Annotated in this window: 48 protein-coding genes and 1 tRNA gene (2 of these 49 running past the window's edge); 25 read left to right on the forward strand and 24 right to left on the reverse strand. The window is 70.0% G+C overall.

Annotated elements, in window-relative coordinates:
• The 4 genes in view from HMF7854_RS04740 to HMF7854_RS04755 are tightly spaced (at most 21 nt apart) and all read right to left on the reverse strand, a layout consistent with a single transcriptional unit that may run on beyond the window.
• Positions 1–1,572, reverse strand: the 5' portion of a protein-coding gene (locus tag HMF7854_RS04740; RefSeq protein ID WP_126718048.1) for a sialate O-acetylesterase. Its footprint begins 345 nt before the window's first position; the window shows 1,572 of its 1,917 coding nt (coding positions 1–1,572); the start codon lies at positions 1,570–1,572; its stop codon lies off the left edge, out of view.
• Positions 1,551–2,423 (reverse strand): SMP-30/gluconolactonase/LRE family protein, encoded by an 873-nt coding sequence (locus HMF7854_RS04745; protein ID WP_126720067.1) that lies wholly within the window; start codon positions 2,421–2,423, stop codon positions 1,551–1,553. The genes HMF7854_RS04740 and HMF7854_RS04745 overlap by 22 nt, the downstream gene beginning before the upstream one ends.
• The gene (gene xylB / locus HMF7854_RS04750) at positions 2,420–3,205 is read right to left on the reverse strand and encodes a D-xylose 1-dehydrogenase (RefSeq protein WP_126720066.1); all 786 of its coding nucleotides are present in this window, start codon (positions 3,203–3,205) and stop codon (positions 2,420–2,422) included. Before xylB ends, HMF7854_RS04745 begins: the two co-directional genes overlap by 4 nt.
• A 21-nt stretch (positions 3,206–3,226) precedes the next feature.
• Positions 3,227–4,357, reverse strand: coding sequence for a fumarylacetoacetate hydrolase family protein (locus tag HMF7854_RS04755; protein WP_239016841.1), 1,131 nt, complete (start codon positions 4,355–4,357; stop codon positions 3,227–3,229).
• 117 nt (positions 4,358–4,474) lie between these two features.
• Here HMF7854_RS04755 and HMF7854_RS04760 point away from each other — a divergent pair, with 117 nt between their 5' ends.
• A complete protein-coding gene (locus tag HMF7854_RS04760) occupies positions 4,475–6,670 on the forward strand; it encodes a beta-glucosidase family protein (protein ID WP_126718049.1) in 2,196 nt (731 codons plus the stop codon).
• Here the strand turns inward: HMF7854_RS04760 and HMF7854_RS04765 are convergent.
• Positions 6,667–7,695 (reverse strand): Gfo/Idh/MocA family protein, encoded by a 1,029-nt coding sequence (locus tag HMF7854_RS04765; RefSeq protein WP_126718050.1) that lies wholly within the window; start codon positions 7,693–7,695, stop codon positions 6,667–6,669. The two genes, HMF7854_RS04760 and HMF7854_RS04765, sit on opposite strands and share 4 nt — an antisense overlap.
• Positions 7,696–7,887: 192 nt before the next feature.
• Between HMF7854_RS04765 and HMF7854_RS04770 the strand changes: the two genes are divergently transcribed.
• A complete protein-coding gene (locus HMF7854_RS04770; protein ID WP_239016842.1) occupies positions 7,888–8,883 on the forward strand; it encodes a glycoside hydrolase family 5 protein in 996 nt (331 codons plus the stop codon).
• 7 nt (positions 8,884–8,890) lie between these two features.
• Here the strand turns inward: HMF7854_RS04770 and HMF7854_RS04775 are convergent, their stop codons facing one another.
• Complete coding sequence (locus tag HMF7854_RS04775) at positions 8,891–9,991, reverse strand: SGNH/GDSL hydrolase family protein (protein WP_126718051.1); 1,101 nt, start codon at positions 9,989–9,991, stop codon at positions 8,891–8,893.
• Positions 9,992–10,131: 140 nt separating this feature from the next.
• Here HMF7854_RS04775 and HMF7854_RS04780 point away from each other — a divergent pair, with 140 nt between their 5' ends.
• Positions 10,132–11,121, forward strand: a complete 990-nt coding sequence (locus HMF7854_RS04780) for a magnesium transporter CorA family protein (protein ID WP_126718052.1) — start codon at positions 10,132–10,134, stop codon at positions 11,119–11,121.
• 9 nt (positions 11,122–11,130) lie between these two features.
• Here HMF7854_RS04780 and HMF7854_RS04785 read toward each other — a convergent pair whose 3' ends face one another.
• Positions 11,131–13,743: an HWE histidine kinase domain-containing protein gene (locus HMF7854_RS04785; protein WP_239016843.1), complete on the reverse strand. Its 2,613-nt coding sequence runs from the start codon at positions 13,741–13,743 to the stop codon at positions 11,131–11,133.
• Positions 13,733–14,332 carry a biliverdin-producing heme oxygenase gene (locus HMF7854_RS04790; protein WP_126718053.1) on the reverse strand — a complete coding sequence of 200 codons (600 nt, stop codon included), beginning with the start codon at positions 14,330–14,332 and terminating at the stop codon, positions 13,733–13,735. Before HMF7854_RS04790 ends, HMF7854_RS04785 begins: the two co-directional genes overlap by 11 nt.
• A gap of 220 nt (positions 14,333–14,552) precedes the next feature.
• Between HMF7854_RS04790 and ku the strand changes: the two genes are divergently transcribed.
• The 5 genes from ku to HMF7854_RS04810 all read left to right on the forward strand — a co-directional run bounded on the left by ku (position 14,553) and on the right by HMF7854_RS04810 (position 24,379).
• Positions 14,553–15,464 carry a non-homologous end joining protein Ku gene (ku, locus tag HMF7854_RS04795; RefSeq protein ID WP_126718054.1) on the forward strand — a complete coding sequence of 304 codons (912 nt, stop codon included), beginning with the start codon at positions 14,553–14,555 and terminating at the stop codon, positions 15,462–15,464.
• Positions 15,465–15,657: 193 nt separating this feature from the next.
• On the forward strand, positions 15,658–18,168 hold the full coding sequence (ligD, locus tag HMF7854_RS04800) for a DNA ligase D (RefSeq protein ID WP_126718055.1): 2,511 nt from the start codon (positions 15,658–15,660) through the stop codon (positions 18,166–18,168).
• Positions 18,169–18,326: 158 nt separating this feature from the next.
• Positions 18,327–22,040, forward strand: coding sequence for an Ig-like domain-containing protein (locus HMF7854_RS04805; RefSeq protein ID WP_185829157.1), 3,714 nt, complete (start codon positions 18,327–18,329; stop codon positions 22,038–22,040).
• Between the two features lie 99 nt (positions 22,041–22,139).
• Complete coding sequence (locus HMF7854_RS16215) at positions 22,140–22,535, forward strand: penicillin acylase family protein (protein WP_338056328.1); 396 nt, start codon at positions 22,140–22,142, stop codon at positions 22,533–22,535.
• Positions 22,536–22,573: 38 nt separating this feature from the next.
• Positions 22,574–24,379: a penicillin acylase family protein gene (locus tag HMF7854_RS04810; protein WP_338056346.1), complete on the forward strand. Its 1,806-nt coding sequence runs from the start codon at positions 22,574–22,576 to the stop codon at positions 24,377–24,379.
• Between the two features lie 118 nt (positions 24,380–24,497).
• Here the strand turns inward: HMF7854_RS04810 and pip are convergent, their stop codons facing one another.
• From pip to HMF7854_RS04830, 4 genes are read right to left on the reverse strand one after another with little or no spacing between them, the layout of a single operon-like run.
• Positions 24,498–25,454, reverse strand: coding sequence for a prolyl aminopeptidase (gene pip / locus HMF7854_RS04815; protein ID WP_126718057.1), 957 nt, complete (start codon positions 25,452–25,454; stop codon positions 24,498–24,500).
• The gene (locus tag HMF7854_RS04820) at positions 25,454–26,824 is read right to left on the reverse strand and encodes a glutamate--cysteine ligase (RefSeq protein WP_126718058.1); all 1,371 of its coding nucleotides are present in this window, start codon (positions 26,822–26,824) and stop codon (positions 25,454–25,456) included. Before HMF7854_RS04820 ends, pip begins: the two co-directional genes overlap by 1 nt.
• Before the next feature lie 10 nt (positions 26,825–26,834).
• Positions 26,835–27,569, reverse strand: a complete 735-nt coding sequence (locus tag HMF7854_RS04825; RefSeq protein ID WP_126718059.1) for a 16S rRNA (uracil(1498)-N(3))-methyltransferase — start codon at positions 27,567–27,569, stop codon at positions 26,835–26,837.
• A gap of 2 nt (positions 27,570–27,571) precedes the next feature.
• Positions 27,572–28,408 carry a PEP-CTERM sorting domain-containing protein gene (locus tag HMF7854_RS04830; protein ID WP_126718060.1) on the reverse strand — a complete coding sequence of 279 codons (837 nt, stop codon included), beginning with the start codon at positions 28,406–28,408 and terminating at the stop codon, positions 27,572–27,574.
• Between the two features lie 76 nt (positions 28,409–28,484).
• On the opposite strand from HMF7854_RS04830, the gene ubiA reads away from it, so the two are divergent.
• Together ubiA and HMF7854_RS04840 are read left to right on the forward strand one after the other, a co-directional pair.
• A complete protein-coding gene (ubiA, locus tag HMF7854_RS04835; RefSeq protein WP_126720070.1) occupies positions 28,485–29,402 on the forward strand; it encodes a 4-hydroxybenzoate octaprenyltransferase in 918 nt (305 codons plus the stop codon).
• An 18-nt stretch (positions 29,403–29,420) separates the two neighbouring features.
• Positions 29,421–30,767 (forward strand): TldD/PmbA family protein, encoded by a 1,347-nt coding sequence (locus tag HMF7854_RS04840; protein WP_126718061.1) that lies wholly within the window; start codon positions 29,421–29,423, stop codon positions 30,765–30,767.
• Between the two features lies 1 nt (position 30,768).
• Here HMF7854_RS04840 and HMF7854_RS04845 read toward each other — a convergent pair whose 3' ends face one another.
• The 3 genes from HMF7854_RS04845 to HMF7854_RS04855 all read right to left on the reverse strand — a co-directional run bounded on the left by HMF7854_RS04845 (position 30,769) and on the right by HMF7854_RS04855 (position 33,092).
• Positions 30,769–31,635 (reverse strand): hypothetical protein, encoded by an 867-nt coding sequence (locus tag HMF7854_RS04845; RefSeq protein WP_126718062.1) that lies wholly within the window; start codon positions 31,633–31,635, stop codon positions 30,769–30,771.
• A 91-nt stretch (positions 31,636–31,726) separates the two neighbouring features.
• Entirely contained in the window at positions 31,727–32,155 is a 429-nt protein-coding gene (locus tag HMF7854_RS04850) for a CoA-binding protein (RefSeq protein ID WP_126718063.1), read from the reverse strand.
• A gap of 1 nt (position 32,156) precedes the next feature.
• Positions 32,157–33,092 carry an Mrp/NBP35 family ATP-binding protein gene (locus HMF7854_RS04855; RefSeq protein ID WP_126718064.1) on the reverse strand — a complete coding sequence of 312 codons (936 nt, stop codon included), beginning with the start codon at positions 33,090–33,092 and terminating at the stop codon, positions 32,157–32,159.
• A gap of 78 nt (positions 33,093–33,170) precedes the next feature.
• Between HMF7854_RS04855 and hflK the strand changes: the two genes are divergently transcribed.
• The 9 genes from hflK to sseA all read left to right on the forward strand — a co-directional run bounded on the left by hflK (position 33,171) and on the right by sseA (position 43,923).
• Positions 33,171–34,295, forward strand: a complete 1,125-nt coding sequence (gene hflK, locus HMF7854_RS04860; RefSeq protein WP_239016844.1) for an FtsH protease activity modulator HflK — start codon at positions 33,171–33,173, stop codon at positions 34,293–34,295.
• Complete coding sequence (hflC, locus tag HMF7854_RS04865; RefSeq protein ID WP_126718065.1) at positions 34,292–35,161, forward strand: protease modulator HflC; 870 nt, start codon at positions 34,292–34,294, stop codon at positions 35,159–35,161. The genes hflK and hflC overlap by 4 nt, the downstream gene beginning before the upstream one ends.
• 90 nt (positions 35,162–35,251) lie before the next feature.
• Complete coding sequence (locus HMF7854_RS04870) at positions 35,252–36,823, forward strand: Do family serine endopeptidase (RefSeq protein WP_239016845.1); 1,572 nt, start codon at positions 35,252–35,254, stop codon at positions 36,821–36,823.
• Positions 36,824–36,861: 38 nt separating this feature from the next.
• Positions 36,862–38,478, forward strand: a complete 1,617-nt coding sequence (locus tag HMF7854_RS04875; protein WP_126718066.1) for a helicase HerA-like domain-containing protein — start codon at positions 36,862–36,864, stop codon at positions 38,476–38,478.
• Positions 38,475–38,831: a hypothetical protein gene (locus tag HMF7854_RS04880; RefSeq protein ID WP_126718067.1), complete on the forward strand. Its 357-nt coding sequence runs from the start codon at positions 38,475–38,477 to the stop codon at positions 38,829–38,831. Before HMF7854_RS04875 ends, HMF7854_RS04880 begins: the two co-directional genes overlap by 4 nt.
• A gap of 102 nt (positions 38,832–38,933) precedes the next feature.
• Positions 38,934–40,469 carry an ATP-binding protein gene (locus HMF7854_RS04885; RefSeq protein WP_126718068.1) on the forward strand — a complete coding sequence of 512 codons (1,536 nt, stop codon included), beginning with the start codon at positions 38,934–38,936 and terminating at the stop codon, positions 40,467–40,469.
• A gap of 112 nt (positions 40,470–40,581) precedes the next feature.
• Complete coding sequence (locus tag HMF7854_RS04890) at positions 40,582–42,621, forward strand: OPT family oligopeptide transporter (RefSeq protein WP_126718069.1); 2,040 nt, start codon at positions 40,582–40,584, stop codon at positions 42,619–42,621.
• Entirely contained in the window at positions 42,618–43,067 is a 450-nt protein-coding gene (queF, locus tag HMF7854_RS04895; RefSeq protein ID WP_126718070.1) for a preQ(1) synthase, read from the forward strand. The genes HMF7854_RS04890 and queF overlap by 4 nt, the downstream gene beginning before the upstream one ends.
• A 19-nt stretch (positions 43,068–43,086) precedes the next feature.
• On the forward strand, positions 43,087–43,923 hold the full coding sequence (gene sseA / locus HMF7854_RS04900) for a 3-mercaptopyruvate sulfurtransferase (protein ID WP_126718071.1): 837 nt from the start codon (positions 43,087–43,089) through the stop codon (positions 43,921–43,923).
• Positions 43,924–43,932: 9 nt separating this feature from the next.
• On the opposite strand, the gene HMF7854_RS04905 is transcribed toward sseA, so the two are convergent.
• Together HMF7854_RS04905 and HMF7854_RS04910 are read right to left on the reverse strand one after the other, a co-directional pair.
• Positions 43,933–44,352 carry a DUF4112 domain-containing protein gene (locus HMF7854_RS04905; protein WP_126718072.1) on the reverse strand — a complete coding sequence of 140 codons (420 nt, stop codon included), beginning with the start codon at positions 44,350–44,352 and terminating at the stop codon, positions 43,933–43,935.
• Positions 44,352–45,812 carry an ABC transporter substrate-binding protein gene (locus HMF7854_RS04910; protein WP_126718073.1) on the reverse strand — a complete coding sequence of 487 codons (1,461 nt, stop codon included), beginning with the start codon at positions 45,810–45,812 and terminating at the stop codon, positions 44,352–44,354. The genes HMF7854_RS04905 and HMF7854_RS04910 overlap by 1 nt, the downstream gene beginning before the upstream one ends.
• 112 nt (positions 45,813–45,924) lie before the next feature.
• Between HMF7854_RS04910 and HMF7854_RS04915 the strand changes: the two genes are divergently transcribed.
• Complete coding sequence (locus HMF7854_RS04915) at positions 45,925–47,925, forward strand: transglycosylase domain-containing protein (RefSeq protein ID WP_126718074.1); 2,001 nt, start codon at positions 45,925–45,927, stop codon at positions 47,923–47,925.
• 145 nt (positions 47,926–48,070) lie between these two features.
• Positions 48,071–48,232 carry a Flp family type IVb pilin gene (locus HMF7854_RS04920; RefSeq protein ID WP_126718075.1) on the forward strand — a complete coding sequence of 54 codons (162 nt, stop codon included), beginning with the start codon at positions 48,071–48,073 and terminating at the stop codon, positions 48,230–48,232.
• 99 nt (positions 48,233–48,331) lie between these two features.
• Here HMF7854_RS04920 and HMF7854_RS04925 read toward each other — a convergent pair whose 3' ends face one another.
• Entirely contained in the window at positions 48,332–49,639 is a 1,308-nt protein-coding gene (locus HMF7854_RS04925; protein ID WP_126718076.1) for an alpha-amylase family glycosyl hydrolase, read from the reverse strand.
• A 137-nt stretch (positions 49,640–49,776) separates the two neighbouring features.
• Here HMF7854_RS04925 and HMF7854_RS04930 point away from each other — a divergent pair.
• Positions 49,777–49,852: transfer RNA gene (locus HMF7854_RS04930), tRNA-Ala, on the forward strand.
• 34 nt (positions 49,853–49,886) lie between these two features.
• Here the strand turns inward: HMF7854_RS04930 and tgt are convergent.
• Positions 49,887–51,020, reverse strand: a complete 1,134-nt coding sequence (gene tgt, locus HMF7854_RS04935) for a tRNA guanosine(34) transglycosylase Tgt (protein ID WP_126718077.1) — start codon at positions 51,018–51,020, stop codon at positions 49,887–49,889.
• 50 nt (positions 51,021–51,070) lie between these two features.
• Here tgt and HMF7854_RS04940 point away from each other — a divergent pair, with 50 nt between their 5' ends.
• From HMF7854_RS04940 to HMF7854_RS04950, 3 genes are read left to right on the forward strand one after another with little or no spacing between them, the layout of a single operon-like run.
• Positions 51,071–51,823, forward strand: coding sequence for a TSUP family transporter (locus tag HMF7854_RS04940; protein ID WP_126718078.1), 753 nt, complete (start codon positions 51,071–51,073; stop codon positions 51,821–51,823).
• 19 nt (positions 51,824–51,842) lie between these two features.
• Complete coding sequence (locus tag HMF7854_RS04945; protein ID WP_126718079.1) at positions 51,843–52,757, forward strand: ATP-grasp domain-containing protein; 915 nt, start codon at positions 51,843–51,845, stop codon at positions 52,755–52,757.
• 3 nt (positions 52,758–52,760) lie between these two features.
• Positions 52,761–53,792: an LLM class flavin-dependent oxidoreductase gene (locus tag HMF7854_RS04950; protein WP_126718080.1), complete on the forward strand. Its 1,032-nt coding sequence runs from the start codon at positions 52,761–52,763 to the stop codon at positions 53,790–53,792.
• Here the strand turns inward: HMF7854_RS04950 and HMF7854_RS15685 are convergent.
• The 5 genes from HMF7854_RS15685 to HMF7854_RS04975 all read right to left on the reverse strand — a co-directional run.
• Positions 53,789–54,379, reverse strand: a complete 591-nt coding sequence (locus HMF7854_RS15685) for a PilZ domain-containing protein (protein WP_185829158.1) — start codon at positions 54,377–54,379, stop codon at positions 53,789–53,791. The genes HMF7854_RS04950 and HMF7854_RS15685 overlap by 4 nt on opposite strands.
• A 113-nt stretch (positions 54,380–54,492) precedes the next feature.
• A complete protein-coding gene (queA, locus tag HMF7854_RS04960) occupies positions 54,493–55,518 on the reverse strand; it encodes a tRNA preQ1(34) S-adenosylmethionine ribosyltransferase-isomerase QueA (protein WP_126718082.1) in 1,026 nt (341 codons plus the stop codon).
• A 43-nt stretch (positions 55,519–55,561) separates the two neighbouring features.
• Positions 55,562–56,236: a peptidylprolyl isomerase gene (locus HMF7854_RS04965; protein WP_126720073.1), complete on the reverse strand. Its 675-nt coding sequence runs from the start codon at positions 56,234–56,236 to the stop codon at positions 55,562–55,564.
• Positions 56,237–56,257: 21 nt separating this feature from the next.
• Positions 56,258–56,761, reverse strand: a complete 504-nt coding sequence (gene coaD, locus HMF7854_RS04970; protein WP_126718083.1) for a pantetheine-phosphate adenylyltransferase — start codon at positions 56,759–56,761, stop codon at positions 56,258–56,260.
• 3 nt (positions 56,762–56,764) lie between these two features.
• Positions 56,765–57,038: the 3' end of a polyprenyl synthetase family protein gene (locus tag HMF7854_RS04975; RefSeq protein WP_126718084.1), read on the reverse strand. 638 nt of this gene lie beyond the right edge of the window; the window shows 274 of its 912 coding nt (coding positions 639–912); its start codon lies beyond the right edge, outside the window; the stop codon is at positions 56,765–56,767.

The raw sequence follows: 57,038 nt of genomic DNA on the forward strand, positions 1-57,038 counted from the left end.
CCGATGGCCGACCTCCTGCTTCTGCGGCGGGTGAAGCTCGAGCCGGTCGCCGATGTCGATCGCAGGGACCAGCGCCGCGTGCGGGTCGCCGGTGCCGAACCGCCGCTGCGCATCGCGGACCATCGCCCAGCCGCTCGCCACCGGCGCGACCGGTGGTGGGCCCCAGCCGGGCAGGCCGACGACGAGGAAGGGCAGGGCCGGGTCGCCGAACTGCCGCCGCCAGCCGCTCGCCAGCGCGGTCAGCCGGTCGCCATAGCCTTCGGCCATGCCGGCGTCGGTCTCGCCCTGGTACCAGGCGATTCCGCGGAGCGGCTCGGCACCCATCGGCGCGATCATCCCGTCGTAGATGAGCGACAGGCCTGCGGCCGTGTCCCACGGCGGGCGCGGCGGCGTGCCGACGTCCGACGGCGCGACCGAGTAGCGCAGGCTGGGCGCGAGCGGGACGGTGCTGCCGTCGGCGAAGTGCAGCCCCAGCTTCGTTTCCGGCCCGGCGAACCCGCCGTAGCCGGACGAGTCGAGCAGGTTGACGACGACCGTGTTGCGGCCGGCGTGGAGGGTTCCGGCGGGTAGCCGGTAGCTGCGCTCATAGTCCCAGCCGAAGCTGTTGCCGACGGGCACGCCGTTGACCCAGCTCTGGTCGATCTCGTCGATGACCCCGAGGGAGAGGGTGGCCGCCTGGCTCGCCTGCGCCGCCGTGACCTCGACGTCGCTGCGCGCCCAGACGATCCCGTCGAAATTGGCGAAGAAGGGGTCGCCCCACTTCTCCCAGTAGCCGACCTTCATCGGCTTCCAGGCGAGCGTGTCCGGCTGTGCCCAGGGCTGGCTCGGCTGCCTGGCGTTCCACCAGCGCTCCCAGGTCGTGCCGAACTGCCGGTTGGCCGCCGCGGGATCGCGCCGGTAGAGGTCGAGCAGCTGGGCATCTTCCCGGCTGGCGCGCCGGGCACCCTCGGGATCGAGCCAGGACCGGATCGCGGTCCCGCCCCAGGTCGCGTCGATCAGGCCCATCGGGACCTTCTCGCTCTTCCGCAGGTCGCGGCCCATGAAGTAGCAGGCGGCGGAGAAGGACGGCACGCTATCGCGGTTCGCCGCGCGCCACTGCGGCACGTCGGCGAAGGCGGACGCGGGATCGAGGCTGGTCTTCTTGGCGACGTGGAGCAGCCGCAGTTGCGGGTCGTCCGCATTGGCGAGTTCGGTGTCGAGGTTGAGCGCGCGGCTGACCGGCAGCTCCATGTTGGACTGGCCCGAGCAGAGCCAGACGTCGCCGACCAGCAGATCGCTGCTGGTCGCGCTCGCGCCGCCGCGCCCCGTCGCCGTGAGCGTATAGGGTCCGCCCGCCGGCATGGCCGGAAGCGCCAGCCGCCAGCGCCCGTCGCGCCCGGCCGCGACGCTTCGGGTCACGCCCGCGAACGCCACCTGCAGCCGCTCGCCCGCCGTCGCGGTGCCGCGCAGCAGGATCGGCTTGCCGCGCTGGATGACGGCATGATCGCCGAGCATGGGGTCGATCGCGGGGGCGGCGAGCGCGGAGGTGGAGGCGAGGAGGGCGGCGAGGATCAGAGCTGGACGAGCGAGCATGGCACCCCCGGGACGTTGACTCGGAACTGGAAGAGGTCGCCCGCCTGCGGCTGCTCGGCGAGCTGCTCCTCGCTCAGGAACTGGCGCGCGGTGGTCGCGAACACGGTGCGCAGGTCATTCCCGCCGAACGCCAGCTTGGTGACGTTGGCGACCGGAAAGCGGACGCGCTGCACCATCTCGCCGGCAGGCGAATAGCGCCGGGCCTCCCACCCGCCGTAAAGTCCGATCCACAGATGGTCCTCGGAATCGATCGTCGGGCCGTCGGGATAGCCGTCGGCCGGGTCGATCCGAACGAACGGGCGCGGCTCCCCGAGGCTGCCGTCGGGGCGGAGCTCGGCGACGTCGATCGTCCCGCCGAGCGTGTCGACATGGTAGAGGCGGCGGCCGTCGGCCGAGACCGCCGGGCCGTTGGTGATGCACACCGGCGGCAGGCCGGCGGGACGGACGGCGCTTTCGTCGAGGCAGTAGAAGGCGCCGCTGGGCTCGCGCTCGCCATTGTCCATGCTGCCGAACCACAGCCGCCCGGCCGGGTCGACGCAGGCGTCGTTGAGCCGGTTGCCGGGCAGGTGGGTTTCGACCGGCGCGAGCGGGGCGAAGGCGCCGGTCCGCTCGTCGAAGCGGTGCAGCCCGCTCTGCAGCCCGGCGACGAACCCGCCGCCGCGGGCCGGGAGCAGGAAGCCGATCGGCTCGGGCGCGGCCCAGCTGCGCCGCTCGCCGGTGTCGGGCGAATAGAAGTGGACCTGCTGCTTCTTGATGTCGACGAAGCCCAGCGTCCGCTCGTCCCCGAGCCAGACCGGGCCCTCGCCGAGCTCGGCACCGAGCGGCCAGACGCTGACCGGCTCGGCGCTCAACGCCACCCGGCGTCGACCCAGTAGTTGTGACCGGTTACAAGCCGCGCGTCGTCGGAGGCGAGAAAGAGGATCATCGCCGCCACGTCCTCAGGCTGGAGGCGTCCCTTGAGCGCTTGCGCGGCGACGATCTCCGCTTCGCCCTCGGGCGAATACCACCGCTGCTGGCGCGGGGTCTGGACGTTGCCGGGGATGACGCAGGTGACCCGGATCCCGTCGGGTCCGAGCTCGCGCGCGAGGCTGCGGGTCAACCCTTCGATCGCTGCCTTGCTGGTCTGGTAGAGAGTCAGGTCGTGCAGCCCGAGGTGCCAGCTGATCGAGCCCAGGTTGATGATCGCGCCGCCACCCTTCTTCGCCATCAGCGGGGCGACCGCCTGCGCGGCGAAGAAATGATGCTTGAGGTTGGTGTTGAGCCGGTCGTCCCAGTAGGCCTCGTCGACCTGCTCGACCGAGTGACGGTCGTCGTTGGCGGCATTGTTGACGAGCACGTCGATCGCGCCGTCCTCGAGCAGCGCGGCGATCTCGCGCTTGAGCTGGCCGATGTCCTTGAGGTCGACCCGCTTGAAGCTCGCCCGGCCCTCGAGCCGCTCGCACAGCGCCTGCGATTCCGCCTCGGCGACGTCGAAGAAGATGACGTCGGCGGACTGGCGGGCGAAGGCCTCGACGATTCCCGCGCCGATGCCGGACCCGCCGCCGGTGACCAGCACGCGCTTGCCCGCGAGGCTCGGATAGATGGCGCGGCGGTCGGCGGCGCCGGGCTGTTGCCGTTGCGGGGAGGGGGCCAGCAGTCCGGTTTGGTTGTTCACTCAATAGGCTCCGTTCAGCAGGCCGCGACCTGCCAGATTGTGCATCAGTTCGCGAATGCCGAAGCGCCAGGCGGGCGCATCGCGCGAGGTGGTGACCCGGTTGACCAGCGCGCCCAGCGACGGGGTCGAGATGCGCACCGTGTCGCCGCTGCGATGGGTGAAGCCGCGGCCGGGCTCGTCGCGGTCCTGCGTCGGCGCGAACAAGGTGCCGAGGAAGAGCACGAAGCCGTCTGGGAAATGATGCTCGGACTGCGCCTGGCGGAGCAGCTCCTCGGGGTCGCGGCTGATCTCGGCCATCGAGCTCTCGCCCTCGAGCCGGAAATTGTCCGTTCCCTCGACCACCAGTTCGACCTGTGCCTGCCGCACCTGGTCCATCGTGAAGCCGTCGTCGAACAGGCGGATGAACGGGCCGATCGCACAGGACGCGTTATTGTCCTTTGCTTTGCTCAGGAGCAGCGCGCTGCGCCCCTCGAAGTCGCGCAGGTTGACGTCGTTGCCGAGCGTCGCGCCCTTCGCCCGCCCATGGCTGTCGGCGACCAGCACCACCTCGGGCTCGGGGTTGTTCCAGCTGCTGTCGGAGCGAACGCCGATCTCGGCGCCCCAGCCGACGGTGGACAGCACCGCCGCCTTGGTGAAGATTTCCGCGTCCGGCCCGATCGCCACCTCGAGATACTGGGACCACATCCCGTCCTCGATCAGCGCCGACTTGAGCCGCGCGGCGTCCTCGGACCCGGGCACCACCGAGCGGATCGCGCCGCCGATCCGCTGCTCGAGCCGTTCGCGGATGGCGGCCGCCTGGGTCGAATCCCCGCGCGCCCGCTCCTCGATCACCCGCTCGACCGCCGACACCGCGAAGGTCACGCCGGCGGCCTTGACGACCTGGAGGTCGATCGGCGCGAGCAGCCGCTCGGGCGCGGCGAGCAGCTCGTCGAGCGGCATCAGCTTGCGTCCCTCGAGGCTTCCCGGCGCGTCCGTCTCCAGCCAGTGCGATACGGTCGGCGCAACCGAAGTCATGTCGAACACCGAGCCGTCGCGGATCAGGATCGGAGTCGGTCCGTCGGTGAGCGCCAGCCGCCCGGCGAGCAGTGCCCGGTCGGCGTCGGTCGGCAACATGGTCGTGGAGAAATGCATCGGTCCCCGGCGCAACAGGTTCACAGCGGCGTTTGGTAGCGCTACCAATCGTTCCCACTGGCGCCGAGGTCAAGTCTGACTTGGAAATAAGCGGCGAGCCGATGGGAGGAATGCGTGATGCTGTTTGGTCGACTTCTCGGGACTATGTCCGCCGCGGTGCTGGCGCTTGCCGCCGGCCAGGCCGGCGCGGCGCCGCGTGCTGCCGCCGGTCCCGACCAGCGCGCCGCCGCGCTGGTCGGGCGGATGAGCGAGGACGAGAAGCTGCAGCTGGTGTTCGGCTATTTCGCGACCGACTTCGCGCCGAAGAACTATGTGGCGAAGCCGGGCGGCCGCGACGGCTCGGCCGGCTACGTGCCCGGCATCGCCCGCCTCGGCGTTCCGGCGCAATGGCAGACCGACGCCGGGGTCGGGGTCGCGACGCAGGGCGCCGCCAAGCAGAAGCGCGAACGGACCGCGCTTCCATCGGGCCTCGCCACCGCCGCCTCGTGGAACCCCGACGTCGGCTACGCCGGCGGCCGGATGATCGGCGCGGAGGCCTTCTCGTCGGGCTTCAACACGATGCTCGCGGGCGGTGCCAACCTGCTGCGCGACCCGCGCAACGGGCGCAATTTCGAATATGGCGGCGAGGATCCGCTGCTCGCCGGAACGATGGTCGGCGCGCAGATCGCGGGCATCCAGTCCAACCACGTCATCAGCACGCTCAAACATTATGCGATGAACGACCTGGAGACCGGGCGCGACTATCATGACGCGGTGATCGCGCAGGACGCGGCGCGCATCTCCGACCTGCTCGCCTTCCAGTTCGCCGCCGAGCGCGGCAACCCGGGCTCGGTCATGTGCAGCTACAACCAGGTCAACGGCGCGCACAGCTGCGAGAACCGCTGGCTGCTCACCGACATGCTGCGCGGCCAGTTCGGCTGGCCCGGGTTCGTCATGTCCGACTGGGGCGCGACCCACAGCACCGAGGCCGCGGCCAACGCCGGGCTCGACCAGGACAGCGGCTTCCCGTTCGACAAGGAGCCCTATTTCGGCGCGCCGCTCAAGGCCGCGGTGGACTCGGGCCGAGTGCCGCGCGCGCGCCTCGACGAGATGGCGCGCCGCGTGGTCCGTTCGATGATCGCGGTCGGGCTGCTCGACCATCCGGTGGCAGTCGGGCCGATCGACTATGCCGCGCATGCGCTGGTCACGCGCACGGACGCGGAGGAAGGCTCGGTCCTGCTCAAGAACGAGGGCAATCTGCTCCCGCTCGGGCCCGCGGTTCGGCGCATCGTGCTGATCGGCAGCCACGCCGACCGCGGCGTACTGTCGGGCGGCGGCTCGTCGCAGGTCTATCCGGTCGGCGGCAATGCAGTGCCGGGGCTGGAACCGACCGGCTGGCCCGGTCCGGTGGTCTATTTCCCCTCCTCGCCGCTGGCCGAGCTGCAGCGGCTCGCCCCCAATGCGCAGATCCGCTTCGTCGACGGCAGCGACCCGGCGGCGGCGGCCGCGGCGGCGCGCTCGGCCGACGTCGCCATCGTCTTCCTCAACCAGTGGACCAGCGAGTCGATCGACACGCCGATCGCCCTGCCCGGCAACCAGGATGCGCTGGTCGAGGCGGTGGCCGGGGCGCAGCCGCGCACCGTCGCGGTGCTGGAGACCGGCGGCCCGGTGCTGATGCCGTGGGCGGCGCGGGTCCCGGCGATCCTCGAGACCTGGTATCCCGGCAGCGCCGGCGGGGCGGCGATCGCCCGCCTGCTGACCGGCGCCGCCAATCCCTCGGGCAAGCTCCCGGCGACCTTCCCGATGAGCGAGGCGCAGCTGCCGCGGCCGGTGCGGCCGGGCACCGGGCTGAAGGACGGCGAGATGTTCTCGATCCGCTACGACGAGGGCGCGACGGTCGGCTACAAATGGTTCGACGCGCGCAACCTGCAGCCGCTGTTCCCCTTCGGCCACGGGCTCAGCTACACCAGCTTCGCCTACACCGGGCTGACCGCGCGGCCCGCCGGCGGCGCGATCGAGGCGAGCGTCACCGTCCGCAATACTGGCCGCCGCGCCGGCAAGGAAGTCGTCCAGCTCTACGTCTCGCCGCAGCGCGGCGGGTGGGAAGCGCCGCGGCGGCTGGCTGCGTTCGAGAAGGTCAGCCTCGCTCCCGGGCAGAGCAGGCGGGTGACGCTGCGGGTCGATCCGCGGCTGCTCGCGACCTACGCCGGCGGCCAATGGAGCATCGCGCCCGGCGCCTATGACGTGCTCGCCGCTTCCTCCTCGCGCGACTTCCGCAGCCGCGCCTCGGTGACTCTCGCCGCCGCGACCCTGCCGGGGAACTGGCGGCCCTAGGCGGGCAGCCGGCGTCCCTCGCGGGCGCTCCGCCGGGCGAGATCGATCAGCCGCAGCCCCGCGCGGGGGCCGGCGGGATCGACCGGCGGCGGGGCGCCGGCGCGGATCGCCGCGGCGACCCCGCGGTAGAAGTCGAGATAGCAGCCCGGCTCGGTCGCGATCGCCTCGCGTCGGCCGTCGGCGAGGGTCAGGGTTCCCGCCACCGGATCGTTGCCGAAGCCGGGCGAGCGCGGGTCGAGCCCGGCGCGCAGCCGCTCTTCCTGCGGGTCGAGGCCATGCTTGACGAAGCTGCCGCCGCTGCCGTGCAGCGCGAAGCGCGGACGGGGGTCGGCCACCAGCGTCGAGGCCGACAGCCGGACCCGCAGCGGCCCGTAGCCGAGGCGGAGGTCGAACCAGTCGTCGACCGCCGCCTCCGGCCGCTGCGCCGCGACATCGGCCTCGATCCACTCGGGCACGCCGAACAGCACCAGCGCCTGGTCGAGCAGGTGCGAGCCGAGGTCGAACAACAGCCCCGTCCCCGGCGCCGGCCGCTCGCGCCAGCCGGGCTTGATCGTCGGGCGGAAGCGGTCCCAGCACGCCTCGAACAGCGCCGGCCTTCCCACCGCTCCCTCGCCAAGCAGCCGCCGTACCGTCAGGAAGTCACCGTCCCAGCGGCGGTTCTGGAAGACCGTCAGCAGCCGCCCGCGCTCGGCCGCCAGCGCGATCAGCCGGTCGGCGTCGGCGACGTCCACCGCCATCGGCTTGTCGATGACCACATGCTTGCCGGCCTCCAGCGCGGCGGCGGCGAGCGCGGCGTGGGTCTCGGTCGGGGTCGAAATGACGACCAGCTCGACCGTCGGGTCGGCGAGCACCGCGGGCGTCTCGGCCGAGCCGGCGACGGCGAGCAGCTGGAACTCGGGAAGCGCGCGCAGCAGCGGCGCGTGGAACACGGTTCCGCCCGCACCCCGTCCGATCAGCGCGGCGCGGACCGGCTCGGCGGGGGCAGGCGGCAGCGGCGCGGGGGTAGGGTCGGGGGTCGTGGGCATCGCTCTCCTTGAGCGCAAACGCGTCGCGAAGTCGATGCACGACGATCGCCCCGCCGCCTTCCGACGCGGCAGCCGTCCCGCCGCTCGACTCACCGCGTTCGCGGGCCGATTTCGAGCCTCCCGCGTGTCGGCGGGTTGACGCGGACGGGAATGATAGCGCTATCACGAGCGCTGGCAATCGAGAGGGTGCAGATGAAATCCTGGTGGGCGGCGGGGCTGATGACCTTGCTGGCGAGCGTGGCGGCAACCCCGGCGGCAGCGGCGGCCCCGGACTCCGGCTTTCACCGCGGCATGAACGTGCTCGGCTATGATCCGGGCTGGAAGGACCCTGCAAAGGCGCGCTTCCAGACCCGCCACTTCGCCGAGATCCGCCGCGCCGGCTTCGACTTCGTGCGGGTCAACCTGTTCGGCTTCCGGGCGCTCGACGCGCGCAACCGGCTCGATCCCAAGTGGCTGGCGCGGGTCGACTGGATCGTCCGCGAAGGCCGCCGCGCCGGGCTCGGCGTCATCCTCGACGAACATGACTACGACACCTGCTCGGACGATCCCGAGGCGTGCCGCTCCAAGCTGCTGGCCGTGTGGCAGCAGCTCGGCGCCCGCTACGCCCGCGCCGACCGGAAGGTCGCCTTCGAGCTTCTCAACGAGCCGCATGGCAAGATCGACGCCGCCGCCTGGAACGCCTTCTTCCCGCCGGTGCTCGCCGAGGTCCGCAAGCGCAACCCGGACCGCTGGGTGGTGATCGGTCCCTCGTCGTGGAACAGCCTCGCCCAGCTGCCCAACCTCGTCCTGCCCGAGGACGACCGGCGGCTGCTCGTCACCTTCCACTATTACGAGCCGTTCCGCTTCACCCACCAGGGCGCGGGCTGGGTCAAGGAGTTCACCAACGTCCATGGCGTGACCTGGGGCAGCGCGCAGGATCGCGCGGCGCTTGCCGCCGACTTCGGCAAGGTCGAGCAATGGGCGGCGCAGTACGACCGTCCGATACTGCTCGGCGAGTTCGGCGCCTACGACAAGAGCGGAACTCCGGTCGACCAGCGTGCCGCCTACACCGCCGCCGCCGCGCGCGAGGCGGAGCGGCGTGGGTTCGCCTGGTCCTACTGGCAGTTCGACAGCGACTTCGTGGCGTGGGACATGAACCGCAACGCCTGGGTGGAACCGATCCGCCGCGCGCTCATCCCCGCCGGCTGAGCCGCCGCTACCGTCCCAACCCGGCGCGCGCCTCCGGGTGCGCCGCCAGGAAGGCGAGGATCGCGTCGGCGATCCGCCCGTCGTCCGCCAGTCCCGGATGGCCGTTGCAGGCCGTCATGGCGAGGCCGCCGACGGTAACCGCGCCGACCCGGCGGTCGCCGCGGCGGCGCAGTTGCGCAACGACCTTCGCGGTCTCGGCGGCGAACTCGCCCTGGAGCTGGTCGGTCGCCCAGAGGAGGACGTAGGCGCCGGGGAAGCGCGCGTGCAGCGTCTCGACGAAGCGGGCATAGCTCGCCTCGTAATCGGCATGCAGCGCGGCGCGGTCGGCCCAGCGCTCGCCCGCGTGCAGCGGAGTGCTGAAGTCATTGGTCCCGAGCGAGACGACGACGAGCTGCGGTCGCCAGGAGCGGTCGTCCTCGCGCCGGCCATGGTCGAACAGCGTGTAGGGGTAGGCGGCGGGCAGCGGGTCGGCGGCGAAGCCGTTGTAGTTGCGGACGACGCCGCGCCCGGAGATGGCGTTGACCCGGTAGTCGGCCGCGAACCGTCCGGCGATCCGCGGCGCGATCCCGCGCGTCGTGTCGGTGGTCTGCCACACCTGTTCCTCACTGCACTGCGAGGTCGGCGACAGGTTGCCGTAGCCGACCGTGTAGGAGTCGCCGACGAACTCGATCCGGTGCTGGCGCCGGGAGGGCAGGGACATCTGTGCCGACCGGGCCGCGTAGATCCCGCCGAACTCGGAGGCCCCCGCCTGGCTCTCGCTGGCGACGTCCACGCGGAGGCGGTGAAGGCCCCCGCCCATGCCGTCGAGCAGGCGCCAGCCTCCACCGTTCGAGACGAACGCCAGCGGCGGCGCCCCGTCAACCGTCACCCGCAGCGCGGCGCGTCCGGCACCCAGACGAAGGTAAGCGCGAGAGCCGCGAACCTCAGCTTCGAAGTATGTCCCCGGCCATTGGCGCCGCCAGCCTCCGCCGGGCACCGGCTCGGCACGACCGACCACCCGGACGGCCAGGGCGGCGATGCCGGCGGGCGGCCCAGCGGCGGGTTCGAGCGTGGCGACGGGCGCGGCAGCGGCGAGCGATGCGGCGGCGAGAAGAGCAGAGGTCAGCATGGCTGGTGATGATCCCGGACGACGCAACAAGGAGCGGGTTGCCGCCCCGCCTAGGCGCTTTTTCCACGCTGCTCCAGCAGCTCGGCGAGGCCCTACCGCCCGGCCATGCAACGGCCCGAGCGCCCGGACGTTGATTCGTTATGGACCCGGACCATTCGGATGGCGCGTCGGGCGCCTTCTTCTACGACGCGGAGGGCCGCGACCATGCGCTCGACATGCGCAACCTCGACAAGTTGCCGAAGACGGGGCCCGAGCAGCTCATCTGGTTCGACATCGATCGGTCGGACACGGCGGCGATCGCCCGCGTCGGCGAGATGCTCGCTTTGTCGCCCGAGACGATCGAGGCGATGGGCAGCGGCGATGCCGTGCCGCGGCTCGCCAGCTACGAGAAATATTTCCACTTCAGCCTGACCCGTGCCGACGTCCAGGAAAAGCCGGTCATCAACTTCGCGGTCTGCGAGCGCTGGCTGCTGACGGTGCGGGACGGGGAAGTGCCCTATTTCACCGCCTACCGCGAGCGGGACCGCGGCGAGTCGCTGATCGGACGCCTGTCTCCGCTGATGCTCGCCGGCTCGCTGATCGACTGGCATTTCGAGGGTTACCAGGAAGCGGTCGCGACGATGCAGCGCGACCTCGATCGGCTGGACTCGGCGATCCTCGGCCGGCGGCGGGCACGGCCGCCCCTGTCGGACCTGGCCCGGATGCGGCTCAACGTCGCGCGCCTGCGCCGGCGCCTCGACGGCCATCGACCGCTGGTCCACGCGCTGCTCCGGCCCGACTTCCCGCGGGTCTCGGAAGAGAAGCAGGGCGAGTATTTCAGCGTGCTCGAAAACCATTTTCTCGGCGCCGCCGACAATGTCGAGCGGATGCGCGAAAGCGTGATCGGCAGCTTCGACCTTTATGCCACCCGCACCGCCCAGGAAACGAACGACCTCGTCCGGCTGCTGACGCTCGTCACGGTGGCGACCGGCCTTGCCGCCGCGATCGCCGGCATCTTCGGGATGAACTTCGAGGTGCCCTTCTTCAAATGGGGCGAGGTCGGCTTCGCGATCACGCTGGTGATGATGGTCGGGGTCGCGCTCGCCCTGTTCATCATCGCCTGGCGGCGCGGCTGGCTGTCCCCGACCTGAGCCGGAACTTCATTCGGCCTCGACCTGCTCGCACAGCCAGCGGGCGATGGTCGGCGCCGCGAACGGCTTGCCGATCACCGGCGTGCCCTCGAAGTCCGGCGGCAGGACCATGTTGCTGTCGTAGCCGGTCGTCAGCGCGAAGGGGATGTTGCGGTCGCGCAGCAAGCGCCCGACCTCCCAGCTCATCTCGCCGTCGAGGTTGATGTCGAGGAGCGCGGCGTCGACCTGCTCGTGCGCGGCGAGGTCGAGCGCCTCGGTCACGCGCGTCGCCGGGCCGACCAGCTCCCAGCCGAGACCCTCGATCGTGTCCTCCATCATCATGATGACGAGGCTGCTGTCCTCGACCAGGAGGATCCGCTTGACTTGCTCCGAGCGGACGACCTCGCGCGCCTCGGGCACGGCCGGAGCCGTTTCCTCGGCGACCGACTGGACCAGCGCCGACGCGGGGAGAGTGATGCTGCACTCGACCCCACCCTGCTCGAAGCGGAGCTCGGACGAGCCGCCAGTCTCCAGCTCGAGCGCGCGGCCGATCAGCGAGCTTCCGAACCCGCGGCGGTTGGGGGTGAGGACGGTCGGGCCGCCGCTTTCCTTCCACTCGATAACGACCCCGCCGCCGGGCTGGACGGACCAGCTGACGGCGACCTTCCCGTCGGGCACGGACAGGCTACCATATTTGGCGGCGTTGGTGCTGAGCTCGTGGACCGCCAGCGACACCGCGAGCGACGCCTTGGACGAGAGCGTCAGCGGTGGCCCGGCGAGATCGATGCGGTCGCCGTTCTCCTGGGCATATTGCTCGAGCTCGAGCGAGATGAGCCCGCTCAGCGAAACGCCCTCCCAGCGGTGGCGGGTCAGCAAGCTGTGCACCCGGCTCATCGACTGGATGCGCTGGTTGAGACCGGTGGCGAAGCTCTCCAGCGTGTCCGCGTTGCTGCTGGCGTGCGTCACCAGCGCCTGGATGTTGGCGAGCGTGTTCTTCACCCGGTGGTCGAGCTCGGCCATCAGCAGCTGCTGGCGGGCGAACGCCTTCTCGCGCTCCTGCGCGGCGGCATGGATCCGCCGCAGAACCACCTCGAGCAGCGCGACGCGAAGGTCGAAGGCGGCATCGCGGTCATAGTCGGTCCACGGCTCCGAGCGGCCGCGCACCGTCTGGCTCCAGGCGGCGAACGAGGTCCGCGGGGTCAGCTTCTCGCCGTCCGGGGTCTGTTCGACCGGCTTGTCCGGGTTGCCCGCCCATTCGACGGTCTGCACCACCTCGGGCCGGAACCACATGACGAAGTCGCGCGGCTCCTTCGACACCGAAATGGCGAGCAGCCCGGAGGCGACCCCGGCGAACCCCGCGGCGGGCGGATAGATCTCGCTCAGCCGGTCGGTGCAGAAGATGCCGTTGTCGGCGTCCACATGGTTGCACAGCCAGTCGGTCAGGCGCGCGATCTGCTCCTCGTCCGGCGTATCGCCGAGCACCGCCACGCCGCTGTTGACGTGGATCGCGACGCCGCCCTTGTGGCTCGCCATCCGCATCGCGAACCCGCCGGCGCGGACATAGTCGAGCAGGTTGGGCGAGTTGCGGATCAGTCCCTCGCCAAAATCGTCCTCGGTGGCGAGATTGCGCATCAGCTGCTGGAGCACGACGCGCGAGCGGGTGCGCTGCTCGAACCGCTCGGCGCGCTCCTTCGCTTCGAGCTGGAGCGAGAACATCGACCCGAACAGCTCGCCGATGGCGCGGAGGTGACGCGGGAGGAAACGCGGGGTCATGTGGTGGCAGCTGATCAGCCCCCACAGCTTGCCGCCCTGGATGATCGAGATCGACATGGAGGCGTCGACCCCCATGTTGCGCAGATACTGGCGGTGGATCGGCGAGACGTCACGCAGGATCGCCTGGCTCATGTCCAGCGGCGCGCCGGTCGCCGGGTTGAGCTGCGGGACGATCGGCGCCGGCTGGTAGTCGACCTGGCAGATCAGCCGCAGCCAGTTGCGCAGGTAGAGCGCGCGCGCCTGCTTGGGGATGTCCGATGCCGGGTAGTGGAGATCGAGGAACGGGTCGAGCGCGGGTTCGACGGCCTCGGCGAACACCCAGCCGCTGTCGTCATGGTCGAAGCGATAGACCATCACCCGGTCGTAGCCGAGCACCGCCTTCACCCGCTCGGCGGCGAGCTGGCAGAAATCCTGGAGGTGCTCGCACCGGTCGAGTCCCTCGAGCATTTCCTGAACACAGGACAGCGGGTCGCGCGCAGCGCCATTGGCGGGGTCGGCCTGCTCGAACTCGATCACCAGTCGTCCGGCACTGCGGTGGACGCTGGCATCCAGCGGACTGCCTCCCTTCACCCGCAGCGCGGGGTCGAGCAGGTGCCGCGGCTTGCTGAGGTCCGACGTCTCGACCAGCGAGCGGAGCCGCTCCAGCTGCATCTCGTCGAACAGGATGCCGGCGTCGGCACCCAGCAGCTGCTCGGCATCGCAGCCGAGCAGGCTGGTGAGGCTCCCCGCCACCTGCTCGATCACCAGCTGCTCGGGGTCGAGCACCAGCATCGCGCCATGCGGCAGGATCGCGCCGGGGATGTGGATCGGTTCGCGATCACAGTTGGTCAGGTCGACCTTCTGGTCCGGCGACAGGAAATCAGTCGACAAACATTGTCTCCGTGGCAGCCGCCGCTTGGGAGAAGATGGCGAATGCGCGATGAGCGCCGGCAATGGCTTCGTCCGGCTTTGCCGCGACGATAGAGGATTGCTCCAGCAAAGTCACAAAGGATTGCCACAGCCGCTCGTCGCAGCCGTGGGACAGGAAGCGGTCGGCGGCGCGACAGGCGACGTCGGGGTTGTCCTGCAGCCGGCGGTGGAGCAGGCGCGCACCGAGGCGGGAGCCTTCCAGCACATAGACCATGCCGAGCGCCTCGGCCGGGGTGGGAAGCGACTGCGGCTCGCCTTCCGCCGCCACGCGCTCGACCGCGAGGGCGCGGCAATCCTCCGCCAGTGCGGCACGGCGACTGCGCTCGGCCCAGTCGGGAACGAGCCGGGCGACGTCCGCCGCTTCGAGCAGCCGCTCGCAGCGTTCCACCGCCAGCCCCTGCGCAGCAAGCAGACGGCGGTAACCGCCGGCGGTCTCGGGCGCCGCCGACTCGAGCGATGCTTCCACCGCCTCGTGCGCGGCGGCGGTGGCCTGTCGCAGCAGCTGGCGGTGCGAACGCCCGCTCTCCCGTTCCGCCCAATCCCTCGGCACTTGCCCTCAACCCTCTGGAATTCCGGTCAAAGCGACCGCCGGCCTACTTAGTTAGCCAAGATGAACATAAAGTGTGAAGTAAGAATCGGACCAGTATCGAAACGATACGTCGGCCAGCCGACTAGACTGCTCACGCCCTCCGCCAAGTCGGCATCGGGCGCCGGCGGAACGCTTTTCGCCGCGCGGCTTTGAATCGCCGACGCAACGAGGAGCTTCCCGCATGCCCGCACGCCCCGCCTGGCGCGGCCAGATCCGGCTGGCCCTGGTCTCGATCCCGGTCGAGATCTACACCGCCACCAAGAGCGGCGCGCAGATCGCCTTCCATCAGGTCCACGAACCGTCGGGCAAGCGGATCAAGTATGAGAAGGTGGTGCCCGGCATCGGCCCGGTGAACACCGACGACATCGTCAAGGGCTACGAGGTCTCGAAGGGCGAATATGTCCTGCTCGAGCCCGAGGAGATCGACAGCGTCAAGCTGGAGAGCCGCAAGACGCTGGACCTCATCCAGTTCGTCGACATCGGCGAGATCGACGCCATCTACTACGACAAGCCCTATTATGTCGTGCCTGCGGACGACCTTGCCGAGGAGGCGTTCGTGGTGCTTCGCGACGCGCTTCGCGCGGCGAAGAAGGTGGGCGTCGGACAGCTCGCGATGCGCGGGCAGGAATATGTCGTGGCACTGAAGCCCTGCGGCCGCGGCATGCTGCTCGAGACGCTGCGCTACGACGACGAGGTCAACAAGGCGTCGGGCTATTTCCGCGAGATCGGCGACACCAAGCCCGATCCCGACCTGCTCGACCTCGCCGGCACGCTGATCGAGAAGAAGGCGGGCGACTTCGACGCCGGCCAGTTCCACAACCGCTACGTCGACGCGCTGAAGGGCCTCATCGAGCAGAAGCGCAAGAGCAAGGGCGAGACGATCATCCAGGACCCGGACGACGGCAAGGCGCCCAAGGGCAGCAATGTCGTCGACCTGATGGCGGCGCTCAAGAAGAGCCTCGAAGGCGGCGCCGGCAACGACAATGCGTCGGCGGCGGAGAAGCCCCGGAAGGCACCGGCCAAGAAGCCCGCCGCGGCCAAGGCGCCGGCCAAGAAGGCGGCGGACAAGGCGCCGGCGCGGAAGCGGGCGTGAGCCTCGCCTTCCACCCCCGTCCGTCATCCCCGCGAAAGCGGGGATCCAGCTTCCTCCGTCATTCTTGCCGCCAAGGCAGCTGGACCCCCGCTTTCGCGGGGGTGACGGACGTTGGAACAGTGGAGCGACCACATTTGGGGCTCAGCTGGAGCCCCGCCTTCGCGTGGGTGACGGGCGGGAAGGGTTAGAGCTGATGCCCCGCGCTCCGCGCCCCAAGGGTCTCACCATCGAGACCTACAACGAGAAGCGCGACTTCTCGAAGACGGCGGAGCCCAAGGGTCGCAAGGCGAAGACCAAGGGCCACAGCTTCGTCGTCCAGAAGCACGACGCCACCCGGCTCCACTATGATTTCCGGCTCGAGCTCGACGGCGTGCTCAAGAGCTGGGCGGTGCCCAAGGGTCCCAGCCTCGATCCCCACGACAACCGCCTCGCGGCGCGGACCGAGGATCATCCGCTCGACTATGGCAGCTTCGAGGGCACGATCCCCAAGGGCGAATATGGCGGCGGGACCGTCATGCTGTGGGACCAGGGGAGCTGGACGCCCGAGCCGGGCAAGGATCCGTCCAAGACGATCGAGGAAGGCCATCTCCATTTTCGCCTCGAGGGCGAGCGGATGAAGGGCGATTGGGTGATGTTCCGGATGAAGGGCCGGCCCGGCGAGCGTGGCGAGCCATGGATGCTCAAGAAGGTCACCGACGACTTCGCCAACCCCGACCATGGCGAGGCGCTGGTCGAGGAATATGTGACCAGCGTCACCACCGGCCGGACCATGGCCGAGATCGCCGCGGGCGAGGATGTGTGGGAGTCGAACCGGGGCGGCAAGACGGGCGGCCGCACCAGGCGCAAGGCGCAGGCAGGCCCGCCCGAGTTCCGCGCGCCGCAGCTCGCAACCCTGGTCGACGAGGTGCCCGCCGGCTCCGACTGGCTGTTCGAGTATAAATATGACGGCTACCGGCTGCTGCTCGCCACCGCGGGCGGCGCGGTGACCGCGTGGACGCGCAATGGCAAGGACTGGAGCGACCATTTCCGCTCACTGGTCAAGGCCGCGTCCGAGCTGCCCGCCGGCTGCCTGATCGACGGCGAGGCGGTGGCAATCGGCGCCAACGGCAAGCCGGACTTCCAGCTTCTCCAGGCCAGCCTCAAGGGCGGCAAGGCGGAGCTCGCCTATTACGCCTTCGACCTGCTGGTCGATCGCGGCGAAGACATCAGGGGGCTCTCGAACCTCGAGCGCAAGGAGCGGCTCGCGGCGCTCTTGAAGGCGGTGCCGGCGCCGATCCTCTACGGCGATCATGTGCTGGCCAAGGGTGAGGCGCTGTTCAACGCCATCTGCAAGGAAGGCGGCGAGGGGATCATCGCCAAAAAGGCGAGCGCACCCTACCGGGGCGACCGCTCGAAGAACTGGCTCAAGGTCAAGTGCATCCAGCGGCAGGAATTCGTGATCGTCGGCTGGCAGGCGAGCGACAAGCGCCGCGGCTTCCGCTCGCTCCACCTCGCCGTGAAGGATGGCGGCAAGCTGAGCTATGCCGGCAAGGTCGGCACCGGCTTCGACACGAAGATGATCGAGCAATTGTCCGAGCGGATGCGCCCGCTCGCGCTGGACGCGCCGGCGCTGGAGGTGCCGCGGACGGCGAAGCGCGGCTCGACCTGGATCAAGCCCGAGCTGGTCGCCGAGATCGCCTTCACCGAGTTCACCACCGAGGGCGTGCTGCGCCACCCGAGCTTCATCGCGCTGCGCGAGGACAAGGCGGCCAGCGACGTCGTGCGTGAGGTCCCGCAGCATCTCGAACCTGCGGCGAAGAAGGCAAAGAGGGCGGCGAAGCAGGACCGGGCGACACCGGCGAGCGTCGGCGTCAAGATCAGCAGCGAGGAGCGTGAGGTCTTCCCCGGCGAGGGCATCACCAAGGGCGATCTCGCGACCTATTATGCCGCCATCGCCGAGCCGCTGCTGCTGACGCTGGGCGAGCGGCCGATGACGCTGATCCGCTGCCCGCAGGGACGCGCGAAGCATTGCTTCTTCCAGAAGCACGATACCGGCTCGATGGGACCGGACGTCTTCCATGTCCCGGTCAAGGAAGGGGACGGCGACACGCAGGACTATCTGTTCGTGCGCGACGCCCGAGGCGTGCTCGAATGCGTCCAGATGAACACGATCGAGTTCCACGGCTGGGGATCCCGGATTGACCCGCTGGAGAACCCCGACCGGTTGGTGTTCGACCTCGACCCCGACGAGGGGCTCGACTTCGAGCGCGTGAAGGAGGCGGCGGTCCGGCTCCGCGCCCTGCTCGCCGACCTCGGCCTCAAGACCTGGCCGATGCTGTCGGGCGGCAAGGGCATCCACGTCGTCGCCCCGCTCGACCAGAGCCGCGACTGGCCGGCGGTGAAGGGGTTCGCCGAGCGGTTCAGCCGGGCGATCGCCGAGGTCGAGCCGACGATGTTCACCGCCAACATTCGCAAGAACCAGCGCAAGGGGCGCATCTTCCTTGACTGGCTGCGCAACCAGCGCGGCGCGACCGCGGTGATGCCCTACAGCGTGCGCGCGCGAGAAGGCGCTCCGGTCGCCGCGCCGGTGAGCTGGGAGGAGTTGGACGGGTTCAAGGGCGGCAATGCCTTCTCCATCCGCGACGTCGACACGCTGCTCGACCGCGCGGGGACGAAGGCGCTTGCCGGCTGGTGCCAGGCGAAGCAGGCCCTGCCCGACGCCTGACGTCCCGAACTGAGACGAACCGCACAAGAAGTTACGGTTGCGCAACTATTAAATCTTCGTAGTAAAATCCTCATTAACCGCGCGATTCGGGGGGCCGAGCGCGCGTTGCGAGGGGCATTGCAATGGGCGCGGCGAAGGGTCTTTCGAAGACGTTCACCGTGGCGACGGAATTCGTCGGCACCAACTACAATGATCTGCTGCTCGGCTCCGCCTACGTCGACAAGCTCGCGGGCGGCAACGGGGACGACCAGATCCGTGGCGGCGGTGGCGACGACATTATTTGGGGCGACAGCTTCTCCAACTCCGACGCCAACGACAATGGCTCCGACCTCCTCTACGGCGACGCCGGCAACGACCAGCTCCATGGCGGCAACGGCAAGGACTATCTCGACGGCGGGTCCGACAGCGACACGCTGTGGGGCGACAACGGTACCGACGTGCTGTTCGGGAACGCCGGCAACGACCTGCTGATCGGCGGGCAGGCCGGGGATTTCCTGCGCGGCGGGCTCGGCGCCGACACCTTCCGGATCACCACCAACACGCTCGGCTCGGTCGCCGATTCCACCTATGTCGCGGGGAGCGCCGGCGCCGTCAGCTGGACCGGTGAGACGACCGCCTGGAGCAAGAGCTGGGACGTCATCGCCGATTTCAGCGGGGCAGGCGGCGAGAGCGACAAGATCGACCTGTCGCAGCTCGGCAGCTTCGTCGGCCATGCGCTGGTCTATCGCTCGCCGATCGGCACCGACGCGACCGCCGGCACCGCGAACGCGGCGCTGGCGTGGGGCGTGTGGAGCGATGCGGCGGGGCAGTTCCTCTACGCCGACACCACCGGCGACGGCAAAGCCGACATGAAGATCCAGGTCAGCGGTGTGGGCAAGGACGACTTCATCGGAGTGACCCAGGACACCGCGCCGCCGAGCGTCGTCGTCAACATCGTCGACCCGACGCTCAGCGACCATGACAATTCGTCGATAGTCACCTTTACCTTCAGCGAATATGTGCTCGGCTTCAGCGAAGCCGACATCGTCGCCACCGGCGGCTCGATCGTCGCGGGCTCGCTCTCCACCAGCGACGGCGGCAAGACCTGGAGCGCGACCTTCGTCGCCGAGGACGGCTACGAAGGGACGGGGTCGGTCGCAGTCAGCGCGAACAGCTATACCGACTATTCGTCCAATCTCGGGCTGGGTGGCAGCGACAGCGTCACCATCGACACCAAGAACCCGACCGTCAGCAGCATTGTCTTTGCCGACCCGCTGCTGACCGACGCCACGCCGTCCACCACCGTCACCGTCACCTTCAGCGAGGCGGTGAGCGGGTTCAGCAACAGCGATGTGACGGCGACCGGCGGAGCGCTGTCGGCCTTCTCCAGCGCCGACGGCGGAAAGACCTGGACCGCCACCTTCACCGCGGCCGACGACTACGACAGCAACGACGGTCTCGGCGGCGACGGCGCCGGCATCAGCATCGGCAACGGCTTCACCGATCTGTTCGGCAACGACGGCGTGGGCGCCAGCCAGTCGGTCGAGATCGACCGCACCAACCCGACGGTGACGGTCGACATCGCCAACACGCTTCTCAACCTCGGCGACAACCAGTCGGCGGTCAGCTTCACCTTCTCCGAAGCGGTCAGCGGGTTCGACGAAAGCGATCTCACCGTTGCCGGCGGAACGCTGAGCGGCTTCGAGATGGTCGATGCGACCCACTACAAGGCCGTCTTCACCGCCGATCCCGGCTTCGAGGGCAGCGGCAGCGTCAGCGTCGGGGCGGGCTACACCGACCTGGTCGGCAACGCCGGCGCCGGCGGCAGCGACAGCGTCACCATCGACACGAAGCCGACCAGCGTCGCGGTCGAGCTGCTGGGCGATACGACCGGCGACGATGTGCTCAACATCGCCGAGGCGGGCAGCGCCGTCACGGTCAAGCTGACGTTCGACGGGGCCGTCGCCGCGTTCGGCGAGGATGATCTGGTGGTGACGGGCGGCACGCTCGTCGCCGGATCGCTGGTGCAGGATGCCGTCGACCCGTCCATCTGGACCGCACAGGTCGTCCCGGCCGGCCCGGGCACGACCAGCCTGACGGTGGCGGTCGCCGACGGCAACTTCAGCGACGATCATGGCAACGCCGGGGTTGGCGCAAGCGACTCGATCGGGCTGGACCTGGTCGCGCCGACGGTGGCCGTCGACATCATCGACGGCGCGCTCAATCTCGCCGACAACCAGTCGCTGGTGACCATCGCGTTCAGCGAGGGCGTGACCGGGTTCGATGTCGACGATCTTTCCGCGGATCACGGCACGCTGAGCGGCTTCACGATGATCGACGCGAGCCATTACAGCGCGGTCTTCACCGCCGATGCCGGATACGAGGGCAACGGCGGCGTGAGCGCCGGCAGCGGCTACAGCGATCTCGCCGGCAATGGCGGCAGCGGCGGCTCGGACGGGGTCACGATCGACACCAAGGCGCCGGTCGTCAGCAGCATCGTCTTCGCCAACGGCTTGCTGACGGACGCCACGTCGTCGACGCTCGTCACCATCACCTTCAGCGAGGCGGTGAGCGGGTTCGGCAACGGCGATGTCACGCCGACGGGCGGGTCACTGTCCGCCTTCTCCAGCGCGGACGGCGGGACGACCTGGACCGCGACCTTCACCGCGACCGACGGCTACGACAGCAACGACGGCGTTGCGCCGGACGGGGCGGGGATCAGCGTCGCCGGCACCTATGTCGATGCGGCCGGCAACAGCGGGAGCGGCGGCAGCCAGGGCGTCGAGGTCGACCGGCTCAACCCGACCGTCCTGTCGATCGTCGCCTCGCCTACCACGCTGACCGACGGCGTCCCCACCGCGACGGTGACCGTCACCTTCTCGGAAGCGATCGACACGGCAACCCTCTCGATGCTCGATTTCAGCTCCCTTCACGGGACGTTCGGCGGCACGATCACCCATGTGTCGGGCAACAGCTATTCGATCCAGTACACGGCGGCCGACGGCTACGACGGCCCGGACACGCTCACGCTCGGCAATCTGTGGACCGACGCGAACGGCAATGCGGGCACCGGCAGCAGCACCTCGGTGACGATCGACCGGTTCGAGCCGCCGGTCGCGCCGACCGTCGCGCGGGTCGAATTCGTGCCGAGCGCAAGCGACTTCGCCTCGGATCCGGTGAACGGGGCCGTCGGCAGCTTCGTCGCCTACGACGCGGCCAACAACATCGTCAGCAATGCCTTCACCGACGGCAATTACGGCCTGAACGGTGCGCTGCACATCACGGCGGCGGGCGTGCTGTCGTTCAACGCCAACACCAACAACTACGACACGACCTTCAGCCTGTTCGGCCAGTCGATCCACCTGCTGGTCGGTCAGGCCAACGCGGACAGCTACAGCGCGGGGGCGACCAGCACGATCCAGATCCTGATCGGGGTCAACGGCGGCGACACGCTAGGCGGCGGCCTCAACGAGGACACGATCTGGGGCGGCAACAACACCGCCAACGGCAGCTTCGACGTGCTGAACGGCGGCTCGGGCAACGACTATCTGTTCGGCGGCAACGGCAACGACAAGCTGACTGGCGGCGCCGGCGCCGACACGCTGAGCGGGGGTGCCGGGAACGACACGTTCATCTTCGGCGCGAACGACAGCCTGCCATCGCTGCGCGATCTCATTACCGACTTCACCGACGCGAGCGACAAGCTCGACCTCAGCGCGCTGAACCTCAGCGGCGGGCTGAGCAGCATCGCGCTCTTGTCGCACGGTGCCTGGGTCCACAACGACGGGGCCAACACCTACCTCGACGCGGGCGTGTCGGGGGACGGCGTGGCCGACTTCTCGATCATGCTGCAGGGCGTCCACACGCTGACCACGACCAACACGGTCCTGTAGGCGACGCCCGCTGCCCGGCGGCTTCCCCACGGGGAGGCCGCCGCCGCGCTCGGCCACCAAGCGGCTGGACCGCGGGCGGCGGTCCGCTACTCTCGCCGGATGCGCCCGTTCCTTGCTATCGCCGTCTCGCTGATCGCCGTGGCTTGCCCGGCCTCGGCTCCCGCCCTGCAACGGTCCGCGGCGGCGCGGCTCGATCCCGCCGCCCGGCCCGTCACCATTACGCGAGACGACTGGGGCATCGCGCACATCCACGGCCGAACGGATGCCGATGCCGTGTTCGGGATGATCTACGCGGAAGCGGAGGACGATTATCAGCGGATCGAGGCCAATTACCTGACCGCGCTCGGCCGCACCGCCGAGGCGGAGGGCGAGCAGGCGATCTGGAAGGACCTGCGCGCCCGCCTCTACGTCTCCGAGCCCGAGCTCAGGGCCGACTATGCGCGCAGCCCGGCCTGGCTGCAGCGGCTGATGGACGGCTGGGCCGCGACGGGCTGAACGTCTATCTCGCCAAGCACCCGCTGCAGCGGCGGACGATCCAGCGCTGGGATCCCTGGATGGCGCTGAGCTTTACGGAAGGGAGCATCGGCGGCGACATCGAGCGAATCGACCTCAAGCAGCTCGCGGCCTTCTATTCCGGGGGCCAAGCCGAACTGGCTTCAGGACCCGCGAGCCAGCCTCGCCGGCGCGCTGCCGAATGGGTGCTGAACAAGGCTCAGCGGGACGCGGAGGGAGCTTGGCTCCGCCGCGAACCCACGGGCTCGAACGGCATCGCCATCGCGCCCGCGCTGACGGCCGGCGGCCGTGCGCTGCTGCTGATCAACCCGCACACCAGCCTGTTCTTTCGCTCCGAGCAGCAGGTGTCGAGCGACGAGGGGCTCAACGCCTATGGCGCGGCGACCTGGGGGCAGTTCTTCATCTACCAGGGCTTCAACCCGCACGCGGGCTGGATGCACACGTCGAGCGGAGTCGACAGCGTCGACGAGTTCGCCGAGACGGTCGCGCGGCGCCAGGGTCGGCTCGAATATCGCTACGCCGGCCGCTGGTTCCCCGTCACGCGGCGGGAGATCAGCCTGCGCTTCCGCCTGCCGGGTGGCGGCATGAGCGAGCGCCGCTTCGTCACGCTCGCCACGCGTCACGGGCCGCTGGTCCGGATGGACGGTGGCCGGCCGATCGCCTTCGCGATGATGAACCGGCCGGTCGAGGCGCTCCAGCAGAGCTTCCTGCGCACCAAGGCGACCGACCTCGCCTCCTTCCTGAAGGTCGCCGAGCTGCGCGCCAACAGCAGCAACAACACCATCTTCGCCGACGACCGCGGCGAGATCGCCTATCTCCACCCGCAGTTCGTGCCGCGTCGCGACAACCGGTTCGATTACACCCGGCCGGTCGACGGCAGCCGGGTCGAGACCGACTGGCACGGGCTCCACCCGCTCGCCGAACTGCCCAGCGCAATCACGCCGCCCAACGGCTGGGTGGTCAACACCAACACCGCGCCGTGGCGCACGGCCGGGCCGTTCAGCCCGCAGGCGGCGCGCTTCCCGCGCTACATGGACCAGGTCGGGACCAATTACCGCGAGGCGCACGCCATCGGACTGCTGCAGGGCAGCCGCGGGTGGACCCTCGACACGCTTCAGCGCGCGGCGTTCGATCCCTTCCAGCCGGGCTTCGCGGCGATCCTTCCCTCGCTGCTCCAGGCTTGGGACGCCCTCCCGGCGGGGGATCCGCGGCGCTCCGCACTCGCCGGGCCGGTGCGGCTCCTGCGCGGCTGGGACTATCGCTGGAGCGCGAAGAGCGAAGCGGAGAGCCTGGCCAACTTCTGGGCGGCGGCGATGCTCGGGGCGATGCCGAAGACCAACGAGCCGCGGGCGCGGACGATCGAGCGGATCCCCGCGGGAACCAGTGCCGACGCCAAGCTCGCCGCCCTGCAGGCCGCGGTGACGAAGCTGATCGCGGACTTCGGCGGCTGGCGCGTGCCGTGGGGTGAGATCAACCGCTACCAGCGCCCGCCGGCCCTCGGCCGTCCCTTCGACGACAGGCTGCCGAGCCTGCCGCTGCCGTTCGCGAGCGGCAATTTTGGTTCGCTCGCCAGCATCGGCGCGTCCGGCCCACAGGGGACGAAGCGCTGGTACGGCGAGGCGGGCAACAGCTTCGTCGCGGTGGTCGAGTTCGGTCCGCGGGTGCGGGCGCGCGCGGCCAAGGCCGGCGGCGAGAGCGGCGATTTCACCTCGCCGCACTTCGACGACCAGGCGCAACGCTATGCGGACGGCAATCTCAGACCCGTCTATTACTGGCCGGACGAGCTTCGCGGCCATGTCGAGCGAATGTACCGGCCGGGAGAGTAGCTTTCCACCATCACGCTGAACTCGGTTCAGCCCCCGGTCGCCCGGGGGAAGAAGGTCGCGGGATGCGTCCTGAAACAAGTTCAGGATGACGGTCGACAGGGGACGACGCCCGCTGAGCTCAGCCCGCGAACCTGTCCGTCGCGCGGATGAGGCCGTCCAGCACGCCCGGCTCGCTGTAGAGGTGCCCGCCGTCGGGGATGATGTTGAGCTCGACCTCCGGCCACGCCTTTTTGAGCGCCCAGGCCGCGGCCGGCGGAGTGCAGCAGTCGTGCCGTCCCTGCACGATCACCCCGGGGATGCCGCGCAGCTTCGACGCGCCCCATAGCAGCTGGCCTTCCTTGAGCCAGCCGCCGTTCGCCATGTAGTGGTTCTCGATCCGGGCGACCGCCACCGCGACATCGTCGCCGGTGAAATGATCCTCGGTGTCCGGGCTGGGAAGGAGGGTGACCGTCACCGCCTCCCACTTGCTCCACGCCTTGGCCGCCTCGAGCTGGACCGCGCGGTCGTCGCCGGTCAGGCGGCGCCGGTAGGCGGTGACCAGATCGCCATGCTCCTCGTCCGGGATGGGGGCGACGAACTCGTCCCAGCCGTCCGGATATTGCTGCGACGCGCCGCCGCGGCGGTACAGCCAGTCGACCTCAGATTCGTCAAACAGGAAGATGCCGCGGAGCACCAACTCGGTGACCCGCTCGGGATATTTCTGCGCATAGGCGAGGCTCAGCGTCGAGCCCCAGCTGCCGCCGAACACCATCCACCTGTCGACCTCGGCGACCTTCTCGCGCAAGGTCTCGATGTCGTCGACCAGGTGCCAGGTGGTGTTCGCCTCGAGGCTGGCGTGCGGAGTCGAGCGGCCGCAGCCGCGCTGGTCGAAGACCAGGATCTTGTACTTGTCGGGGTTGAACTGCCGGCGGTGCGAGGGACTCGACCCGCCGCCGGGGCCGCCGTGAAGGAAGACCACCGGCTTGCCCTCGGGGTTGCCGCTCAGCTCCCAGTAGAGCGAGTGGCCGTCGCCGACCTCGAGCATGCCGGTGCGATAGGGCTCGAACTCGGGGTAGAGGGTGCGGCGCTCGTCCATCAGAAACTCAGCTCCTCGTAGACGTGGGACACGTCCCCGTTCCACTCGCCCTTGAACCAGTTCAACAAGCGATCGGCCGGGGTGATGCCGGTCGCGACGACATCGCGCAAGGGATCGAGGAAGCCGCCCTCATTGTCGCCGGCGCCGTTGAGCGCGGCGCGCGCCGTCAGCCCGGACGCGGCGATGTCGACGACCTTGGCCGCCAGGTCGCGGACCGTTCCGCCGCCCGGCACCGGCGCGTCCAGCGCCATCCGCGGCACGTCATGGCGAAGCTGCTCGCGTTCCTCGATCGACCAGTGCCGGCACAGGTCCCAAGCGGCGTCGAGCGCGCCATGGTCGTACAGCAGCCCGACCCACAGCGCCGGAAGCGCGCAGATTCGTCCCCACCGGCCGCCGTCGGCTCCGCGCATCTCGAGGAAGCTCTTCAGGCGAACCTCGGGAAAGGCGGTCGAGAGATGGTCGGTGAAGTCGCTGACGGTCGGGCGCTCGCCGGGCAGCTGCGGAAGCTTGCCGTCGAGGAAGGCCCGAAAGCTCTCGCCCGCGCAGTCGATATACTTGCCGTCGCGGAACACGAAGTACATCGGCACGTCAAGCGCATAGTCGCAGTAGCGCTCGTAACCGAAGCCCTCGTCGAACACGAAGGGGAGCATGCCGGTCCGGTGCGGGTCGGTATCCTCCCAGATGTGGCTGCGGAAGCTCTTGTAGCCGTTGGGCCGGCCTTCCGTCAGCGGGGAGTTGGCGAACAGCGCGGTGGCGACCGGCTGCAGGGCGAGGCCGACGCGGAACTTCTTCACCATGTCGGCTTCCGACGCATAGTCGAGGTTGACCTGGATGGTGCAGGTGCGAAGCATCATGTCGAGCCCGAGCGAGCCGACCCGCGGCATGTGGTTCAGCATGATCGCGTAGCGGCCCTTGGGCATGATCGGCAGCTCGGCGCGGGTCTTGTCGGGCCACATGCCGAGTCCGAGGAAGCCGAGCCCGAGCCGGTCGCCGACCGCCTTGACCTGCTCAAGATGCCGCCCGGCCTCGGCGCAGGTCTCGTGCAGCGTGGCCAGCGGCGCGCCGCTGAGCTCGAGCTGTCCGGCGGGCTCGAGGCTGATCGTCCCGTCCTTGCCCGACAGGGCGATGATCTTGCCCTGCTCCTCGACCGGTTGCCAGCCATATTCGGTGAGACCGGTCAGCAGGTCGCGGATGCCGCCGGGCTCGTCCCACGACGGCGCGCGGTGATCGGCCGTGCGGTAGACGAACTTTTCGTGCTCGGTGCCGATGCGCCAGCTTTCCCGCGGCTTCTCGCCGCCCGAAAAGACGGCCAGCAGGTCCTCGCGGCTGTCGATGGGCGGGCTGGCGGAAAGGTCGGTGCGCGTCGTCATGCCGCGCGCGTTAGCGCCAGTCCCCGGCCAGCGCCATATAGGCCGTCAGCGCGGCGAGCGCCGCCGTCTCCGCCCGCAGGATCCGCGGTCCCAGGCTGATCGGCACGGCCCCGGCGCTGGCCCGGACCATCGTCCGCTCGTCGTCGGTGAAGCCGCCCTCGGGCCCGACCAGGATCGTCGCCGGACCCTCCTTCATCGCGATGGCCGCCGGCTCACCGCCGTTTTCGTCCGCGAAATAGAGCGGGCGCTCGTTCGCCTGCAGGAAGGCCTTGAGGCCGACCGGTTCGGCCAGCGACGGAAGCAGGGTCCGGCCGCACTGTTCCGCCGCCTCGACGGCGATGCTCTCGAGCCGCTCGCGCTTGATCCGCTCGGCGACCGTCCGCTGCGTCATGACCGGCTGGAGGTGGCGGACGCCGAGCTCGGTGGCCTTCTCGACCAGCCAGTCGGTCTGCGCCCGCTTGACGGGTGCGAAGGCGAGCGTGACGTCGGGCACGCTCTCCTGCTCGCGGGTCTGCTGCTCGACGCGGAGGGTCATCCGCTTGCGTCCCACGTCCGCGATCCGCGCCAGCCATTCGCCCGTGGCACCGTCGAAGACCAGCAACTCGGCTCCCGGGCCAAGACGCATGACATTGCCGAGGTAATTGGCCGGCCCGGCGTCGAGTTCCACCGCCGAGCCGCCGGCAAGCGGCGTCCGCACAAACAGGCGGGGCAGGCTCCGCGGCGGCCAGGCGGGGGTCGCCGGCATGGTCAGCAGCGCTTCCTGACGACCATGTCCTCCGCGACCTTCTGCAGCGCGGCGGCGAGCGGGGGAGCGAGGCCGTGGTCCCGCGCGGCACGCTCCTGCGGGCCGAGCGTCGTCGGCCTTGCCCCGGTGACGCCGGCAAACACCACCAGCGCCTCGAGGTAATAGCCGGCGGTGGAGGCGTGGTAATGGTCGCTCGCCCACAGGTCGACCTGCCCGGGCGTGATCCCATCGTAGGGGTTCGGGTCTGCGATCCCGCGCGCGATGGCGCAATTGAACGCCTCCCCGGCCGGGTTCACCCGCTCGACCGCCCGATTGGCCGCGCGGGCACGATCATAGGCGGCGCGAAGGTCGAGCGCCATGCGCTGGATTGGCTGGCCCGCCCAGTGGCCGGCGGCGACATAGGTCTGGTCGGGGCGGCTCCAGGTCGCGGTGAGGCTGAGGCGCACGGCAGGCGAATGGGCGCGGAACAGCCGGGCGAAGCGGCCGGCGTAATCGCTGAGCTCGCTGCCGTCGCCCGGGTGATCGGCGCTGAGCGTCGAATAGTCCTGCATCACCACGGCGCTCCAGCGGCGGTCGAGCAGGGCCCGGCGATTCTCCCAGTGCCAGCGGAGGTCCTTGCCCGGCGAGGTCTCGAGCGAGACCCGCCACGGCTGGCCGCTTTCCTCGGCAAAGGTCGCGAACAGCGCCGGCACGCCGCCGATCCCTTCGCCGTTGAGGTCGGTCACCGCGTCCGCGCGATAATGCTCGACCGGGCTCAGCGCGCCGAAGGTGAAGCTGTTGCCGACGAACAGGATGGACGGGATCGTCGCGGCGGCGGCGAACAGGGGCGCAAGGGGCATGGCGGCTGTCTGGCCGCTGCGCCGCGTCCCGGCAAGGGCGAGACAGGGGCGAGCGGATCGGCTAGTCGCCGCGGCGATGATCAGCGGCATCGACCTTGTCCCCGACAGCGAGCGGCACGGCCTGATCGGCGCGCTGCCCGAGCCCGCCCGGCCGTTCGCCAGCCTAATGCGGCTCGACCGGCCGATCGGCAGCTGGCTGCTCTACTGGCCGTGCGCCTGGAGCGTCGCGCTGGCCGGGGTCGGGGGGCGCTGGGACTTGTTCCTGTGGCTCGGACTCGGCGCGTTCGCGATGCGCTCGGCGGGCTGCGTCTACAACGACATCGTCGACCGCGACCTCGACAGGGCGGTCGAGCGGACCCGCCTCCGCCCGCTCGCCAGCGGCCGGGTGAGGACCCGCGCTGCCTGGGCCCTCCTGGTCGCGCTCAGCCTCGTCGGGCTTATCGTCCTGCTCCAGCTCGGACGGACGGCGCAGGGGATCGCGCTCGGCAGCCTCGCCCCGGTCGCCGCCTACCCGTTCATGAAGCGGATCACCTGGTGGCCGCAGGCGTGGCTCGGGCTGGTGTTCAGCTGGGGTGCGCTGGTCGGCTGGCCGGCGGTGACCGGCCGCTTCGACCTTGCTCCGCTGCTGCTCTGGCTGGGCAGCATCTTCTGGGTGATCGGCTACGACACCCTCTATGCCATCCAGGACATCGAGGACGATGCGCTGGTCGGGGTGAAGAGCTCGGCCCGCCGCCTCGGCGCCCATGCCGCGCTGGGCGTCGGCATCTGCTACGCGGCGGCACTGGCGCTGTGGGCCGCGACGCTCTGGCGCGTTCGTCCCGAGTGGCTGTCGATCGTTGCCCTGCTGCCTGCCGCGCTCCACCTGCTGAGCCAGGTCGCCCGCGCCGACCCCGGTGACGGCGCCGGGGCGCTCCGCCTGTTCCGTTCGAACCGCTTCACCGGCCTCCTCGTCTTCCTCGCCATGCTGGTGGTCGGCTTGTCCTCGCCCGCCTAGCCGCCTAGGCGCGGGCGCATGCTCAGCCCCGCCGATGCCCGCACCATTGTCGAACGCCTCGTCGAGCAGGCGAGAAGCGCCGGGGCCACCGCCGCCGACGCGCTGCTGATCGGCGGTCGGTCGAGCAGCGTCTCGGTGCGGATGGGTGAACTCGAGGACGTGCACCGGTCCGAAGCGGACGACATCGCGCTGCGGGTGTTCGTCGGCCAGCGGAGCGCGAGCGTCTCCTCGTCGGATCGCGGCGACGACGCGCTGGCGGAGCTGGTCGGACGGGCGATCGCCATGGCGCGGGAAGCGCCCGAGGATCCCTTTGCCGGGCTGGCGCCCCCCGAACTGCTGCTCCGGGGCGAGCCGCCCGCCATGGACGGGTTCGACCCGGTCGAGCCCGACCCCGCCGCGCTCCGTGCCCGAGCGCTGGCCGCGGAAGGGTCCGCGCTAGGGCAGGCGCGGGTGACCAATTCGAGCGGCGCGTCCGCCAGCGCGTCCGCCAACACGGTGGCGCTGGCGACGTCGGGCGGTTTCTCGGGCGCCTATCGCTCCACCGGCCACAGCTGCTCGGTCACCGTCATCGCCGGCGAGGGCGGAGCGATGCAGCGCGACTACGGCTGGCACAGCGCGCGCTTCCTCGACGACCTCGAGGATCCCGAGGCGATCGGCGCCCGCGCCGGCCAGCGCGCCGCCGCCCGGCTCGATCCGGTGAAGCTCAAGCCGGGCCGCATGCCGGTCTTCTTCGAGCCCCGCGTCGCCGGGTCGCTGCTCGGCCATTTTGCCGCGGCGATCACCGGCAGCGCGATCGCCCGCCAGTCGAGCTTCCTCATCGGCAAGCTTGGGCAGCGGATCTTCGCGCCGGGCGTCCGGATCCACGACGACCCGCTCCGCCCGCGCGGGCTGCGCAGCCGCAGCTTCGACGGGGAAGGACTTCCGGTCCACGCGATGGACCTCGTTGCCGACGGGGTGCTGACGACCTGGCTCGCCGACAGTGCCGCCGCGCGCCAACTCGGGATCGCGCCGACCGGCCATGCCGTCCGCTCCGGCGGCGGTTCGCCGGGCGCGGGGCCGTCCAACCTGTGGCTGGCGGCCGGCGCGAAGAGCCGTGAGGAGCTGCTCGCGAGCGTTCCCCGCGCGATCCTCGTCACCGAGCTGATCGGGCAGGGGGTGAACGGCGTCACCGGCGACTATTCGCGCGGTGCCTCGGGCTTCCTGGTCGAGGGCGGCGAGATCGGGGCGGCGGTGAGCGAGATCACCATTGCCTCCAACCTGCTCGACATGTTCGCCTCGCTCGAGCCCGCGAGCGACCTCCAGCACCGCCGAGGCATCGACTCCCCGACGCTGCTGGTGCCCGACATGACCGTCGCCAGCGCCTGACCTACTGCGCCTCGGTGCCCTTGGCGTCCGGGGCCCAGAAGACGTGGGTGATCACCTGCCGCCCATCGGCGAGCACCTTCACGAAGAGGTCGGGCCTTCCCTTGCCGTCCTCGTGGATTCCGCGGCCCCACTCGGCCATCGTGTCGCCGACGCCCGGGTCCTCCGGCCGCCCGGCCGCTGCCGGCTTGCCGACCTCGCGCAGCCCGAAGTTGGTCGCCGCCGGCGCGCTGCTTGCCGTGTTCACGCTGTCGAGATGGGCGTAGATCGTCGCCAGCTGGTCATAGTCGTGCTGGTTGGGCGCGACGTTGGCCTTCGTCCCGTTGGTGCCCTTCGTCCCCGTGGGGTCGTTGGTATAGTCCATGCACGAGCCGGTATTCGGGTCGGTGAAGGTCTCGTTGACATGGCCGAGCCCGAAGTCGTGGCCGATCTCCTGGCACGCGACCATCGCCCGCCACGCCGGCGTGTTGTAGGTGCTGCCAGACCCGTAATAGCTGTCGTTGAGCTTCGTCGTGGCCTGGGTGATATGGTCGCCGTTGGCCCATACCGAGGCGATCCCGAGCCAGCCGCGCTGCCCGTAGGCGGCGTTGCAGACGAGGAGCTGCCCGGCGACCGGGTCGCAGCGCTTGGCGCTGAACCCGCTGCCCGCGCCGCTGCTCAGCGCCAGGACGTTGGACTGGTCCCATTGCCCCTGCGCGGCGGAGACATAGCTACTCCAGGCGCTGGTGACCGCCGCGTTGATCCGGAGCTGGACCGGGTTGGCGGTACGCGCCCAGTGGTAGTTGCCCCAGCTGTGGTTGGCCGAGGCCGGCGTCACGGCGAGCGCGGCCGCAACGGTGCCCAGTCCCGCGATGCGGGTCCAGTTCTTCATGCCGATGTTCCTTCGTGCGTGTTCCCCATCACGCAACAGACGCGGCCGCGTCGGGCCGGCGGCGGAAGGCTGCGGCGCGCCGCGGGCCGAGTCAAGCGGGGCCGGCGATCCCCAGTCGGGCGACTTCGATCTTCGGACAATGGTCCATCACGACCTTGAGCCCCGCCGCCTCGGCGCGGGCGGCGGCCGCGTCGTTCACGACGCCGAGCTGCATCCAGATCGCCCCGGCTCCGGCGGCGATCGCCTCGTCGACCACCGGGCCGACCTCTTCCGAGCGCCGGAACACATCGACGAGGTCGATTGGCTCGCCAACGTCCGCCAGGCGCGCCACGACCGTCTCGCCGAGCAGCTCCTGCCCGGCGAGCCGCGGATTGACCGGGATCACCCGCCAGCCGCGCTGCTGGAGGAAGCGCATCACGCCATAGGAGGCGCGGCCCGGATTGTCGGACGCGCCGACCATCGCGATGGTGCGGCTGCTCTCGAGCAGGCTGGCGATCTCGTCGGGGCTGGTCAGCGGCATGTCAGGGCTCCAGGGCGGCGAGCAGTTTCTCGGCGAGATCCCGGAACGCGCGGCCGGCCGGTCCGTCTCCAGCAGCCGGCGGGCGGCCCGCGTCCGACGCCTCGCGCAGGCTCGCCGACAGGGGCAGGCGGCCGAGGAACGGGATGCCGAGCTCGTGCGCCGCAGCTTCCGCCCCTCCGCTGCCGAACGGGTCTGACGGCTGTCCGCAATGGGGGCAGTCGTAACCCGCCATGTTCTCGATGATGCCGAGCACCGGAACACTGGTCTTCCTGAACAGGTCGATCGCCCGGGTGGCGTCGATCAGCGCGAGGTCCTGCGGCGTCGACACGACGACCGCGCCGGCCGGCCGGGCCTTCTGGATCAGCGACAGCTGGACGTCCCCCGTGCCGGGCGGCAGGTCGACGATGATCAGCTCGGTGTCGCCCCATTGGCCCTCGACCAGCTGGTTGAGCGCGCCCGCCGCCATCGGGCCGCGCCATGCGAGCGCCTGGCCCTCGGGTACCAGCTGGCCGACCGAGAGCAGCCTGACGCCCTGCGCCGCGACCGGGATGAGGGTCTTGTCCTCGGCCTCCGGCCGCTCGCTTGTTCCGAGCAGCCGCGGTTGGGAAGGCCCGTAGATGTCGGCATCGATGATCCCGACCTTGCGGCCGAGCCGGGCGAGCGCGACCGCGAGGTTGGCGGCGAGCGTCGACTTGCCGACCCCGCCCTTGCCGCTGCCGACCGCGATCAGCTTGCGTCCGCTGCGGGCGGCGGTGAGGGCGACGCGCACCTCGCCGGCGCCGTGGCGCTCGGCGACGGTCCGCAGCCTCGCCTCGAGCTGCGGGCGTTCCGCATCGGCCAGCCCGGACGCGTCGGCGACGATGCTCGCGACCGTGCCGGTCAGGCGAAAGGAGCGGACCCGGGAAGCGTCGGGGCCGAAGTCGGGTGTGTCGGTCATGAGCGGGCACCTAGGCGCGGCGCGAAGTCCGAACAACCGCCCCTGTTCATCGCACACTTCGTCTCTATATCTGCACCCATGAACTTAATGCCGGGGTGGGCCGCGCTCGGCCGCGCGCTTTTCAACGACAACAAGGGCCCCTGGGGTTCGCGCCCGCCGGGCGGCGACAAGGGTGCCGGAGGGAGCGGCGGCGAGGAGCCGCCTTCCGTCCCGCCGAGCGGCGGCCATGGCTCCGGGCCGTGGGGCGGTTCGCCGCAGCGTCGCTCGACCGGGCCCGGGCTCGGCGGGGTCCCGCTCGAGGAACTGCTGCGCCGCCGCCTCGGCCGCCTCGGCGGTGGTGGCGGAGGCGGCCCGTTCCCGACGACCGATCGCTCGATCTTCGCCTGGGCGGCACTGGCGGTCGTCCTGCTCTGGCTGCTGGTCACCTCGGTCCACTCGATCGATCCGCAGGAGCGCGGCGTCGTAACCCGCTTCGGGCGCTACGATCATACGCTCGGGCCGGGCATTGGGCTGACCCTGCCGTTCCCGATCGACCGCGTCCGCAAGGTCGACGTCGGGCAGATCCGCAACGTCGACCTGGGCTCGGCCAACAGCGACAATCTGATGCTGACCGGCGACCAGAACATCCTCGACATCGCCTACACGGTCCGCTGGACGGTGCGCGATCCCGAGCTGTTCCTGTTCGAGATGAAGAGCCCGGAGGAGACCGTCCGCGAGGTCGCCGAGAGCGCGATGCGCGCGGTCATCTCCAACGTCAGTCTCAACGACGCGATGGGCGAGCGCCGCGGGCAGATCGAGGGCTCGGTCGTCGAGGAGATGCAGCACATCCTCGACCGCTATCATTCGGGCGTGCTGATCCAGGGCGTGGCGATCAAGCAGGCCGACCCGCCCGGGCAGGTGATCGACGCCTTCAAGCAGGTCACCGCCGCGCAGCAGGACGCCCAGTCCTACGTCAACCAGGCGACCGGTTACGCGCAGCAGCTGACCGCCAAGGCGCAGGGCGAGGCGACCGCCTTCGACAAGGTGTACGAGCAGTATCGCCTGTCGCCCGACGTGACCCGCCGTCGCATGTACTACGAGACGATGGAGCAGGTGCTGGCCAATACCGATAAGACGATCGTGGAGGCGCCGGGGATCACCCCCTACCTCCCGCTGCCGGAGGTCCGGAAATCGTCGCCCGCCGCGCAGGAGCCGCAGCAGTGAACGCCGTCCGCCGCCACCCCTTCGCCGCGCTCGCCGGAGCGCTGTTGCTCCTGTTCCTCGTCCTCAACGCAATCGTCATCGTGCCCGAGACGAGCCAGGCGATCGTCGTCCGCTTCGGCAAGCCCGAGCGCATCCTCAACCGCTTCAACGCCAACTGGCGGGTCGGCTCGCCCGGCGCGGGGCTCGCCTACCGGCTGCCGTTCGCCGACAGCGTGGTGTGGATCGACAAGCGGGTGCAGAGCGTCGAGATGGAGCGCCAGCAGGTGCTCTCGACCGACCAGCGCCGACTCGAGGTGAGCGCCTTCGCGCGCTACCGGATCGTCGATCCGCTCCGCATGTATGTCGGCGCGCGCTCGCCCGACCGGGTCAGCCAGGCGCTCCAGCCGATCCTCGTTTCCGAGGTACGCAACGAACTCGGCAAGCGCAGCTTCGCCTCGCTGCTCAGCCCGGAGCGCGAGGGCGTGATGGAGAATGTCCGGGCCGGGCTCGACCGGGTCGCGCGGCAGTATGGCGCCCAGGTGGTCGACGTCCGGATCAAGAAGACCGACCTGCCCGACGGCACGCCGCTCGACAGCGCGTTCGAGCGGATGCGGACCGCTCGCCTGCAGGAAGCCCGCTCGATCCGGGCGCAGGGCAGCAAGCAGGCGCAGATCATCCAGGCCGAGGCGGAGGCCGAAGCCGCGCGGATCTACGCGGGCAGCTTCGGCAAGGACCCGGGCTTCTACGACTTCTACCGGGCGATGCAGAGCTATCGCTCGACCTTCATCGGCGATGCCGGGGGCAAGAAGAGCGCGCCGACCACGATTATCCTTTCGCCGCAGAACGAATATCTGCGGCAATTCGAAGGCAGGGGCGGCGGAAAATGACTGACGCCGGTCGGACACAGTCATGTTCAATGAGCGTTCAGCCGCTTGACCTAGCGTCCTGCCCGAACGACCAATCCAAGAAGGATCACTATGACGTCGCCTAAGGAGCTTCCGATCGTGCGCTATGCCTACGGTGTCGCGGCCGCCGTCCTGCTGGGTGGAACGGCCTTCTCGATCGCCGCCGGCCCGGTCGGGGCGCAGGTTGCCCAGAACTCTCCGTCCACCATGGCCCCGCGGCCCGGCGCGCCCATGTCCTTCGCCGACTTGGCCGCCCGGCTCCAGCCCGCGGTGGTCAACATCTCGACCAAGCAGCGGGTGGCGGTCCAGAACCAGGCGGATCCGCTGCAGGAATTCTTCCGCCGCTTCGGCGTCCAGCCGGACGACCAGGGCGGAAGCTCCGGCGGTTCGGGCGGCGGCAGCGGCTCCCGGACCCGCGAGACCGGCTCGCTTGGCTCGGGCTTCATCATCTCGCCCGACGGCTATGTCGTCACCAACAACCACCTGATCCAGGGGGCGAACGGCACCGGGACGGTGGACACGGTCACGGTCATCACCACCGACCGCCGCGAGTTCCCGGCACGGATCGTCGGTCGCGACCAGGCCTCGGACCTCGCGCTGCTCAAGATTCAGGGCACCTTCCCGTTCGTGAACTGGGGCGACTCGACCCGCTCCCGGGTTGGCGACTGGGTGGTCGCGATCGGCAATCCCTATGGGCTCGGGGGCACCGTCACCGCGGGGATCATCTCCGCGCTGCACCGCGGGATCACCGGCTCGGGCGCCTACGATCGCTACATCCAGACGGACGCCGCGATCAACATGGGCAACTCGGGCGGCCCGATGTTCGACTTGAACGGCAACGTCATCGGGATCAACTCGGCGCTGATCTCGCCCAACGGGGCCAGCGTCGGGATCGGCCTCGCCATTCCGGCCGAACTCGCCAAGCCGGTCATCGACAGCCTCCGTCGCGGCCAGGCGCCGCAGCGCGGCTATCTCGGGATCGGCCTCCAGCCGCTCGACGAGAACATCGCCTCCAGCCTCGGCGTCGCCAAGGACCGGGGCGAGATCGTCCGCTCGCTCGTGCCGAACGGCGCGGCGTCGCGCGCCGGGCTGCAGCAGGGCGACGTGATCGTCGGGGTCGGCGGTCGGTCGGTGACCCCGGACGAGACCGTCTCCTACCTGATCGCCAACAGCCAGGTCGGGTCGCGCGTGCCGATCGACATCGTTCGCGGCGGTCGCCGCCAGACCGTCACCGCGGTCGTGGCGCAGCGTCCGAGCGAGGACGAGGTGACCAAGCAGGCGGGCGGCCCGGGCAACGACAGCGGCACGGACGACAGCACGACCACCCCGCCGGCAACCACGCCGCGGACGCTCGGGCTCTCGCTCCAGCCGGTCACCCCGGTCATCGCCCGCACGCTTAACCTCCCGGCGGGCGCCCGCGGGGTGGTGATCGTGGCGGTGGATCCGAACAGCGATGCGTCCGACAAGGGCATCCAGCGCGGCGACGTCATCCTCTCGGTCCAGCAGCAGCCGGTAACCACGCCGGCGCAGGTCGCCGCGGCGGTCGATGCGGCGCGGCGGGCGGGGCGCACCAGCGTCCTGATGCTGATCAAGCGCGGCTCGTCGCCCGAGGCGTTCGTCGGCATCGACATCCGTCCGCGCTAAGGTCTAGGCTCGCTTCGCATCTCACCGCGGAGCGAGCCTTGGCCACCCAGCAGAACAGCATTTTCATCGGCGCCGAGTCGGGCGGCGGCAACCCGCAGGGGCTCGAGCTTCGGCGCGCCAATCGCCACGGGCTGATCGCCGGCGCGACCGGCACCGGCAAGACCGTCACCCTGCAGGGCATCGTCGAGGGTTTCTCCGGGGTCGGCGTCCCCTGCTTCGTCGCCGACGTGAAGGGCGATCTCTCCGGGCTGGCGATGGCCGGCTCCGCCCAGTCCAAGACCCACGAGATCTTCGCCCAGCGCGCGCAGGACCTCGGGATCACCGACTGGCAGTACCACGATGTCCCGGTGCAGTTCTGGGACCTGTTCGGCGAACAGGGCCATCCCATCCGCACCACCGTCAGCGAGATGGGGCCGCTGCTGCTCGCCCGGCTGATGAACCTCAACGACGTCCAGGAGGGCGTGCTCAACATCGCCTTCAACGTCGCCGACAAGGAGGGGCTGCTGCTCCTCGATCTCGACGACCTCCAGTCGATGCTGGTCCACTGCGGTGAAGAAGCGGACCAGCTGACGATCCAGTACGGCAATGTCACCAAGCAGTCGGTCGGCTCGATCCAGCGCTCCCTCCTCCAGCTGAGGAGCCAGGGCGGCGACCATTTCTTCGGCGAGCCGGCGCTCGAGCTGTCCGACTTCATCGCGCTCGACGACCAAGGCCGCGGGATCGTCAACGTCCTCGCCGCCGACAAGCTGATGGCCAGCCCGCGGCTCTACGCGACCTTCCTCCTCTGGCTCCTGTCCGAGCTGTTCGAGCAGCTTCCCGAGGTCGGCGACCCGGACAAGCCCAAGCTCTGCTTCTTCTTCGACGAGGCGCACCTCCTGTTCGACAACGCCCCGCCGGCGCTGCTCGAGAAGGTCGAGCAGGTTGTCCGCCTGATCCGCTCCAAGGGCGTCGGCGTCTACTTCATCACGCAGAACCCGATCGATATCCCCGACAAGGTGGCGGCGCAGCTCAACAACCGGGTGCAGCACAAGCTCAACGCCTTCACGCCCCGCGACCAGCAGGCGGTGCAGGCGGCCGCGAACACCTTCCGCACCAATCCCGCGATCGACGTCGCCTCGGCCATCACCGAGCTCAAGATCGGCGAGGCGCTGGTTTCGCTGCTCCAGCCCGATGGCTCGCCGGAGCCGGTCCAGCGCGTCCTGATCAGGCCGCCCTCGACCCGGGTCGGCCCGCTCACCCCGCAGGAGCGGCAGGTGATCGTCACCACCGACGCCGTCGGCGCCAAGTACGACACGCTAATCGATCGCGAGAGCGCGGAGGAGCTGCTCAAGGCCAAGTCGGACGAGGCGGTCGCCGCGGCCCAGGCGGCGCAGGCGCAGGACGCGGCGGAGAAGACCGCGGCCGAACAGGCCAAGCGTGACGCGCAGGCCGCCAAGGAGCAGGCGCGCGCCCAGATCCAGCAGCAGAAGCTCGACCTCCAGCGCCAGAAGATGGAGCAGCAGGAGGCGGTCCGCCAGGCGCGCGAGGCGGCCAAGCCCAGCATGGCCGACAAGGTGATCCAGTCGGCCGTCCGGGCCGCCTCGAGCTCGGTCGGCCGCCAGCTCGGCAACCAGCTGCTGCGCGGTCTTCTCGGCGGGCTGATGCGCGGGCGGTGATCCGCGCACTCGCCGCGCTGGCGCTCATGGCCGCGGTGCCGGGCGACCGGTCCGGTCTCGTCGGTCGCTACCGGCTTTCGCAGATGGAGATGGGCGGCGCGCTCGAGCTGCGCGGCGACGGCGAGTTCCGCTACGAGCTGGATTATGGCGCGGTGTCGGAGGCGGCGACGGGCCGCTGGCGCCCCGCGCCCGGCGGCGTCTTCCTGTTCAGCCGACCGATGCCGCGAGCATTGCTCGAGCAGATCGAGCGCAGCGACGCGGGCTTTCACGACCAGTGGCTGGCGCGCGACGGCCGTGACCTGCTGCTCGATCGCTGGGACGCGCGCATGCGGTTCCGCCCGTCCGACGATTGAGCGCGCTTGTTTCGCTTCAGAACGGTCGCTTCACGGGGCTTTCACTTTGCCAAGTGGGGCGTAAGGGGCCAATGAAGGCTCCGCGTTGAGGCTCGTTCCGGGTTGAAGACACTCCTTTCCAGCCAGTCGGTCCTGTTCCGCACCGCCGCGGACAGCTCGCCCGCGATGATGTGGGTGTCGGACGCCAGCGGCGAGATCCTGTTCGTCAACGAGCGGTTCGCCGGCTTCTACGGAGTCGAGCTCGCGGACCTGCTCGGCGACGGCTGGCGACCCTTCCTGCACGAGGCCGACCGCGAGCTGTTCGTTGGCCTGTTCCGCGACGCGCTCGAGCGGCGGGTCGGGCTTCACCAGCTCGTCCGGGTGGTGGCTCGCGGCGAGCCGCGCTGGCTCAGGGTCGATGCCAATCCGGTGTTCGCTGAGGACGGCGAGTTCAAGGGACTGGTCGGCGTCAACATCGACGTGACGGCGCAGGTCCTCGCCGAGCAGCAGCTGGAGGAGCGGGTGGCCGAGCGCACCCGCGAGCTGGAGCAGGCCAATGCAGCCCTCCGCCAGGCGCAGAAGATGGAAGCCATCGGCCAGCTCACCGGCGGCATCGCGCACGACTTCAACAATCTGCTGACTGTGATCCGCGGCTCAACCGACCTGCTGCGGCGGCCCGACCTCCCCGACGCCAAGCGGCAGCGCTATGTCGAGGCGATCGCCGAGACCGCCGACCGCGCTGCCAAGCTCACCGGCCAGCTGCTGGCCTTCGCCCGTCGGCAGACGCTCAAACCCGAGGTGTTCGATGCCGCCGAGCGGATTCACGGGGTGGCCGACATGCTCCGCTCGGTGCTCGGCTCGCGTATCCGGCTCGAGCTGGAGCTCGACTGCGGAACCTGCTTCGTCGAGGCGGACGTGGCCCAGTTCGAGGCCGCGCTGGTCAACCTCGCGGTCAACGCGCGCGACGCCATGGATGGGGAGGGCCGCATCGCCATCCGCCTCAGCGGCGGCGATGCCGGCGAGGAGCCGTCGCTCGTCGCGGTGAGCGTCGCGGACAGCGGTTGCGGAATCCCGAGCGACGATCTCGAGCGGATCTTCGAACCCTTCTTCACCACCAAGGAAGTCGGCCGCGGAACCGGCCTCGGGCTGAGCCAGGTCTACGGCTTCGCCAAGCAGTCGGACGGCGAGATCAGCGTCACCTCGGCGGCGGGGGAGGGCGCCACCTTCACCCTCTCGCTGCCACGCGCGAGCAGCGACCGGATCGACGAGGAGCAGGGGGACGCGGAGCCGGCGCCCCGGGCGCACGGCTGCGTGCTGATTGTCGAGGACAATGACGATGTCCGCAGCTTCGCCACCCAGCTGCTCCAGGACGTCGGCTACGAGACCTGCGTCGCCAGCAACGCCGACGAGGCGCTCGGCATTCTCGAGGATGCCTCGACCCCGGTGCAGCTGGTCTTCAGCGACGTCGTGATGCCGGGCATGAACGGAGTCGAGCTGGGCCGCGAGGTGCGGCGCCGCTGGCCGGAACTCCGGGTCGTGCTCACCAGCGGCTATTCGAACACGCTGGTGGAGGAGGGGCGGGTCGATTTCCCGCTCGTCCTCAAGCCTTATTCGGCCGACCAGCTGCTGCAGTCGCTGGAGCAGGCGAGCGGGCGCTGACCCCTGTCGCGGCGTCCGCTTTGCTGTAAGGACGAGGTTCATGCCGGCTGCGCAACAGCGGCCGCGACTGCACCGCTACGGCGACGAACGATGACCGGGAAGGACCGACCTCATGGCTACCGCAACCGCTGACCGGGCCACGGACGCGTCGCCCATCAAGGAGCTGACGCTCCGCGGAATCCTGCTCGGCGCCGTCCTCACCCTCTTGTTCACCGCCGCCAACGTCTATCTCGGCCTCAAGCTCGGGATCACCTTCGCCACCTCGATCCCGGCCGCGGTCATCTCGATGGCGGTGCTCAAGATCTTCGCGGATTCGACGATCCAGGAGAACAACATCGTCCAGACGATCGCCTCGGCGGCGGGCACGCTGTCGGCGATCATCTTCGTCCTGCCCGGCCTCATCATGATCGGCTGGTGGACCCACTTCCCTTACTTTCTCAGCGTCGCGGTGATCGGGCTCGGCGGCGTTCTCGGGGTCATGTATTCGGTGCCGCTCCGCCGGGCGCTGGTGACCGGCAGCGACCTGCCCTACCCGGAAGGGGTCGCCGCGGCCGAGGTGCTCAAGGTCGGCGCGGGCGTCGGCGGGGCGGAGGAGAACCGGCGCGGCCTGCTCGCCATCATCTGGGCGTCGCTGGTCTCGGCGGGCTTCTTCATTCTCGCCAAGACCAAGCTCCTGACCGACACGGCTGCCAGGACGTTCCGCGTCGGCGCCGGCGCCAGCGGCGTAGCCACCAGCCTGTCGATGGCGCTGATCGGCGTCGGCCACCTCGTCGGGATGGCGGTCGGCATCGCGATGCTCGTCGGCATCCTGATCAGCTGGGTCGGGCTGATCCCCTGGCTGACCGCCCAGGCGGGCGTTCCCGCGGGCACCGATGTCGAGGCGCTGGTCGGCACCGTCTTCCGCACCAAGGTCCGCTACATCGGCGCGGGCACCATGCTGGTCGCCGCGCTCTGGACCCTGCTCAAGGTGATCGGCCCGGTGATCGGCGGCATCCGCCAGGCGCTTGCCGCCAACCGCGCGCGCAGCGAGGGCGAGCAGCTCGAGCTCACCGAGCGCGATCTGCCGATCACGATCGTCGGCGGCGCGATCCTCCTCTCGATGGTGCCGATCGGGCTGCTGCTGGCCAATTTCGCGGCCGCTGGCCCGCTCGCCGCGCATGCGACGACGCTGGTGCTGGTGTCGATTGCCTATGTGCTGATCGCCGGCCTGATCATCGCTTCCATCACCGGCTACATGGCCGGACTGATCGGCGCCTCGAACAGCCCGGTCAGCGGGGTCGGGATCCTGACCGCGCTGGGCATTTCGCTGATCCTCCTCGCGCTGTTCCGCGGCGCGCCGCCCGAGGCCACCAACAGCCTCGTCGCGTTCGGCCTGCTGGTCACCGGCGTGATCTTCGGCGTCGCGACGATCGCCAACGACAATCTCCAGGACCTGAAGACCGGGCAGCTGGTCGGCGCCACCCCGTGGCGGCAGCAGGTCGCGCTGGTGATCGGGGTGGTGTTCGGCGCGCTCGTCATCCCGCCGATTCTGGACCTCCTCAACAGCGCCTTCGGCTTCCAGGGCGCGCCCGGCGCCGGGCCCAACGCGCTCGCCGCTCCGCAGGCCTTGCTGATCAGCGGAATCACCAAGGGCGTGCTCGGCGGTACGCTGGACTGGAAGATGATCGAGATCGGGCTCGGCATCGGGGTCGTGGTGGTGATCGCCGACGAACTGCTGAAGCGCGGCTCGGCCGGCCGCTTCGCGCTCCCGCCGCTCGCGGTCGGCATGGGCATGTACCTGCCGATGGAGGTCGACCTCCTGATCCCGGTCGGCGCGTTCCTCGGCTGGTCCTACGACCGCTGGGCGCGGACCACCGCCAACCCCGCCTTCGCCGAGCGGCTGGGGACGCTGATGGCGACCGGCCTGATCGTCGGCGAGAGCCTGATGGGGGTCGTCTATGCCGGGCTGGTCGCGGCGGCCGAGAAGGCGGGCTCGAAGAACAGCGCCGACGTGCTCGCGCTGATCGATTCGAACCCCTTCGCCATGCCGATCGCGATCGTCGTCTTCGCGGCCGCCATCGCCGCGCTCTATGGGCTGACCCGCCGCTCGGCCGCGTCGGCGCCGGCGATCGATCCATCCTCCGCCGCGCCGCCGCTCGAGTCCTACCGGTGAGCGAGCCGCAGTTCCTCGGCAAGGCGACGCCGCTGCCCTCCTCGCCGGAGGAGGCCCGGCTCGACTATGTGCCTAACCCGCGTGCCGGGAGCCTCTACCTCGTCCGCTTTGCCGCGCCCGAGTTCACCTCGCTCTGCCCGGTGACCGGCCAGCCCGACTTCGCGCACCTCGTCATCGACTATGCGCCGGGCGAGACGATCGTTGAATCCAAGAGCCTCAAGCTGTTCCTCGGCTCGTTCCGCAACCATTGCGGCTTCCACGAGGACGTGACGGTCGGCATCGGCCAACGCCTGTTTGACGAGATGCGGCCGCGCTGGCTTCGAATCGGCGGATACTGGTATCCTCGCGGCGGCATCCCGATCGACGTCTTCTGGCAATCGGACGCGCCGCCTCAGGGCCTGTGGGTTCCCGACCAGGGCGTCGCCTCCTATCGCGGAAGGGGTTGATTCGACGAGGAGAGAGAGCGTGGACGATCTGGTCTCGACCGCATGGCTGGCCTCCGAGCTGGGCGCCCCCGACCTCACCATCCTCGACGCGACCTACTTCCTGCCCGACGCCGGCCGCAGCGCCCGCGATGAATATGATCGCCGGCACATCCCGGGCGCGCGCTTCTTCGACATCGAGGCGATCGTCGACCACGACCAGATCTACCCGCACATGCTGCCCGACGCCCCCTGTTTCGGCCAGGCCATGCGCGACCTCGGGGTCGGCCAGGACGATCGCATCATCGTCTACGACAACAGCCCGCTGAGGACGGCGGTGCGCGCCTGGTTCATGCTCCGCCACTTCGGCGCGCCGCATGTCGCCCTGCTCGACGGCGGCCTCGCCAAGTGGGTCGCGGAAGGCCGCCCGACCGACGGCGGCGAACCGGCTGGCCGTGAGGCGCTGTTCGACGCCGAGGCGCGCCAGGGCGACACCGTGACCAAGGAGGAAGTCGCGCACGGCCTCGGGCTTCCCCTGGTCGACGCTCGGAGCCAGCCCCGCTTCGAGGGCAGCGAGAAGGATCCGCGGCCGGGCGTCGCGGCGGGGCATATCCCCGGCGCCCGTAACCTTCCCTACGCCGCCTGCTACCGGCCGGACGGGACCTTCAAGCGCGATTCCGAGCTGGAGGAGGTGTTCGCCGCCGCGGGCGTCGACCCGCGCCAGCCGTTCATCGCCAGCTGCGGTTCGGGCGTCACCGCCAACAGCCTCGTCTTCGCCGCGCACCTGCTCGGCAATGACCGGGTCCGACTCTACGACGGCAGCTGGAGCGAGTGGGGCGCGGACCCGCGTTCGGAGAAGGAGCTCGGGCCTGCCCGCTGACCCGGCGGGCTAGTCGATCCGCCGGCCCTCGACGATCGCCGTCGCCGGATGGTGCTTGTCGAGATGGCGCTTGATCATCTTGAGGTTGCGGCTGTTCGAGCGGAAGAAGAAGTCCGGCACCGCGCCGACCCAGGGGATCAGCCCCAGCAGGAAGTCGGTCCCGACGTTGCCCATCATCCGGCTCATCTGCCACTTGGACATGCCGAGATTGCGCGCTTCCCACACCATCCAGGTGCCGAGCGCCGCCGCGACTGTGTCGCCGACCACGGGGACGAGGTCGAGGATCACGTCCAGCCCGACCTTGTGGTTGGTGCCCGGCACCGTGAACAGGCCCTCGAGCAGATGCTCCATCGCCTCGACGCGCTGGCGCACCGACGCCGCGTCGCGTCCCAGCGGCAGCTGTGCCTTCATCCTGTCCGTCGTCGCCATCACTCGTTCCCGTTACGGTTCGTCATCCCGCTCAACGGATGACGCGCGAAGCGGTTCTCCTGGAAGCCGGGAAGGTCGCGCGAGACCAGGCTCCAGCGCACCGGCGCGGCGATCGGCAGGAACAAAGTCTGCGCCTCCATCAACGCCGCGGCCTGCCCGAACAGCGCGCCGCGCTGCGCCGCCACCGGCGTGTCGCGCGCCGCGTCCAGCAGCGTGTCGGCCAGCGGGTTGCAGACGGCGGTGAACTCGCAGCGGAAGGTGCGCAGGAACCAGGCCGGGGAGGTCGATGGCGCGACCCGGTCGACCAGCCGCAGGTCGGGCGTCGCATCGGGACCAGCGGCGAGCACCCGGATGCCGAGCGGCCGCCAGCTCGCCCGCAGCGCGTCGATGACGATCCTTCCACCTGGGGAGACGGGGATGTCGAGCAGCAGCACGGGGCGCGGCTTGCCCTTGCCGAACAGCTGGTCGGCCACGTTCAGCAGCTCGGCGCGGCGGCGCGCCGGATCCTCGGCGAGCCACGGCGGGACGGGGGGATCGCCAAGCCCGTCGAGCCCGAACTGGAGGATGGTCGCGCGCCCGGCGAGGTCGGGAACGTCGAGCGCGGCGACCAGAGCTGTCCGGTCGATCGCGCGGTTGAGCAGGTCGCGCAGGCGCGGATCGGCGATTGGGCCGTCGCGCCGCGCCGGGACCAGTCCGAACAGCCCCGCGGCGGGATCGTAGCGCAGCGTGTTGCGGGGCAGTCGCGCCGCCTGTGCCAGCGGCAGGTCGGCGAAGGTGCCGCCGAGCACCAAATCGTTGGTGCCGCTGGCGAAGCGCGCGATCGCCAAGGACGCCGGCTGGGCAGCGAGCACCGCCCGCTCGCGCTGCGCCGGCTCGCCGTCCGGGCCGGGCGTCTCGCGGCCGAGCTCGACCCGCCCGTCGTTGCTCCGCCCGCGGATCCGGAAGGGGCCGGTCCCGCCCTGGTCGCGCAACAGCGCGAACTCCGGCTGGGCGAGCAGCTGCAGCAGATTGGGGCGCGGCCCGCGCAGCTCGATGTCGACGACCCGGTCGGTCATCGCCTGGATCTCGTCGATCGCGCCGGCGGTGTCCTTGAGCGGGTTGCGGCTGGCGGCGCGGAGCTGCCGCTTGAGCAGCCGGACCACGTCCTCGGCGCTGACCTTGCGCCCGTCCGGCCAGCTCGTCTGGGCGATCCGGAAAATGTAGCTGAGCCCGTCGGAGGAGACGTTCCAGCGTTCGGCCAGGCCCGGGACGATGTTGCCCGCTGGGTCGAACTGCACCAGCCCCTGCGCGGTGGCGCCGAGCAGAACCGCGTCGGCCGTAGTCAGTTGCCCGCGATCCGGCTCGACCAGCTGCGGCGGGCCGCCGATCAGCGCCACGTCCAGCCGGTCGTCGGCCTTCTGCCGGCAGCCACCGACCAGCAGCAGCGCTCCCAGCAGTCCCGCGATCCCCAAGCGCCTCATCGCAGCAGGGCTTAGCCCCGTCGCAAGGTCCCGCCAAGTTGTGGCGCCCCCGTTCAGGCTGTGTTAGTGGAGCAAGTCACTTAGAGCCGTGGGCGGCGTGTAAAGGATAGGGATGACCGACGGCGACTCGATCTGGCAGCGTGGCGGCGTCAACGTCGAAAACCTGCCCGATCCGTTCGACGGGGTTCGCCCCGCGGCTCTCGGCCCGGCTCCTGAACCGCCCCGCCGGCGCCGGCGCTGGGGACCGGTGCTCCGCTACGGCTTTCTCGGTTTCGGGATCCTCTTCCTCGTCACGGTCATCTGGCTGGTGTTCACCGCCCCGTTGTCGCGCGCGCTGCAGCCGCTCAACGACCCGGCGATGCTCCTGCTCAGCGCCGACGGGCGGCCCATCGCCCGCCGCGGCGCGGTCAAGGAGGCGCCGGTCGACGTCACCCGCCTTAACCGGCTCACCCCGCAGGCCTTCGTCTCGATCGAGGACCGGCGCTTCTACAGCCACTGGGGCATCGACCCGCGCGGGATCGCCCGCGCCTTCATCGCCAACCTCCATGCCGGCGGCGTGCGCGAGGGCGGCAGCACGATCACCCAGCAGCTCGCCAAGACCAGCTTCCTGAACGGCGACCGCAGCCTCAAGCGCAAGGCGCAGGAAGTCATCATCGCCTTCTGGCTCGAAGCCTGGCTGACGAAGGATGAGATCCTCTCGCGCTATCTCTCGTCGGTCTATTTCGGCGACGGCGTCTACGGGCTCCGCGCCGCCGCCCATCATTATTTCGCGCGCGAGCCGCAGAACCTCAGCCTCGCCCAGTCCGCGATGCTGGCCGGGCTGGTCCAGGCGCCGTCACGGCTGGCCCCGACGCAGCATCTCGCCGCGGCGCAGAAGCGCAGCCGGATGGTGCTGGCGGCGATGGCGGACACCGGGGTCATCAGCCCGGCCCGCGCCCGCTCGGCGATCCCGGCGCGGCCGGTCGGAGGTGCCAACCGCGTGCCCACCGGCACCTATTTCGCGGACTGGGTCGCGCCTGCCGCGGCCAAGGCGTTCGAGAGCGACTTCGGCGAGGTGAAGGTCCGGACGACGCTCGACTCGCGGCTGCAGAAGATCGCCTCGCGGGCAATCGGCAACGCCCGCATCGGGGAGGCGCAGGCCGCCCTGGTCGCGATGCGCCCGGACGGTCGGGTCGTCGCGATGGTCGGCGGGCGCAACTACAAGGCTTCGCCGTTCAACCGCGCGGTCCAGGCCCGCCGCCAGCCCGGCTCGGCCTTCAAGCTGTTCGTCTATCTCGCCGCGATGCGCGGCGGATGGACGCCCGATTCGATGATCGAGGACTCGCCGATCACGATTGACGGCTGGACCCCGGCCAACAGCGACCGGGTCTACCGCGGCCGGATCACGCTGCGCGAGGCGTTCGCCCGCTCGAGCAACGCCGCGACGGTTCGCCTGTCGGAGGCCGTGGGGCGCGGCAACGTGCTTCGCGCCGCCCGCGAGATGGGGATCGCCAGCCCGCTGCCCGACCGGCCCAGCGTCGCGCTCGGCGCGGCCGGGGTCTCGCTGCTCGAGCTCACCTCGGCCTACGCGGCGGTCGCCGGCGGCCGCTACCCGGTCGCCGCCGTCGGCCTCCCGCCGCGCCAGCAGACCGAGAGCGGCGAGCTCACCAACCTGATCTTCGGGCGGGGCGGGGCGCTCGACGACCGCCGCGACCGCGCGCCGATGCTCGACCTGCTGTGGGCCGCCGCGAACGAGGGCACCGGCCGCCGCGCCGCGCTCGCGGTGCCGACCTTCGGCAAGACCGGCACCAGCCAGGACAATCGCGACGCGCTGTTCGTTGGCTTCGCCGGCAATCTGGTGGTCGGCGTGTGGGTCGGGCGGGACGACAACAAGTCGCTCGGCAATGTCAGCGGCGGCACCGCCCCGGCGGAGATCTGGCGCTCCTTCATGGTGCCCGCCTTGGCGATCGACGGCACCGCCAGCCCGGCGCTCCCCGATTTCTACCGACCGCCCGTGCTGCTCCCGCCGCCGCCGCGCGACCGCCAGAGCCCGCTTCCCGAGGACTGGACCGACGGCCTCGGAGTCGTCGACCGGCTCGGCCGCCAGCTCGACGATTTCTTCCGTCAATTCTGAGGAAATGATGGTTAAGCCCGCTTAACCTACCGCCTTAAGACATCTTCAACGGCTTCGGTTCTATTCCAAGGGCAACCGGGACGGATTTCCTCCAGACCGGTCGGGGAAAGTGGATCCCCTGGATTGTGGAACTAGGAGACCGGACATGGCGAAGTTTCTGAAGCTCATCAAGAACAACAAGGGTGCGACCGCGATCGAGTACGGCCTGATTGCGGCCCTCATCGCCGTTGCGGCGATCGGCGCGATGCAGAGCATCGGCGGCAAGCTGAGCACCACGTTCAACAACGTGTCGAACAACCTGAAGTAAGCTTGATGGGTTCGCGGCAGCGCTCTCGAGAGCGCCGCCGCTACCTGACACGAACGGCGCTCCCGACCAGCGGGGGCGCCGTTTTCGTTGTGGCCGATGTCAGCGCGACGCCATCCGCCACTGCCACGGGGCGATCCGCCCGGCGGCCAGCCCCGGAATCGCCTTCTGCGCGACCGGCCGGTCGGACAGGTTGACCGCGACGGTCAGCCAGTGCCCGCCCTGCTGGCGGCGGAACGCGAAGATGTCGCGGTTTCCTGCATCGAGCAGCTCGGCGGGAGCGCCCATATCCCCGTTGCGAAGCGCGGGATTGCCGGCCTTGAGGCGGACCAGCGTGCGGTAGAGCGGCGCATTGGCATAGCTCTTCCAGGCGATCGGATCGCGCTTGAAGAACTCCAGCTTCTTGTCGAGCCCGCTCTCCTGCCCCGAGTAGATCAGCGGCATCCCCGGCAGGGTCGCGGCCAGCACGGCGAAGGCGGGGAAGCGCGGCCCATATTCCGCCTTGTCGGCGAAGCGCCACGAGTTGATGTCGTGGTTCGAGGTGAAGGTCATGCGGTAGGCGTCGCGCGGCAGGCCCGCCATCCGCGTCGAGACATAGTCGCGCAGGTTCTGGGCGGTTTCCTTGCCCTCCGCGATGGCGGCGAAACGGTCGAGCAGCTTCCAGTCGTAGCTCATGTCGAACGCCTGGTGGAGGAACGGCTTGTCGCCCTCGGCGAGGAAGAACAGCGGCTTGCTCTTCTCCAGCTCCGCCCGCGCCGAGACCCAGAAGTCGATCGGCACCAGCTCGGCGACGTCGCAGCGGAAGCCGTCGATGTCGGCGTTCCGGACCCAGAAACGCATCGCGTCGAGCATGGCCGCGCGCAGCTCCGGCTTGGAATAGTCGAGCGCGACGACGTCGGTCCAATATTCATAGTTGGGCGCCTCGCCGAAGCGCACCGAGATGATCTTGCCCTTCTCGTCCTTCTTGTACCAGTCGGGGTGCTGGCTGACCCAGGCGTTGTCCCAGGCGCTGTGATTGGCGACCCAGTCGATGATCACCTTCATGCCCAGCGCGTGCGCCTTGCGGACCAGCCGCTGGAAGTCGGCCAGCGAGCCATATTCCGGGTTCACCGCCTTGTAGTCGCGCACCGCATAATAGCTGCCGAGCTCGCCCTTGCGCTCCTTCACGCCGATCGGATGGATCGGCATGATCCACAGGATCTTGACCCCGAGCTTCTGCAGCCGCGGCAGCTGCGCCTCGACCCCGGCGAAATTGCCGGCGGGGCTGAACTGGCGGACGTTCACCTCGTAGATGGACGCGTTGCGGGTCCAGGCGGCATGCGGGTGCTGGACGAGTGGGGCAGCCGCCGGCTGGGCGGCGGCGGGAGCGGCGAGGGCCAGCGCGAGCGCGGCGGAAAGGAGGCTCTTCATGGCCGGCAATGGAGCCCGACACCGCGCCCCGCGCAAGCGGCTGCCTACGTATTCATGGGCGCAAGGAACCGAAGTGGTCGGCCGATGCACAAAGGGGTTTGCACTCGGCGCGAGTTCGCCTAAAGGCGCGGGCGGACGGGGCCGTAGCTCAGCTGGGAGAGCGTCGCAATGGCATTGCGAAGGTCAGGGGTTCGATCCCCCTCGGCTCCACCATTCCGTCCATCGCCGGTCTGATCGCCTCCTCGCGCTAGCGCGCGTCGCGCGCCCGGTATCGATCCAGGAAGGCGCGGGCGTGGTTCGTGAGGCCGCCGCGCGCGATGGCGTCGCGCAGGCCCTGCATCAGTTGCTGGTAGAACCAGAGGTTGTGCTCGGTCATCAGCATCGCGCCGAGGATCTCGCCCGAGCGGACCAGGTGATGCACATAGGCGCGTGACCAGCCGGTGCAGGTCGGGCAGGGGCAGCCGGGTTCGAGCGGTTCCTGGTCCTCGGCGAAGCGGGCGTTGCGCAGGTTGATCGGGCCGTCGGCGGTGAAGGCCTGCCCGGTCCGCCCCGAGCGGGTCGGCAGCACGCAGTCGAACATGTCGATCCCGCGCACCACCGCCTCGACGATGTCGTCGGGCTTTCCGACCCCCATCAGGTAACGCGGCTTGTCGGCGGGGAGCTGTCCGGGCGCGAAGTCGAGGCAGCCGAGCATCGCCTCCTGGCCCTCGCCGACCGCCAGCCCGCCGACCGCATAGCCGTCGAACCCGATGTCGATCAGCCCTTGCGCGCTCTCCCGCCGCAGCCCCTCGTCGAGCGCGCCCTGTTGGATCCCGAACAGCGCCGAGCCGGCGGCATGCTGCTCGCCGCGGTCGAACTCCTCCCGGCTCCGCCGTGCCCAGCGGATCGAGCGCTCCATCGCGCCCTGCTGCTCGTCGCGGCTGGTGGTGGTCGGCACCAGCTGGTCGAACTGCATGACGATCGAGGAGCCGAGCAGCCGCTGGATCTCGACCGACCGCTCGGGGCTCAGCAGGTGCCGGGTCCCGTCGAGGTGGCTCTTGAAGCTCACCCCTTCCTCGGTGACCTTGGTGAGTTCGCTGAGGCTCATCACCTGGTAGCCGCCGCTGTCGGTCAGGATCGGCCGCTCCCAGCCCATGAAGCGGTGCAACCCGCCGAGCCGCGCGACCCGCTCGGCGCCCGGGCGGAGCATCAGGTGATAGGTGTTGCCGAGGATGATGTCGGCGCCGGCGGCACGGACGTCGGCCGGCTTGACCGCCTTCACCGTCGCGGCCGTTCCGACCGGCATGAACGCGGGCGTCCGGATCACCCCGCGCGCCATGCTGATCGTGCCGGTGCGGGCCGCGCCGTCGGTGGCGGCGATGTGGAAGTCGAAGCGAGTCATGGTCGGGCCCGCTCCTAGCCGCCGTCGCCGGCCCCCGCTACAGGCCGCCGGTGCTCGACCCGTGGCTCTATCCCTTGTTCGCCCTCGTCGCGGTCGGCACCGGGTTCATCGATGCGATTGCCGGGGGCGGGGGGTTGATTATGATGCCGGCGCTGCTGTTCGCCGGGGTGCCGCCGCTCCACGCGCTCGCGGCCAACAAGCTGCAGTCGGTGTTCGGCACCAGCATCGCGCTTCGCAACTATTGGCGAGGCGGGCTGGTCGACTGGCGATCCTACCGCGGAGTGGTGCTGCTGGTGTTCGCCGGCGCCGCCGTCGGCGGCTTCGTGGTCCAGAGCCTCCGCCCGCGCCTGCTCGATCTGGTCATCCCGCTGCTCCTCGCCGCGGTCGCGCTCTACGTGCTGCTCAGCCCGCGCATGCACGACAAGGATGCGCACCAGCGGCTCACCCCGGCGGGCTATGCTCCGCTGGGCGCGCTGCTCGGCTTCTACGACGGCTTCTTCGGGCCGGGCGCGGGGACCTTCTACACGACCAGCCTCGTGGCGCTGCGCGGCCATGGCCTGACCCGCGCCGCGGGCAACACCAAGCTCCTCAACTTCACCAGCAATCTCGCCGGGGTTGTGCTGTTCATCGCCGGCGGCCGGATGTGGTGGACGCTGGGGCTGGTGATGGCGGCGGGAGCGGTCGTCGGCGGCTGGCTCGGCAGCCACACGGCGATGCGCTTCGGCGCCCGGCTGATCCGCCCGCTGCTGGTGATCATTTCATTGGCGCTCACCGCCAAGCTCCTCTGGTCATACTTCCACTGACCCGCCATAGGCCGCGCCTGTGACCGATCTCGCGATTCTTTACGAGCATCCGCAGTGGTTTGCGCCGCTCTTCTCGGCGCTGGATCAACGCGGAATCGCCTACGAGAAGATCCATCTTTCCGACCACCGTTTCGACCCGCTCCGCTCGCCGCCGCCGGCGCGCGTCATCCTCAGCCGGGTCGCCATGTCGGGCTTCCTGCGCGAGAGCGAGCACGGGATCTTCTACGCCGAGGCGCTGCTCGACCATTGGGCGCGCGCCGGCGCCCGGGTCGTCAACGGCGCCGAGGTGCTGGCGATCGACACCAGCAAGGCGCGCCAGCTCTCGCTGATCGCCGGGCTCGGGCTGGCCATTCCCGAGACCCGCATCGTCCACCGCGCCGCCGACCTTCCCGCCGCGACCGAGGGCATGGGCTGGCCGCTGCTGGTCAAGGCCAACATCGGCGGTTCGGGGGCGGGGATCACCCGCTACGCCAGCCGCGAGGAGCTGGAACGCTCGATCGCGCAAGGCAGCGTTCCGCGCTCGATCGACCAGGTGCTGATGGTCCAGGACTATGTCCCGCCGCGCGGCGGGACGATTATCCGGATGGAGACGCTCGCCGGCAGGTTCCTCTACGCGATCACGGTCGAGAGCGGCGGCGACAGCTTCGATCTCTGCCCCGCCGACGCCTGCGTCGCCGCCCCGGGGCGCAAGGTGCTGGCGATGGCCGCGGTTGACCCGGGTCCGGAACTGGTCGCGGCCGCCGAGCGGATCGCGGTGGCGGCCAAGCTCGACGTCGGCGGGGTTGAGGTGGTCATCGACGACCGCGACGGGGTCCCCCGTTTCTACGACATTAACGGCCTGTCCAACTTCGTCGCCAAGCCGGTCGAGGTGCTCGGCTGGGACCCGCACGACCGGCTGGTCGACTGGCTCGAAACGCTCATCAGGGAAGCTTGAGGCATGAGGTTCGGTTACTGGATGCCGGTGTTCGGCGGCTGGCTGCGCAACGTGCCCGACGAGGGCATGGAAGCGAGCTGGGACTATGTGAAGCGGCTGACCCAGCGGTCGGAGCGGACCGGCTGGGACCTCACCCTCATCGCCGAACTGAACCTCAACGACATCAAGGGCGTCGAGGCGCCCGCGCTCGACGCCTGGTCGACCGCCGCCGCGCTCGCCGCGGTGACCGACAGCATCGAGCTGATGGTCGCGGTCCGCCCCAACTTCCACCAGCCCGCGCTGTTCGCCAAGCAGGCCGCCAACATCGACCGAATCTCGAACGGCCGCCTCGCGCTCAACGTCGTGTCGAGCTGGTGGGCGCAGGAAGCCAAGAGCTACGGTCTCCAGTTCGACGAGCATGACGACCGCTACGGCCGCACCTCGGAATGGCTCCAGGTGGTCGACGGGCTGTGGACCGAGAAGCGGTTCAACTTCGCGGGCGAGCGCTACACGCTGACCGACGCGATCGCCGAGCCCAAGCCGGCCAAGCGTCCGACCGTCTATGCGGGCGGTGAGAGCGATGCCGCCAAGACGATGATTGCCACCCAGTGCGACGCCTATGTCATGCACGGCGATCCGGTCGAGGCGATCGCCCTCAAGATCGCCGACATGAGCGCCCGCCGCGAGCAGGCCGGCGGCGCGCCGATGCAGTTCGGCATGGCGGCCTACGCGATCGTCCGCGACAGCGAGGCGGAGGCGAAGCGCGAACTCGACCGGATCACCCAGCTCCCCCCCGAGCCGCCCGCCGGCTTCGCCAACTTCGACCAGTGGCTCTCGGGCACCCAGCTCGAGCGCGAGCTCAAGCTGCAGGAATATAGCGTGTCCAACCGCGGGCTGCGGCCGAACCTGGTCGGCACCCCCGAGCAGGTGCAGGAGCGGATCGCCGCTTACGAGGACGCCGGGCTGGACCTGCTGCTGCTGCAGATGAGCCCGCAGGCGGAGGAGATGGACCGCTTCGCCGAGCAGGTCATCGCGCCGATGAAGGCGCGCGCCTAGCGCAGCCCGAGCCGCGCCAGCAGGAGCTCGTAGACGACCGGGTAGATGTGGCGGTTGAACTCGATCCCGCCATAGAAGCCGTCGAGCCAGCGGACGGTGCCCTCCAGCGAATCCAGGCCGTCGAACCGGATCCACAGCGATTCGCCGAGGCTCGGCCGCTCGACGAACTCGACCCGGCAGCCGGACGGCGACAGGTCGAAGATCCGGGCCTGGTAGTTGTGCTTTCCCGACCGGCGCAACGATACGCTTCCCGCCAGATCGATGCGCGGGTGGGACCGGGGCGTCTCGACCGGTAGCGCGCTGGGCTCGGCGGCAGCGAAGCGAAGCCCGGCGATCCGGTCCCGGCACCAGCGGACCTCGGCATCGAGCGCGCCAAGCCGAAGCACCGACAGCTTGAACCTGAGTCCGGGCAGCAGCGCCAGCGGCGACTCCACCTTGGCCCCGTCGTACGACAGGTCGACAAGGGTCATCGCGATCGATGCGCCATTCTCGAAGACGGCGGTGGCCGGCAGGTTGACGGGCTGCCGCGCCTGCCGCTCGGTGGTTGCGAGCCCCGCCGGCTCGCGTACCGGGTCCGGAGCGGTCACGCGCGCCCGGACGGGACGGTCGGTTGAAGAACAGGTAAGTACGCCACAACCGCCGCAATAAACTGGCTTGCTAAACAAATTGTTGAACCCAGCGGGCAAAATCGTCCTGCGCCTCAGGGCAGCAGCAGGCTGGAATCGCCATAGCTGTAGAAACGGTAGTGCTCGCCGATCGCATGGGCGTAGGCCGCCTTCATCCGCTCGAGCCCCATCAGGGCGCTGACCAGCATGAACAGGGTCGATTTGGGCAGATGGAAGTTGGTCATCAGCCCGCCGACCGCCCGGAAGCGATAGCCAGGGGTGATGAAGATGGCCGTGTCGCCCGCGAAGGCGTGCAGCGTGCCGTCCGCGTCCGCCGCGCTCTCCAGCAGGCGCAGCGCGGTGGTGCCGACCGCGATCAGCCGGCCCCCGTTTGCGCGGACCCGGTTCAGCCGCTCGGCCGTGGCGGCGTCGATCCGCCCCCATTCGGCGTGCATCCGGTGCTCGGCGACCGTCTCCGCCTTGACCGGCAGGAAGGTGCCGGCACCGACATGCAGGGTCAGCGTCTCGCGACCGATCCCGCGCTCGTCGAGCGCCGCGAGCAGCCGCTCGGTGAAGTGGAGCGAGGCGGTCGGCGCGGCGACGGCACCGGCCTCCCGCGCGAACATGGTCTGGTAGTCGCTGCGGTCCTGCTCGTCGGTCGGCCGCTTGCTCGCGATGTAGGGGGGAAGCGGCATGGTTCCCGCGCGCTCCAGCAGCAGCTCGACCGGCTCCTCGCCATGGAACGACAGCAGCACCGAGCCGTCCGTTTCGCGCTCCACGACGCTGGCGACGACCCCGGCGGCGAAGTCGATCCGGTCGCCGGGCCGGAGCCGCCGGGCATTGCGGACGAACGCCCACCAGCTGCGCGGACCTTCGCGCTTGTGCAGCGTGGCGCCGATCCGCGCCTCGCCGCGCCGGCCCTCCAGCTGCGCGGGGATGACCCTCGTGTCGTTGAACACCAGCACGTCGCCGGGCGCGAGCAGCATGGGCAGGTCGAGCACCGCCCGGTCTTCCATAGTCCCGCCGCGCACCAGCAGCAGCCTCGCGCTGTCGCGCGGACTGGCCGGACGGAGGGCTATCCGCTCGGGCGGGAGATCGAAATCAAACTGGTCGACGCGCATCGCACCGGCCGCCTAGCGCGCGGCCGGCCGCAGCGATAGCCGCTTACCTTGGCGGCGCGGCCGGGGTCGGCGCCGGGGCGGGTGCCGGCGCAAGGGTCGGGGCCGGGGCCGGTGCCGGCGCAATGGCCGGAGCCGGAGCCGGAGCCGACGAGCCATCGGCAAGTCGCGCGGTGACGATCGTCGTCGGGTTCTCCGGCGGCTCGCCCGGCGCGATCTTGTCGACCGCGTCCATTCCCGACACTACCCGGCCGAACACCGTATATTTGTGGTCGAGCGACACGGTCGGCGAGAACATGATGTAGAACTGGCTGTTGGCGCTGTTCGGGTCGTTCGCCCGGGCCGCCGCGATCGACCCGCGCAGATGCGGCAGGTCGCTGAACTCGGCGGGCACGTCGGGCAGGGGCGAGCCACCGGTGCCGTCGCCCTTGGGATCGCCGCCCTGCGCCATGAAGCCCGGGATCACGCGATGGAAGCGAAGCCCGTCGTAGAAATGCTGGCGGGCCAGCATCTGCACCCGCTGCACCATGTGCGGGGCGACATCGGGCCGCAATTGGATGACGACCGTGCCGCCGGTCGAAAGCTGCAGGACCAGCTTGTTCGCAGGATCGGCCGCGACTGCGGCCGGCGCGTTGAACGGCACCGGCGGCGCCACCGGCGCGGGCTTGGCCGCGATCAGCGTCAGCGCGGCAAAAGGCATTGCGAACAAGGCTTTGGACATCATCATCTCCCCACCCGACCGCTAGGCCAAGGGCGTCTGCCCGGCAAGCTTGTCGGCTACCGCGGCCGCCACGGCCGACGGCACGAACTTGTCGATCGCACCGCCATAGCGCGCGATTTCCTTGACCAGACGTGAAGCGATCGGCTGGAGCGAGACGTCGGCCATCAGGAAGACCGTCTCGATCCGGTCGTTGAGCTGCTGGTTCATGCCCGCCATCTGATACTCATATTCGAAGTCGGCGACGGCGCGCAGCCCGCGCAGGATCATCGTCGCGCCTTCGCGCTCGGCGAAGTCCATCAGCAGCGAATCGAACTCGACCACGTCGATGCGGCCCCCGATCGCCGCGGTCTCGGACCTCACCAGCGCCATTCGCTCGGCGACGCTGAACATCGGCGATTTGGCCGGGTTCGTCGTCACCCCGATCACCAGCCGGTCGCACAGCCGGGCCCCGCGGCGGATGATGTCGAGGTGGCCGCGGGTGATCGGGTCGAAGGTCCCGGGATAGACGGCGACGCGCTCGGCCATGGCTCAGCGGTCCCGCTGGACGGCGAAGCGGGCGATGGCGCGGAGCAGATCCGCCTCCTCGCCATGGTGCTGGAGATGCTCGATCGCCTGGGCCACCAGCAGCTCCGCCTGGGCCCGCGCCCGCTCGGCACCGAGCAGCGAGACGAAGGTCGCCTTGCCCGCCGCCGCGTCCTTGCCGACCGCCTTGCCGGCGACCGCCTGGTCGCCCTCATGATCGATGAGATCGTCGGCGATCTGGAACGCCAACCCGACGTTGCGCGCATAGCCGCGCAGGCTG

This window comes from Sphingomonas ginkgonis (assembly GCF_003970925.1).
Taxonomy (GTDB): domain Bacteria; phylum Pseudomonadota; class Alphaproteobacteria; order Sphingomonadales; family Sphingomonadaceae; genus Sphingomicrobium; species Sphingomicrobium ginkgonis.

What these genes read in the sequence shown, in the direction of transcription:
- hflK (WP_239016844.1), top strand. Translation starts at nt 33,171, where the DNA reads ATGAACTTAATGCCGGGGTGGGCCGCGCTCGGCCGCGCGCTTTTCAAC.
- HMF7854_RS04910 (WP_126718073.1), bottom strand. Translation starts at nt 45,812, where the DNA reads ATGAGGCGCTTGGGGATCGCGGGACTGCTGGGAGCGCTGCTGCTGGTC.
- HMF7854_RS04755 (WP_239016841.1), bottom strand. Translation starts at nt 4,357, where the DNA reads ATGCATTTCTCCACGACCATGTTGCCGACCGACGCCGACCGGGCACTG.
- HMF7854_RS04870 (WP_239016845.1), top strand. Translation starts at nt 35,252, where the DNA reads ATGACGTCGCCTAAGGAGCTTCCGATCGTGCGCTATGCCTACGGTGTC.
- HMF7854_RS04905 (WP_126718072.1), bottom strand. Translation starts at nt 44,352, where the DNA reads ATGGCGACGACGGACAGGATGAAGGCACAGCTGCCGCTGGGACGCGAC.
- HMF7854_RS04770 (WP_239016842.1), top strand. Translation starts at nt 7,888, where the DNA reads ATGAAATCCTGGTGGGCGGCGGGGCTGATGACCTTGCTGGCGAGCGTG.
- HMF7854_RS04855 (WP_126718064.1), bottom strand. Translation starts at nt 33,092, where the DNA reads ATGACCGACACACCCGACTTCGGCCCCGACGCTTCCCGGGTCCGCTCC.
- HMF7854_RS04925 (WP_126718076.1), bottom strand. Translation starts at nt 49,639, where the DNA reads ATGAAGAGCCTCCTTTCCGCCGCGCTCGCGCTGGCCCTCGCCGCTCCC.
- HMF7854_RS04765 (WP_126718050.1), bottom strand. Translation starts at nt 7,695, where the DNA reads ATGCCCACGACCCCCGACCCTACCCCCGCGCCGCTGCCGCCTGCCCCC.
- ubiA (WP_126720070.1), top strand. Translation starts at nt 28,485, where the DNA reads ATGATCAGCGGCATCGACCTTGTCCCCGACAGCGAGCGGCACGGCCTG.
- HMF7854_RS16215 (WP_338056328.1), top strand. Translation starts at nt 22,140, where the DNA reads ATGCGCCCGTTCCTTGCTATCGCCGTCTCGCTGATCGCCGTGGCTTGC.
- HMF7854_RS04830 (WP_126718060.1), bottom strand. Translation starts at nt 28,408, where the DNA reads ATGCCCCTTGCGCCCCTGTTCGCCGCCGCCGCGACGATCCCGTCCATC.
- HMF7854_RS04760 (WP_126718049.1), top strand. Translation starts at nt 4,475, where the DNA reads ATGCTGTTTGGTCGACTTCTCGGGACTATGTCCGCCGCGGTGCTGGCG.
- HMF7854_RS04775 (WP_126718051.1), bottom strand. Translation starts at nt 9,991, where the DNA reads ATGCTGACCTCTGCTCTTCTCGCCGCCGCATCGCTCGCCGCTGCCGCG.
- HMF7854_RS04920 (WP_126718075.1), top strand. Translation starts at nt 48,071, where the DNA reads ATGGCGAAGTTTCTGAAGCTCATCAAGAACAACAAGGGTGCGACCGCG.
- coaD (WP_126718083.1), bottom strand. Translation starts at nt 56,761, where the DNA reads ATGGCCGAGCGCGTCGCCGTCTATCCCGGGACCTTCGACCCGATCACC.
- queA (WP_126718082.1), bottom strand. Translation starts at nt 55,518, where the DNA reads ATGCGCGTCGACCAGTTTGATTTCGATCTCCCGCCCGAGCGGATAGCC.
- HMF7854_RS04850 (WP_126718063.1), bottom strand. Translation starts at nt 32,155, where the DNA reads ATGCCGCTGACCAGCCCCGACGAGATCGCCAGCCTGCTCGAGAGCAGC.
- HMF7854_RS04820 (WP_126718058.1), bottom strand. Translation starts at nt 26,824, where the DNA reads ATGACGACGCGCACCGACCTTTCCGCCAGCCCGCCCATCGACAGCCGC.
- tgt (WP_126718077.1), bottom strand. Translation starts at nt 51,020, where the DNA reads ATGACTCGCTTCGACTTCCACATCGCCGCCACCGACGGCGCGGCCCGC.
- HMF7854_RS04915 (WP_126718074.1), top strand. Translation starts at nt 45,925, where the DNA reads ATGACCGACGGCGACTCGATCTGGCAGCGTGGCGGCGTCAACGTCGAA.
- HMF7854_RS04780 (WP_126718052.1), top strand. Translation starts at nt 10,132, where the DNA reads ATGGACCCGGACCATTCGGATGGCGCGTCGGGCGCCTTCTTCTACGAC.
- ku (WP_126718054.1), top strand. Translation starts at nt 14,553, where the DNA reads ATGCCCGCACGCCCCGCCTGGCGCGGCCAGATCCGGCTGGCCCTGGTC.
- ligD (WP_126718055.1), top strand. Translation starts at nt 15,658, where the DNA reads ATGCCCCGCGCTCCGCGCCCCAAGGGTCTCACCATCGAGACCTACAAC.
- HMF7854_RS04825 (WP_126718059.1), bottom strand. Translation starts at nt 27,569, where the DNA reads ATGCCGGCGACCCCCGCCTGGCCGCCGCGGAGCCTGCCCCGCCTGTTT.
- HMF7854_RS04890 (WP_126718069.1), top strand. Translation starts at nt 40,582, where the DNA reads ATGGCTACCGCAACCGCTGACCGGGCCACGGACGCGTCGCCCATCAAG.
- HMF7854_RS04845 (WP_126718062.1), bottom strand. Translation starts at nt 31,635, where the DNA reads ATGAAGAACTGGACCCGCATCGCGGGACTGGGCACCGTTGCGGCCGCG.
- HMF7854_RS04950 (WP_126718080.1), top strand. Translation starts at nt 52,761, where the DNA reads ATGAGGTTCGGTTACTGGATGCCGGTGTTCGGCGGCTGGCTGCGCAAC.
- HMF7854_RS04965 (WP_126720073.1), bottom strand. Translation starts at nt 56,236, where the DNA reads ATGTCCAAAGCCTTGTTCGCAATGCCTTTTGCCGCGCTGACGCTGATC.
- pip (WP_126718057.1), bottom strand. Translation starts at nt 25,454, where the DNA reads ATGGACGAGCGCCGCACCCTCTACCCCGAGTTCGAGCCCTATCGCACC.
- HMF7854_RS04840 (WP_126718061.1), top strand. Translation starts at nt 29,421, where the DNA reads ATGCTCAGCCCCGCCGATGCCCGCACCATTGTCGAACGCCTCGTCGAG.